Source organism: Rheinheimera sp. WS51 (assembly GCF_050936095.1).
GTDB lineage: Bacteria > Pseudomonadota > Gammaproteobacteria > Enterobacterales > Alteromonadaceae > Alishewanella.
Genome location: NZ_JBOTRC010000003.1, coordinates 173,015 through 230,685, shown reverse-complemented (window position 1 = coordinate 230,685; position 57,671 = coordinate 173,015). Strand labels below are relative to the sequence as shown.

Annotated in this window: 46 protein-coding genes, 2 tRNA genes, 1 pseudogene and 1 CRISPR repeat array (2 of these 50 running past the window's edge); of the genes and pseudogenes, 16 read left to right on the top strand and 33 right to left on the bottom strand. The window is 42.2% G+C overall.

Translation table 11 applies throughout. From position 1 onward, the window contains the following. Together ACRCA4_RS06510 and ACRCA4_RS06505 are read right to left on the bottom strand one after the other, a co-directional pair. On the bottom strand, nucleotides 1–1,068 hold the 5' portion of the coding sequence (locus ACRCA4_RS06510) for a SulP family inorganic anion transporter (RefSeq protein WP_433186015.1). Its footprint begins 417 nt before the window's first position; only the first 1,068 of its 1,485 coding nucleotides appear in the window; the start codon lies at nucleotides 1,066–1,068; its stop codon lies off the left edge, out of view. A 65-nt stretch (nucleotides 1,069–1,133) separates the two neighbouring features. After that, entirely contained in the window at nucleotides 1,134–1,619 is a 486-nt protein-coding gene (locus ACRCA4_RS06505) for a zinc ribbon-containing protein (RefSeq protein WP_433185839.1), read from the bottom strand. 211 nt (nucleotides 1,620–1,830) lie between these two features. Here ACRCA4_RS06505 and leuS point away from each other — a divergent pair, with 211 nt between their 5' ends. The 14 genes from leuS (at nucleotide 1,831) to ACRCA4_RS06435 (ending at nucleotide 15,050) form a co-directional block, all read left to right on the top strand. Then, nucleotides 1,831–4,416 (top strand): leucine--tRNA ligase, encoded by a 2,586-nt coding sequence (gene leuS, locus ACRCA4_RS06500; RefSeq protein ID WP_433185836.1) that lies wholly within the window; start codon nucleotides 1,831–1,833, stop codon nucleotides 4,414–4,416. Between the two features lies 1 nt (nucleotide 4,417). Then, nucleotides 4,418–4,897, top strand: a complete 480-nt coding sequence (gene lptE, locus ACRCA4_RS06495) for an LPS assembly lipoprotein LptE (protein WP_433185833.1) — start codon at nucleotides 4,418–4,420, stop codon at nucleotides 4,895–4,897. Beyond that, entirely contained in the window at nucleotides 4,897–5,934 is a 1,038-nt protein-coding gene (holA, locus tag ACRCA4_RS06490) for a DNA polymerase III subunit delta (protein WP_433185830.1), read from the top strand. The genes lptE and holA overlap by 1 nt, the downstream gene beginning before the upstream one ends. Next, nucleotides 5,927–6,568, top strand: a complete 642-nt coding sequence (gene nadD / locus ACRCA4_RS06485) for a nicotinate-nucleotide adenylyltransferase (protein WP_433185827.1) — start codon at nucleotides 5,927–5,929, stop codon at nucleotides 6,566–6,568. The genes holA and nadD overlap by 8 nt, the downstream gene beginning before the upstream one ends. A gap of 80 nt (nucleotides 6,569–6,648) precedes the next feature. Continuing rightward, the gene (gene rsfS / locus ACRCA4_RS06480; protein WP_433185824.1) at nucleotides 6,649–6,969 is read left to right on the top strand and encodes a ribosome silencing factor; all 321 of its coding nucleotides are present in this window, start codon (nucleotides 6,649–6,651) and stop codon (nucleotides 6,967–6,969) included. A gap of 6 nt (nucleotides 6,970–6,975) precedes the next feature. Continuing rightward, the gene (rlmH, locus tag ACRCA4_RS06475) at nucleotides 6,976–7,446 is read left to right on the top strand and encodes a 23S rRNA (pseudouridine(1915)-N(3))-methyltransferase RlmH (protein WP_433185822.1); all 471 of its coding nucleotides are present in this window, start codon (nucleotides 6,976–6,978) and stop codon (nucleotides 7,444–7,446) included. A 2-nt stretch (nucleotides 7,447–7,448) separates the two neighbouring features. Next, a complete protein-coding gene (gene mrdA, locus ACRCA4_RS06470) occupies nucleotides 7,449–9,317 on the top strand; it encodes a penicillin-binding protein 2 (RefSeq protein WP_433185819.1) in 1,869 nt (622 codons plus the stop codon). After that, the gene (gene rodA / locus ACRCA4_RS06465) at nucleotides 9,310–10,428 is read left to right on the top strand and encodes a rod shape-determining protein RodA (protein ID WP_433185817.1); all 1,119 of its coding nucleotides are present in this window, start codon (nucleotides 9,310–9,312) and stop codon (nucleotides 10,426–10,428) included. The genes mrdA and rodA overlap by 8 nt, the downstream gene beginning before the upstream one ends. Before the next feature lie 8 nt (nucleotides 10,429–10,436). Beyond that, nucleotides 10,437–11,240, top strand: a complete 804-nt coding sequence (locus tag ACRCA4_RS06460) for a septal ring lytic transglycosylase RlpA family protein (protein WP_433185815.1) — start codon at nucleotides 10,437–10,439, stop codon at nucleotides 11,238–11,240. A 41-nt stretch (nucleotides 11,241–11,281) separates the two neighbouring features. After that, nucleotides 11,282–12,445, top strand: a complete 1,164-nt coding sequence (locus tag ACRCA4_RS06455; protein ID WP_433185812.1) for a serine hydrolase — start codon at nucleotides 11,282–11,284, stop codon at nucleotides 12,443–12,445. A 134-nt stretch (nucleotides 12,446–12,579) separates the two neighbouring features. Then, nucleotides 12,580–12,861 (top strand): DUF493 family protein YbeD, encoded by a 282-nt coding sequence (gene ybeD / locus ACRCA4_RS06450; RefSeq protein WP_433185809.1) that lies wholly within the window; start codon nucleotides 12,580–12,582, stop codon nucleotides 12,859–12,861. 159 nt (nucleotides 12,862–13,020) lie between these two features. Beyond that, nucleotides 13,021–13,614, top strand: coding sequence for a lipoyl(octanoyl) transferase LipB (gene lipB, locus ACRCA4_RS06445; RefSeq protein WP_433186012.1), 594 nt, complete (start codon nucleotides 13,021–13,023; stop codon nucleotides 13,612–13,614). Continuing rightward, nucleotides 13,607–14,590, top strand: coding sequence for a lipoyl synthase (gene lipA, locus ACRCA4_RS06440; RefSeq protein WP_433185806.1), 984 nt, complete (start codon nucleotides 13,607–13,609; stop codon nucleotides 14,588–14,590). Before lipB ends, lipA begins: the two co-directional genes overlap by 8 nt. An 88-nt stretch (nucleotides 14,591–14,678) precedes the next feature. After that, entirely contained in the window at nucleotides 14,679–15,050 is a 372-nt protein-coding gene (locus tag ACRCA4_RS06435) for a PilZ domain-containing protein (protein ID WP_433185804.1), read from the top strand. On the opposite strand, the gene ACRCA4_RS06430 is transcribed toward ACRCA4_RS06435, so the two are convergent. The 17 genes from ACRCA4_RS06430 to rlmE form a co-directional block, all read right to left on the bottom strand. Continuing rightward, nucleotides 15,045–16,205, bottom strand: a complete 1,161-nt coding sequence (locus ACRCA4_RS06430) for a hypothetical protein (RefSeq protein ID WP_433185801.1) — start codon at nucleotides 16,203–16,205, stop codon at nucleotides 15,045–15,047. The genes ACRCA4_RS06435 and ACRCA4_RS06430 overlap by 6 nt on opposite strands. Nucleotides 16,206–16,224: 19 nt before the next feature. Beyond that, a complete protein-coding gene (gene nlpI / locus ACRCA4_RS06425; protein WP_433185798.1) occupies nucleotides 16,225–17,145 on the bottom strand; it encodes a lipoprotein NlpI in 921 nt (306 codons plus the stop codon). Then, complete coding sequence (gene pnp / locus ACRCA4_RS06420; protein ID WP_433185796.1) at nucleotides 17,126–19,255, bottom strand: polyribonucleotide nucleotidyltransferase; 2,130 nt, start codon at nucleotides 19,253–19,255, stop codon at nucleotides 17,126–17,128. The genes nlpI and pnp overlap by 20 nt, the downstream gene beginning before the upstream one ends. Before the next feature lie 193 nt (nucleotides 19,256–19,448). Next, on the bottom strand, nucleotides 19,449–19,718 hold the full coding sequence (gene rpsO / locus ACRCA4_RS06415; RefSeq protein WP_433185793.1) for a 30S ribosomal protein S15: 270 nt from the start codon (nucleotides 19,716–19,718) through the stop codon (nucleotides 19,449–19,451). Between the two features lie 114 nt (nucleotides 19,719–19,832). Continuing rightward, nucleotides 19,833–20,753, bottom strand: coding sequence for a tRNA pseudouridine(55) synthase TruB (truB, locus tag ACRCA4_RS06410; RefSeq protein WP_433185790.1), 921 nt, complete (start codon nucleotides 20,751–20,753; stop codon nucleotides 19,833–19,835). Continuing rightward, entirely contained in the window at nucleotides 20,753–21,223 is a 471-nt protein-coding gene (gene rbfA, locus ACRCA4_RS06405) for a 30S ribosome-binding factor RbfA (RefSeq protein WP_433185787.1), read from the bottom strand. The genes truB and rbfA overlap by 1 nt, the downstream gene beginning before the upstream one ends. Nucleotides 21,224–21,302: 79 nt before the next feature. Next, entirely contained in the window at nucleotides 21,303–23,981 is a 2,679-nt protein-coding gene (infB, locus tag ACRCA4_RS06400; RefSeq protein WP_433185784.1) for a translation initiation factor IF-2, read from the bottom strand. Between the two features lie 24 nt (nucleotides 23,982–24,005). Next, nucleotides 24,006–25,502, bottom strand: coding sequence for a transcription termination factor NusA (nusA, locus tag ACRCA4_RS06395; RefSeq protein WP_433185781.1), 1,497 nt, complete (start codon nucleotides 25,500–25,502; stop codon nucleotides 24,006–24,008). 28 nt (nucleotides 25,503–25,530) lie between these two features. Beyond that, the gene (gene rimP / locus ACRCA4_RS06390) at nucleotides 25,531–25,986 is read right to left on the bottom strand and encodes a ribosome maturation factor RimP (RefSeq protein ID WP_433185778.1); all 456 of its coding nucleotides are present in this window, start codon (nucleotides 25,984–25,986) and stop codon (nucleotides 25,531–25,533) included. A 294-nt stretch (nucleotides 25,987–26,280) separates the two neighbouring features. After that, nucleotides 26,281–26,357 (bottom strand) — tRNA-Met (locus tag ACRCA4_RS06385). 85 nt (nucleotides 26,358–26,442) lie between these two features. After that, nucleotides 26,443–26,527: transfer RNA gene (locus tag ACRCA4_RS06380), tRNA-Leu, on the bottom strand. Nucleotides 26,528–26,539: 12 nt separating this feature from the next. Then, on the bottom strand, nucleotides 26,540–26,872 hold the full coding sequence (gene secG, locus ACRCA4_RS06375) for a preprotein translocase subunit SecG (protein WP_433185776.1): 333 nt from the start codon (nucleotides 26,870–26,872) through the stop codon (nucleotides 26,540–26,542). 2 nt (nucleotides 26,873–26,874) lie between these two features. Continuing rightward, the gene (gene tpiA, locus ACRCA4_RS06370) at nucleotides 26,875–27,615 is read right to left on the bottom strand and encodes a triose-phosphate isomerase (RefSeq protein WP_433185773.1); all 741 of its coding nucleotides are present in this window, start codon (nucleotides 27,613–27,615) and stop codon (nucleotides 26,875–26,877) included. 94 nt (nucleotides 27,616–27,709) lie between these two features. Next, nucleotides 27,710–29,044, bottom strand: coding sequence for a phosphoglucosamine mutase (glmM, locus tag ACRCA4_RS06365; RefSeq protein WP_433185770.1), 1,335 nt, complete (start codon nucleotides 29,042–29,044; stop codon nucleotides 27,710–27,712). Beyond that, nucleotides 29,045–29,881: a dihydropteroate synthase gene (gene folP / locus ACRCA4_RS06360; protein ID WP_433185767.1), complete on the bottom strand. Its 837-nt coding sequence runs from the start codon at nucleotides 29,879–29,881 to the stop codon at nucleotides 29,045–29,047. A gap of 82 nt (nucleotides 29,882–29,963) precedes the next feature. After that, the gene (ftsH, locus tag ACRCA4_RS06355) at nucleotides 29,964–31,886 is read right to left on the bottom strand and encodes an ATP-dependent zinc metalloprotease FtsH (protein ID WP_433185765.1); all 1,923 of its coding nucleotides are present in this window, start codon (nucleotides 31,884–31,886) and stop codon (nucleotides 29,964–29,966) included. 57 nt (nucleotides 31,887–31,943) lie between these two features. Further along, a complete protein-coding gene (gene rlmE / locus ACRCA4_RS06350) occupies nucleotides 31,944–32,573 on the bottom strand; it encodes a 23S rRNA (uridine(2552)-2'-O)-methyltransferase RlmE (RefSeq protein ID WP_433185762.1) in 630 nt (209 codons plus the stop codon). Between the two features lie 83 nt (nucleotides 32,574–32,656). Here rlmE and yhbY point away from each other — a divergent pair, with 83 nt between their 5' ends. Beyond that, a complete protein-coding gene (gene yhbY / locus ACRCA4_RS06345; RefSeq protein ID WP_433185759.1) occupies nucleotides 32,657–32,953 on the top strand; it encodes a ribosome assembly RNA-binding protein YhbY in 297 nt (98 codons plus the stop codon). 122 nt (nucleotides 32,954–33,075) lie between these two features. Here yhbY and ACRCA4_RS06340 read toward each other — a convergent pair whose 3' ends face one another. Both ACRCA4_RS06340 and ACRCA4_RS06335 read right to left on the bottom strand, forming a co-directional pair. Next, complete coding sequence (locus tag ACRCA4_RS06340) at nucleotides 33,076–33,942, bottom strand: pirin family protein (RefSeq protein WP_433185757.1); 867 nt, start codon at nucleotides 33,940–33,942, stop codon at nucleotides 33,076–33,078. Between the two features lie 51 nt (nucleotides 33,943–33,993). Continuing rightward, nucleotides 33,994–34,566, bottom strand: coding sequence for an FMN-dependent NADH-azoreductase (locus ACRCA4_RS06335; protein WP_433185754.1), 573 nt, complete (start codon nucleotides 34,564–34,566; stop codon nucleotides 33,994–33,996). 115 nt (nucleotides 34,567–34,681) lie between these two features. Between ACRCA4_RS06335 and ACRCA4_RS06330 the strand changes: the two are divergent. Continuing rightward, a pseudogene (locus ACRCA4_RS06330) lies at nucleotides 34,682–35,593 on the top strand (LysR family transcriptional regulator); the annotation flags it as partial. A 34-nt stretch (nucleotides 35,594–35,627) separates the two neighbouring features. Further along, nucleotides 35,628–41,419: direct repeats of the CRISPR family, unit length 28 nt; unit sequence TTTCTAAGCCGCGTGTGCTGCGGCTAAC. A gap of 161 nt (nucleotides 41,420–41,580) precedes the next feature. Here the strand turns inward: ACRCA4_RS06330 and cas6f are convergent. The 12 genes from cas6f to ACRCA4_RS06270 form a co-directional block, all read right to left on the bottom strand. Further along, entirely contained in the window at nucleotides 41,581–42,246 is a 666-nt protein-coding gene (gene cas6f / locus ACRCA4_RS06325) for a type I-F CRISPR-associated endoribonuclease Cas6/Csy4 (RefSeq protein WP_433185752.1), read from the bottom strand. A gap of 3 nt (nucleotides 42,247–42,249) precedes the next feature. Further along, nucleotides 42,250–43,245 carry a type I-F CRISPR-associated protein Csy3 gene (csy3, locus tag ACRCA4_RS06320; protein WP_433185749.1) on the bottom strand — a complete coding sequence of 332 codons (996 nt, stop codon included), beginning with the start codon at nucleotides 43,243–43,245 and terminating at the stop codon, nucleotides 42,250–42,252. Between the two features lie 13 nt (nucleotides 43,246–43,258). After that, nucleotides 43,259–44,212 (bottom strand): type I-F CRISPR-associated protein Csy2, encoded by a 954-nt coding sequence (csy2, locus tag ACRCA4_RS06315; RefSeq protein WP_433185746.1) that lies wholly within the window; start codon nucleotides 44,210–44,212, stop codon nucleotides 43,259–43,261. Continuing rightward, nucleotides 44,212–45,570 carry a type I-F CRISPR-associated protein Csy1 gene (gene csy1 / locus ACRCA4_RS06310; RefSeq protein ID WP_433185743.1) on the bottom strand — a complete coding sequence of 453 codons (1,359 nt, stop codon included), beginning with the start codon at nucleotides 45,568–45,570 and terminating at the stop codon, nucleotides 44,212–44,214. Before csy1 ends, csy2 begins: the two co-directional genes overlap by 1 nt. A 15-nt stretch (nucleotides 45,571–45,585) precedes the next feature. Next, a complete protein-coding gene (gene cas3f, locus ACRCA4_RS06305; RefSeq protein WP_433185740.1) occupies nucleotides 45,586–48,930 on the bottom strand; it encodes a type I-F CRISPR-associated helicase Cas3f in 3,345 nt (1,114 codons plus the stop codon). After that, a complete protein-coding gene (gene cas1f / locus ACRCA4_RS06300) occupies nucleotides 48,927–49,904 on the bottom strand; it encodes a type I-F CRISPR-associated endonuclease Cas1f (protein ID WP_433185738.1) in 978 nt (325 codons plus the stop codon). The genes cas3f and cas1f overlap by 4 nt, the downstream gene beginning before the upstream one ends. Nucleotides 49,905–50,138: 234 nt before the next feature. Beyond that, nucleotides 50,139–50,615 (bottom strand): transcription elongation factor GreA, encoded by a 477-nt coding sequence (greA, locus tag ACRCA4_RS06295; RefSeq protein ID WP_433185735.1) that lies wholly within the window; start codon nucleotides 50,613–50,615, stop codon nucleotides 50,139–50,141. After that, a complete protein-coding gene (gene carB / locus ACRCA4_RS06290) occupies nucleotides 50,612–53,833 on the bottom strand; it encodes a carbamoyl-phosphate synthase large subunit (protein ID WP_433185732.1) in 3,222 nt (1,073 codons plus the stop codon). Before carB ends, greA begins: the two co-directional genes overlap by 4 nt. Before the next feature lie 30 nt (nucleotides 53,834–53,863). Beyond that, entirely contained in the window at nucleotides 53,864–54,991 is a 1,128-nt protein-coding gene (gene carA, locus ACRCA4_RS06285; protein ID WP_433185730.1) for a glutamine-hydrolyzing carbamoyl-phosphate synthase small subunit, read from the bottom strand. A 201-nt stretch (nucleotides 54,992–55,192) separates the two neighbouring features. Then, complete coding sequence (gene dapB / locus ACRCA4_RS06280) at nucleotides 55,193–55,999, bottom strand: 4-hydroxy-tetrahydrodipicolinate reductase (RefSeq protein ID WP_433186009.1); 807 nt, start codon at nucleotides 55,997–55,999, stop codon at nucleotides 55,193–55,195. 71 nt (nucleotides 56,000–56,070) lie between these two features. Beyond that, the gene (locus ACRCA4_RS06275; RefSeq protein ID WP_433185727.1) at nucleotides 56,071–57,225 is read right to left on the bottom strand and encodes an iron-containing alcohol dehydrogenase; all 1,155 of its coding nucleotides are present in this window, start codon (nucleotides 57,223–57,225) and stop codon (nucleotides 56,071–56,073) included. Nucleotides 57,226–57,345: 120 nt separating this feature from the next. Further along, on the bottom strand, nucleotides 57,346–57,671 hold the 3' portion of the coding sequence (locus ACRCA4_RS06270; protein ID WP_433185724.1) for an MFS transporter. It continues 1,546 nt past the right edge of the window; the window shows 326 of its 1,872 coding nt (coding positions 1,547–1,872); its start codon lies beyond the right edge, outside the window — the gene reads right to left on this strand; it ends in the stop codon at nucleotides 57,346–57,348.

Here is a 57,671-nt window from a genome sequence, read left to right as displayed (position 1 = left end):
AGTCGCTATCATAACAATGCTGGAGCTAGCTGGATTGGTTTTGATATCTTTTACCGATGACCAGCTAAAAGTACCAATAGACACCATAATCATAATAGCCACCAAAGCCGCCATTGGGATCATGCCCACCCAGCTATCTAAAAACACCACCATAATTAATAAAAACAAACCGGCCAATAAGGTAGATAAACGTGTTCTACCACCTGATTTTACGTTAATCACCGACTGACCAATCATGGCACAGCCTGCCATACCACCAATTAAACCAGAGCCTATATTAGCCACACCTTGGCCGACACATTCACGGTTTTTATTACTGTTGGTATCGGTTAAGTCATCAACAATAGTTGCTGTCATTAACGACTCTAAAATACCCACTACCGCTAAAGCTAAGGCATAAGGCAGAATAATTTTTAGCGTCTCTAAATTTAACGGCACCTCAGGCCATAAAAATACCGGTAACGTATCTGGCAGCTCACCCATATCGGCTACAGTACGAATATCCATACCAAAATACAGCGCTATTGACGTTAGCACTATGATGCAGATTAACGGCGAAGGTATTTTTTTAGTGATATAGGGAAATAAATAAATAATCAGTAAGCCTAATGCCGTCATACCATAAACCATAGTACTACCATGCTGGCCCACTAACTCTGGCATTTGCGCCATAAAAATCAAAATAGCTAAAGCATTAACAAAGCCTGTTACGACAGAACGAGAAACAAAACGCATAAGATCGCCAAGCTTAAAAATCCCGAACACCACTTGAATAACACCGGTTAACAATGTCGCTGCTAATAAATATTGCAAGCCATGTTCACGCACTAAGGTAACCATCACTAACGCCATAGCGCCAGTTGCTGCCGAGATCATCGCTGGGCGGCCACCCGCAAAAGCAGTAATAACCGCAATACAAAATGACGCATACAAGCCCACTTTAGGATCTACGCCGGCAATAATTGAAAAGGCAATCGCTTCTGGAATTAGCGCTAAAGCGACAACTAAAGCAGCAAGAACGTCACCGCGCAGGTTTGAGAACCAATGTTGTTGTAAATAATTGAGCATCATTTGTACTTAAGCTGGCAAAATGTGCGCGGATTCTAGCAAATTAGCCTGCTGCAAGCTACCAACTAGACTGGTAAACCTTCTCTATAAAATGCTTTACCACCACATTGTTGGCACGGCAATAGCTGTGCGGGGTGAGTATAATCAACATGGGTTAAACAATTAATGCAACGATAACGTGCCATTGCAACGTCTTCTCCTTGTTGATAAATCCCATTATGCGCAAAGTCTTGCTGCAGCTCCTGCCATTCAATTTGACTTTTATCAGTAATATAACTTAGCTCTTGCCATAACGCCTCAGGCCAAAGAGCCGGCACGTCGCTGCTAGCTAACTCTTTGTCATCGCTTGATTGTTGTTCTTGCCACTGTCTTTTTAGCGTTTCAACAAACAGCTGAGTTTCATAAGCGGTTAAATCTCGCCCTGCTTCAATATAAGCTTTTAATTGCTCCACAAAGTGAACCATATTGTTAAGTTGCTGCTGCTCGGCTTGTTGTAAGGTATCAGTGAAATCAGCCAGCCACTGCTGATAGCGCTGTTTAAGATTAGCCATCCCTAACTCCTATGACGAATAAAGCTCTTCTACTATAGATATATAGCACAGCTAACAATAAAGACCTCCGTTAGACCTCTTAGCAGCAAAATAGATTTCATTTCCAGCCAGTATGCCGTTCTTGTTGTAAATAGCCAGCTGCGGTATGCTATAGCCACTTTTTCGCTGTTATAACTACAGCAGTATTAACCCCATTTTCTGGATGACCTTAATGCAAGAACAATACAACCCGCAGCAAATTGAAACCAGCCTGCAGCAAGAGTGGGAACAAACCCAAGCGTTTAAAGTGGTAGAAGACCAAACTAAAGAAAAATTTTACTGCTTGTCTATGTTTCCTTACCCAAGCGGACGCCTGCATATGGGCCATGTGCGTAACTACACTATTGGTGATGTTGTTAGCCGCTTCCAGCGCATGCAAGGTAAAAATGTTATGCAGCCTATGGGTTGGGATGCCTTTGGTTTACCAGCAGAAAACGCAGCCATTAACAATAAAACCGCGCCAGCTAAGTGGACTTACGAAAATATAGACTATATGCGCAATCAGCTAAAACGCTTAGGTTTTGGTTATGATTGGGATCGTGAGTTTGCCACTTGTCAGCCAGAGTATTACAAGTGGGAACAATGGTTCTTCACTAAGCTATACGAAAAAGGCTTAGTTTATAAAAAAATGGCCACAGTAAACTGGGATCCGGTTGATCAATGCGTTTTAGCAAACGAGCAAGTAATAGATGGCCGGGGTTGGCGCTCGGGTGCCTTAGTAGAACAACGCGAATTAGCGCAATGGTTTATAAAAATTACCGCTTATGCCGAAGAGCTTTTAACTGATCTCGATCAGCTAGACGGCTGGCCAGAGCAAGTAAAAACCATGCAGAAAAACTGGATTGGCCGCTCTGAAGGCGTTGAAATTCATTTTGATATTGCCAACAGTGATCAGCAGTTATCTGTTTATACCACCCGTCCAGATACGTTATATGGTGTCACTTATGTTGCCGTTGCCGCCCAGCATCCGCTGGCATTAGCTGCGGCAGAAAATAACCCTGAATTAGCGGCCTTTATTGCCGACTGTAAAGGTGGCAAGTTAGCCGAAGCTGAACTGGCTACTTTAGATAAAAAAGGCTGTGCAACGGGTATCTTTGCTATTCATCCTTTAACCGGTGAACAAGTGCCTGTTTGGGTTGCTAACTTTGTATTAATGGACTACGGCTCTGGCGCAGTTATGTCTGTGCCCGCCCATGACCAACGTGACTATGAGTTTGCAAGTAAATATGGCTTACCTATTAAGCAAGTTATTACCGCCGCAGATAACAGCGCAACAGATATCAGCAATGAAGCCTATACTGAGCACGGTATTTTAATTAACTCAGCTGAATTTAATGGTTTAGATTTCGAGCAAGCCTTTAGCGCTATTGCCGCTAAGCTAAAAGCGGATAATCGTGGCGAAGTAAAAGTTAACTACCGCTTACGTGATTGGGGCGTGTCGCGCCAGCGTTATTGGGGCACACCTATTCCCATGCTTAATTTAGCAGATGGCACTCAAGTGCCTGTGCCTGAAGACCAACTACCGGTTCGTTTACCTGAAGATGTCGTGATGGATGGCGTAACCTCGCCTATTAAATCTGATCCTGAGTGGGCTAAAACCAGCTATAACGGTATGGAAGCCTTCCATGAAACAGATACCTTCGACACCTTTATGGAGTCTAGCTGGTACTACGCTCGCTACTGTAGCCCAAATAGTGATGATGTTATGCTGGATCCAAGCAAAGCCAATTACTGGTTACCAGTTGACCAATATATCGGTGGCATTGAGCATGCCATTTTGCATTTATTATACGCCCGCTTCTTCCACAAACTATTGCGTGATGTCGGCTTAGTTAACTCTGATGAGCCATTTAAGCAGTTGTTATGTCAAGGCATGGTGCTAGCAGAAACCTTCTACCGTGAAACGGAAAATGGCGGTAAAGAGTGGTTCTCACCGCAAGATATTACAATAGAGCGTGATGAAAAAGGCCGTATCACATCAGCAATACATACTCGTGATGGCAAGCCGGTTATTTCTGCTGGCATGAGTAAGATGTCAAAATCGAAAAATAACGGTATTGATCCGCAAAAGGTTATCGACCAATACGGTGCCGATACTGTGCGTTTATTTATGATGTTTACCGCACCACCAGAGCAAACACTAGAATGGTCTGATTCAGCTGTAGAAGGCTCACATCGTTTTATCAAGCGTATCTATGCTTTAGTTACACACTTTATTGAGTCAGGTTCTGTTGGCCAACTTGATCTAACGGCTCTGACCCAAGAGCAAAAAGTATTACGTCGTGAGCTACATAAAACCATTGCTAAAGTCTCTGACGACATTGGCCGTCGCTATACTTTTAATACTGCCATTGCTGCTGTAATGGAGTTATCGAACAAGCTACATAAAGCCAGTTTAGCGACAGAACAAGACCGTGCTGTTATGCAAGAAGCTTTATTAGCAACCTTGCAAATGCTAAACCCAATGATCCCGCATGTGGCTCAATATTTATGGAAAAAACTAGGTCAAACACAACTTATAGAGCAAAGCCAATGGCCAGTCGCTGATCCTAAAGCTTTAGTTGAAGATGAAAAATTAGTTGTGGTGCAAGTTAACGGTAAAGTACGAGGTAAAGTAACCGTTGCAGCCGATGCTGATCAAGACACCGTCTTAAACACAGCTAAAGCCGAAGATAACGTGAGTCGTTATTTAGAGGGAGCGACTTTGCGTAAAGTGATCTATGTACCAGGTAAATTACTTAACTTGGTGGTCGGCTAACATGGCACGCAGTTTAGGCTTGTTCATTCTCGTTAGCAGTGTACTGCTAACGAGTTGCGGCTTCCACTTACGCGGCAATTTGCCGCTAAGCCATTTTCCCGCTATGTATATTCAAAGTGAACGTCACTCCGAGCTAGCGCAGTTAGTCAGTGCTAAGTTACAGCATAACAAAGTGCAATTACTGGATAATTTACAGCAAGATGCACCTATGTTACAGCTGGTGAGTGACTCACTGGAACGACGTACTTTGTCTTTATTTCCTAATGGCCAAGTAGCCGAGTATGAACTTATTTACAAAGTAAGCTATGCCTTAACCATGCCTAAGGCTGAGCCACAGTTTTATCAATTCGAATTATACCGTGACTACCAAGATGACCCAAACCAAGCTTTAGCAAAAGCCAAAGAGTTAGATCTGATGTTAGGCGAACTGCGTGAGCAAGCGGCTAATCGTATTATTCGTCAACTATCGCGGCTACATTAATGCTAAAGCTATACGCTAATCAATTACCCGCACATTTACAGCAACCCCTAGCGGGTTGCTATTTAATTTTTGGAGAAGAGCCTTTACAAAAATTAGAGGCTATAGACGCTGTACGCTTGGCCGCTAAACAGCAAGGCTTTTCTGAGCGGATAAGCTTAACCGCAGACAACCAATTTGATTGGCAAGAACTAGAGTCAGAGCTCAATGCGATGTCACTCTTTGCTGAGCGGCGCTTAATTGAACTAGACTTAGTCCAGCAAAAATTAAGCACAACAGCCAATGACTGTTTAAAGCGACTGCCTAATTTATTAAACCCCGATATCGTCTTATTAATTCACGGCGAGCGTGGGCTTAACGATGTCAGTAAATTAGTCTGGTTTAAGCAGTTACAAGCACAAGCCGTTCAAGTCGGCATTTATCAGTTAGATGATAAACAAAGCCTACAATGGCTGAATCAACGTGCCCGTCAGTTACAGTTACAGCTAACACCCGATGCTATCGCCCTGTTACAACACCACTGCGCCAGTAACTTGCTAGCAGCAAGGCAAGAGCTTGAAAAGCTCGCCTTAAGCGATATCAAACAAACCATTGACGCTACAACCTTAGAGCAATTTTTAGCTGATCATTCTCATTTTACCGTATTTCAATTAGTCGATGCCGTATTAGCGGGCCAAGCTGAAGAAGCCCTACACCGGTTGCAGCGTTTACAACAACAAGATATAGAGCCAATTATTATTGCTTGGCAGTTACAAAAAGAAGTGCAGCAATTACAACTATTACAGCAAAGCAAGCAACCGCTTAACCAAACATTTAAACAGTTAGCTATTTGGCCTAAGCGTCAGCCGCAATATCAAAAAGCCTTGGCACGGCTTTCACCTAAATGGCTAGATTTTTTATTATTAGAGTTAGCCGCTTTTGATCGTTTATATAAAAGTGGCCAGCTTAATAACACCAACATAGCACTAACCCATCTAGTGTTATTATTTATCACACCGGTAGCTAAGCACTATAGCTTACAACAGGCACAATATGACTAAGCAGATTAACCTGCTCGGCGGTACCTTTGATCCAATACACTTGGGCCATATTAGTATCGCCAGAGCCGTAGCAAAAGAATGTCAGTTACAGCAAGTCGACTTAATGCCCTGTCATCTGCCACCACATAGGCAAAGCCCAGGTGTTAGTGCTGAACACCGATTAAATATGGTTAAGCTAGCAACGGCCCCCTATCCAGAGCTAGGGGTGCAAAGTATGGAGTTACACCGTAGCTCACTATCATATACAGCAGAAACCGTAAGGCTACTCCATCAACAATACCCTAGCGCCCATATCAACTTAATTATTGGTATGGACTCACTAAGCCGTTTTTGCAGTTGGCATCAATGGCAAACTATTCTTGAGCAAGCCAATCTTATTGTCTGTAGGCGCCCAGGTTATAGTGTAGAACAAGGCGATGCCCCTAAGCTTATCAGCCAGTATACCTGTGATTCATTAGAAAAATTACAGCAGCAGCGTTATGGCCAAATTTGGCTTAGCCGCAATGCAATGGTGCCTATTTCAGCCACAGAGTTACGCTTAGCATTACAACAAAAACAAATTGTTCAGCAGTGGATTACGCCTGATGTACTAGCCTATATTCAACAACATAACTTGTATCAACAAGTAAACTAATTAGGATTACTATCCTATAACAGATCCACTTAGGCTTTTTATGTTAAAATGCCTGCTTAAATATAAAATGAGGAATTAGGGTGGAAACCAGCGAGTTATTAAGTTTTATTATCGACAAAGCCGATGATATGAAAGGCAAAGATATTGTTACCTTAGATGTAAGAGATAAATCGACAGTGACTGATTATATGGTGGTATGTTCGGGAACTTCTACTCGTCATACAAAGTCTATTGCTAACCATATTGCCAATGAAATGAAAAAATTGGATATCCAAGCCCTAGGCATTGAAGGTCAAACCTCAGGTGATTGGGTGTTATTAGATATGGGCAGTGTTGTTGTACATGTCATGATTGAAGAAATGCGTGATCATTATCAACTCGAAAAACTGTGGGACGCTTAATTTAGCATGAAGTTAACTATTATTGCCGTTGGCAGTAAAATGCCGTCTTGGGTTCAGCAAGGCTACGAAGAATATGCGCGGCGCTTTACTCGAGATATGCCACTGGAGTTAATAGAAATACCAGCGGGAAAACGGGGTAAAAATGCGGATATTAAACGGATCTTAGAGCAAGAAGGTGACAAAATGCTGGCCGCAGTAGGTAAAGGCAGCAAAATTGTCACACTTGAAGTCACAGGTCATAATTGGAGTAGCCCACAACTTGCCAGTAAACTGGTGGAGTGGCAGCATGATGGCCGAGATATTTGTTTATTAGTCGGTGGGCCCGAAGGTTTATCAGCTAAGTGTATAGCGGCAAGTGAAGAAAAATGGTCATTATCGGCGCTCACTTTGCCCCACCCTATGGTTAGGGTTGTGTTAGCTGAAAGCTTATACCGTGCTTGGAGCATTAGTACTAACCACCCCTATCATCGCGAGTAAAGATGTTAAAAAAGCGCGTTGCGATAAAAGATCTTGCTGCTGAAGCTCGTTTGTTTAATCAACGAGCTATCGTTGCCATTGTTTTAGTCTGTTTATTATTTCTTATTGTTATTTATAACCAATACCAGCTACAAATAGTTTCTTATCAAGATTACCAAACTCGCTCTGAAGGCAATCGAATTAAAGTTGTGCCTATGGCACCTAACCGCGGCCTTATTTATGATCGCAGCGGAATTTTATTAGCAGAAAACCGCCCCGTTTATTCATTAGAGTTAGTACCAGAGCAAATCAAAGATATGCCCGCCACCTTGGAAAAGCTCGCGGCCTTAATAGACATTAGCGAAGAGCAACAACAAAGCTTTTTACAGCAAGTTAAGCAACAACGGCGCTTTAATAGCATAGCCCTTAAAGAATTACTTGACGACCATGAAGTAGCCATACTTGCTGCCAACCAACATCGCTTTCGTGGTGTCTCAGTTGAAGCGCGTTTAAGCCGTTATTATCCCTTTGCCGATTTATTTACCCATGCCATAGGTTATATCGGTAAAATAAATCGAAAAGAATTACAACAGCTTGAAGATGCCGGTGAACTAGCGAATTATGCAGCAAGTCGTGAAATTGGCAAAATAGGCCTTGAGCGTTATTATCAGCAACAACTGCACGGCACTATGGGCTATCAAGAAGTTGAGGTGAATAACCGAGGCCGCACCATACGGGTGCTCCGCTCTGTGCCTGCGGTATCAGGACAAAATATCCAACTAGGCTTAGATGTCGGCTTACAATTAACGGCACAGCAAGTTTTAAAAGATTACCGTGGTGCTATAGTCGCCTTAGACCCTCGCGATGGCGCTGTACTAGCCTTCTATAGCAACCCAAGTTATGACCCCAACTTATTTGTACGTGGTATTAGCAGCAAAAATTATAATCAATTACTAAACTCGCGTGATCGCCCGTTAATAAACCGAGTGACTCAGGGGGTTTATCCGCCTGCATCAACAGTTAAACCGCATTTAGCCTTACTCGGGCTAGAAAGTAATACCATAACTAAAAGTACTAAAATCTGGGATCCGGGTTTTTATACCTTACCCAATAGTGACCATAGGTTTCGCGATCACTTACGCTGGGGCCATGGTTGGGTAGATTTATACACCGCAATGATGAAAAGTTGTGATACCTACTTTTATGATCTAGGCGTAAAACTGGGCATAGATCGCATCTCAGAATATATGCGCAAAATGGGCTTCGGGGAAAAAACAGGTATCGATATACTAGAAGAAAGTAGCGCTAATATGCCATCAAGAGGCTGGAAACGCGCTCGTTATAATCAGCCTTGGTACCCGGGTGACACTGTCCCTCTGAGTATTGGCCAAAGCTATTGGACCAGCACCCCGTTGCAATTAACTCTGGCAACATCCGTTTTATTAAACAAAGGCCAATTGGCTACGCCACATCTTGTTACGGCTTTTACAACTGATGAAACTTCTATAGCTAACTCGCCGCCATTAATTCCCAGCATAGAGGTTATCAATAGCGCTAACTGGGATACGGTAATGGACACTATGCATAAAACCGTCAGTGATATTGGCGGCACCGCTCATCGCGCCTTTATTGGCGCAGACTACCAAGCGGCAGGTAAAACAGGGACCGCTCAGGTGGTTAATATTGGTCAAGATGAAAAATATGATGCCGAAGCAATAGATGAACGGCTACGTGATAATGCCATGTACGTTGGTTACGCCCCTTATGATAACCCCAGTATTGTTATTGTCGTGGCGTTAGAAAATGCCGGTGGCGGCGGAAGCATGGCGGCACCTATGGCACGGCAAATTCTCGATTATTATTTCTCGGCCGAGGTAAATAAAAATGACTGAGCATTTTAGGCATGCAGCTAAACCTACCTTAGCCTCACGGTTTCATATCGACCTACCGCTGTTATTAGGTTTATTTGTATTGATGGGGTATGGCCTAGTTGTACTTTATAGCGCTTCTGGTCAGGAATTCAGCATGATAAAAGCGCAGCTTATTCGTCTAACCGTCGCTTTAATAACAATGATTATCTTTGCGCAAATAAAACCGCAAACTTTAATGCGCTGGTCATTTCCGGTATTTCTATTTGGCCTTTGCTTATTAGTCGCAGTTTTACTATTTGGTCACGTTGGTAAAGGCGCACAGCGCTGGTTAGATTTAGGTTTTATGAAGTTTCAACCCTCAGAGATCATGAAGTTAGCCGTTCCTATGGCGGTAGCTTGGTTTATTTCGTCACATAGCTTGCCACCAACATTACGTCACCTAGCAGGCGGATTCTTAATGTGCTTAATCCCCACCTTATTAATTGCCAAACAACCCGACTTAGGCACCTCTATTTTAATAGCAACAGCGGGGGTTTGTGTGTTGTTTTTAGCCGGAGTAAGTTGGCGACTTATTGCTGCTGTCTCTGCTGCTATAGCCGCGTTCGTTCCCATATTATGGATATTTTTAATGCGCGATTATCAGCGACAAAGGGTGCTGACTTTTTTAAACCCAGAAAGTGACCCGCTTGGCTCTGGCTATCATATTATTCAATCTAAAATTGCTATTGGCTCCGGAGGGCTTGAAGGAAAAGGCTGGCTACAAGGAACTCAATCTCAACTAGAGTTTTTACCCGAGCGACATACTGACTTTATTTTTTCAGTACTCAGCGAAGAGTTTGGCTTAATCGGTGTACTTATATTAATTAGTATTTATTTGTTTATTATTGGTCGCTGTTTAATTATTGCCAGTCGAGCACAAGAAAGTTATGGCAAATTAGTTGCCGGTAGCTTCACATTAACGTTTTTTGTCTATGTTTTTGTTAACATAGGCATGGTATCCGGATTATTGCCGGTTGTGGGTGTCCCTTTACCCTTAGTCAGTTATGGTGGCACCTCAATGGTTACCTTAATGGCAGCGTTTGGTGTCATTATGTCAGTAGGCACCCATAAAAGAATGTTGGCGGCTTTATAGTGAGAACAATGCAACTGTTTTATATTTTAGTCATTTTATCTGTATTAACAGCATGCTCTAGCCAGCCTAAGCATGGTTCGAAGCAGGATGCCCCTAATGCCGGCCGCTATCAGCAAGCAACTGATAGCATACCTGATCGTCTGCCTACGTTATTAGAAATGACCGATCCTACACCACAGACAGAACAACTGAGCCGAGGTGGCAATAAGCCTTACCAATTATTTGGCCAACATTACACACCTTTAGTGCAAGCCCTTGAGCATAAAGAGAATGGTATAGCATCTTGGTATGGTAATAAGTTTCATGGCCACTTAACCTCTAATGGTGAGGTATATAATATGTTTGCAATGACAGCAGCACATAAAACCCTGCCCTTGCCTTCTTATGTTAAAGTGACTAATTTAGACAATATGAAAACAGCGATAGTACGAGTCAATGATCGTGGTCCTTTTCACCGAGACAGAATTATAGACTTATCATACTCAGCTGCACATAAACTAGACATGCTAAAACAAGGTACAGCAAGAGTTCAGTTAGAATTATTACAATCGCCAGCCATGCATGCTGCAACGCAAGCGCCTGAACATTGTTATATCCAAATATTTGCAAGTGCTGACAGCAATAAATTAAATCAATTACAGCATCAGCTTAAACAGCAGCAGCTACCCAGTGAAATTCGGCCTGCCGCAGGAGTTTATCGCTTATTAGTTGGGCCTACTGCAGATAAGCAGCAGGCTCAACAGTGGCTGCAGCAATTGCGTCGTAGTGACTACCCTAGTGCCTATTTTTTTGATAGCCACTTATGTAGTTAACTTCGCCACCCCTTTCATTATTTATTAAAAGAACAGGTATTATGAATAGTTATAGTCACCTTTTTACTGTCGCCGCTATTTCTATAGCAAGTGCAAGCATCAGCTTGCCAGTGTTAGCGCAAACCATGATCCCACAAGCGCCAGAAGTGGCAGCTAAAGGACATATTTTAATTGATTTTGATACGCAAAAAGTTTTATCAGAATCAAATGCTGATGCTTCTCTAGCGCCAGCAAGTTTAACCAAAATGATGACCAGCTATGTTATTGGTACCGAATTAAAAAAAGGTAACATTGCTAACGATGATATGGTGACTGTTAGCGAAAAAGCTTGGGCTAAAAACTTCCCAGGCTCATCGTTAATGTTTATCGAAGTAGGCACCCAAGTTTCCGTTGCAGACTTAAACCGTGGAATTATTATTCAGTCGGGTAATGATGCTTGTGTTGCAATGGCAGAGCATATTGCCGGTAGCGAAGAGGCCTTTGTCGACTTAATGAATGCGCATGCCCAACGTTTAGGTATGCATAATAGCCACTTTGGTAATAGCCACGGCTTGCCAACCGCTGAGCATTACACTACACCACGCGATATGGCTATTCTAGCTGCAGCTTTAATCCGCGATGTACCTGAAGAGTACGCTATTTATGCCGAAAAAGAATTCACCTATAACAATATTAAACAATATAACCGTAACTCTTTATTATGGGATCGCAGCTTAGATGTTGATGGCATTAAAACTGGCCATACTAATGAAGCGGGCTATAGTTTAATAACTTCGGCAACCCGTGATGGTATGCGTTTGGTGTCAGTGGTAATGGGTACGGCAAATGAAAGAGCTCGCCAAACTGAAAATAAAAAGCTGCTAACCTATGGTTTTCGCTTTTTTGAAACCATCACAGCTTATCAAGCCGGTGAAGTTTTTGCTCAGCCGCGAATTTGGCAAGGCGATAAAGAAAATATTCAATTAGGTATTTTAAATCCAGTTCAATTAACATTACCGCGCGGCCAACGTAAAAACCTCAAAGCCGATTTCACCTTGAATCAGCAATTGCTAGCCCCCATAACTAAAGGCCAGCAAGTAGGTACTATTTATTTAAAACTGAACAATGAAGATGTTGCAACTTATCCTTTAGTGGCACTAGAAGATGTTGCTAAAGGTGGCTTCTTTAGCCGAATGATTGATTACATTAAAATGCAGTTTGAATAAACAACAGAAATTATCAGTAAAACAATAACCTGATAACGTTATCTTTCTGGATCCCGGCTTTTGCCGGGATCTTTATTATAACTAACATTAAAAGTGGTATTTAGTTAACCACTTTTAGGCGCAGAGAAATAAACATGAGTAAAATTGTTAAAGATACTAAGTTTGATGAATATTTAGACTTTCCCTGCCACTTTAACTTTAAAGTACTCGGTGTAGCCGATGACCAATTAGTCGATTTAGTGATGGATGTTATTCGTCAACACACCGATGCAGGTGATTACAGCCCTCAGGTTAAGCCAAGCAGTAAAGGTAATTACCACTCAGTTTCGGTTAAAGTGACGGTAACCAGTAAAGATCATATCGAGCTACTGTATACTGAACTTGGCAAAATTGACTTGGTTCGTTACGTTTTATAACCAACACTTTGGTTAGCACTGTTCGTATTCGGGCTATAACACGGTATAATGCCGGCAATTTCCACCGAATGGGTTAGGCTTGTGTCCAGCGACAGCATCTGTAACGAATTAGTCATTAGAGAATTGGGCTTAGCATGCTATACCGATGTATGGCATGCTATGCAAAACTTTACTGATCAACGCGATGCCCAAACACGGGATCAGCTGTGGCTATTAGAACACCATCCGGTCTTTACGCAAGGCCAAGCAGGTAAAGCCGAGCATCTACTCTTTCCAGGGGATATCCCTGTTGTTAAAGTTGATCGAGGTGGCCAAGTTACTTATCACGGCCCCGGCCAACTAGTAGTCTATGTTCTGCTAGATTTAAAGCGGCGTAACCTTGGCGTAAGACAATTAGTCACACTTATCGAACAAGTATTGGTTCAACTGCTACAAAGTTATCAAATCAATGCTTATGCAAAAGCAGACGCTCCCGGTGTTTATGTCGACGAAGCAAAAATAGCGTCCTTAGGGCTAAGAGTCCGCAAAGGTTGCACCTTTCATGGTTTAGCGCTGAATGTTAATATGGATTTAACGCCATTTGCCCGCATTAATCCCTGTGGTTATGCCGGGATGCAAATGGTGCAATGTAAAGATTTAAACGGCCCACAAACCGTTGCAGAAGCTAAACAACGAATCGTGCAGTGTTTTCAGCAACAACTGCAGGTAACTAAGCTGCACCACACAACAGGGTTGAATTGGCAAAATGACTAAAACAGCACGCATGGAACCAGGCGTTAAATTACGCGACGCCGAAAAAATGGCCTTGATCCCGGTCAAGGTACTGCCTACTGAGCCAGAAGAAATGCTGCGCAAACCAGCATGGCTAAAAATAAAGCTACCTAAAAGCTCAGAGCGTATCGATCAAATTAAAGGCGCTATGCGTAAGCATGGTTTACATTCAGTTTGTGAAGAGGCTGCCTGCCCTAACTTAACTGAATGCTTTAACCACGGTACAGCAACCTTTATGATTCTAGGGGCAATTTGTACCCGACGTTGTCCTTTCTGTGATGTTGCCCACGGTCGTCCATTACCACCAAGCGCAGAAGAGCCAGAAAAATTAGCCCTAACTATTCGCGATATGGCGCTTAAATATGTTGTTATTACGTCGGTCGACCGCGATGACCTACGTGACGGTGGCGCTAAACACTTTGCTGACTGTATTGCCGCTATTCGTAAATACAACCCAGAAATAAAAATTGAAGTGTTAGTTCCTGACTTTCGGGGCCGTATGGACGCTGCGCTAGATATTTTAGTTGATACCCCACCAGATGTGTTTAACCATAATTTAGAAACAGCACCGCGTTTATATAAACTTGCCCGACCAGGTGCTGACTATAAATGGTCATTAACCTTATTAAAACGATTTAAAGCGGCTCACCCTTCTATTGCGACAAAATCAGGTTTAATGGTCGGTTTAGGCGAAACAACAGAAGAGCTAATCGAAGTTTTAAAAGACTTGCGGGCTCATGATGTTGATATGCTTACCGTTGGCCAATATTTACAACCTAGTAAGCACCATTTGCCGGTAAAACGCTATATGCCGCCAGCAGAATTTGATGAAATAAAACGGATTGCATACCAATTAGGCTTTAAACATGTGGCCAGTGGTCCTTTTGTTCGCTCAAGCTATCATGCTGATCGTCAAGCAGCCGGTGAAGAAGTTGTAAGCTACAGCATACCGAGCTAATTGAAGTCTAGACTTAACAAAGATAAAAAACGAACAGGGCTTTTCAAGATAATGCGCTATGCTATCTAATAGCAAGCTAGGTGGTACTATGAAAAAACGTCAGTTTAGTAGGATCAACTTTAATGGCATAGCGTATCTTGATATGGCCAGTTACAGCTGTCAGACCGAAGTGCTTAATTTATCATTAAAAGGCGCTTTAGTTAAAAGACCGCTTAACTGGCCTGTCGCGTTTCCCAATAAAATGCAATTACGCTTAGTACTTAACGACTATCCGATTCAGCTTAATATGCAGGTTAATGTTGCCCATCAAACCGAACAGGTTCTTGGCTTACATTGTCAGACTATAGATATTGAAAGCGCGAGCCATTTTAGACGCTTATTACAACTAAATTTAGGTGATGCTGATATGTTGGATTTGGAATTAAGCCAATTAGTGACTGATTACCAACCGTCTTTATAAGTTTATTGCTTGCTGAGCATCAGCATAACCTAATTCTGCGGCTTGTCGCATATAAGTACGCCATAAAATCCACTGTTTTTTCTGCCTAGCTAAATAAGCAAAATAATATTGCACCGGCATTATTTTCTCTGGCTGTTGCAACACTTTTTCAGCCAATAGCCAATAAACAGCAGGCATATCACTTTCATAAAAATGCATAGGGCTGATGGAATCAACAATACGGTAAGCTTGCACTCCGATAGCCGCACAAGTATCCACCTTAGTCAGGCTTATCTCAGCAGCAGCTAGCTGCCAATAATCCAGATACGCTGTTAGTTCCTTATTTAATACTATATTTGGATATAACTGATCTGTTAGGCAAACCTGTTCAGCACTTGGCAAGGCAAGCTTATATTCGTCAATAAAACCCAATAAATGGAAAAATTCATGGCGTAACAAGGCCAAAGTCGCATTTTCGGGTAACTGAATAATGCCATTGTTAAAACTAGCTTTACCGCGCCCTGCAATCACCGCGACTTGACTTACTGTAGTGGTATTAACCCAAGGTTGCAAAGCCTGATAATGACAGCTGATACGCTGCTCTGCTTGCTCAGAGCATTGTAATACTGTGCTATCAACAAGTTGTAGTGCAGAAAAGCAGACCGGCAAATTAGCTAGCATAGTATCTTGCTGCCACTGCTGACTAAGTTGCTGCCAGCGTTTCACTCCCGCTAACTGACTAGCAATAGGCTGTATCGTTACCGAGCAGCCCTTAGCGCTAATATAAGGCGATACACTAGGTAAGTTATCATCTTCTAACCAAAAGCCTAAGTCATGGCGTTGCTGCTCACTTATAGCATGCAGCTTTATTTCATTGCTGGCTATAAATTCTGCTAACCACTGAGCAGTTGCTAGTTTACCTTCTAATCGTTGCTGTAACTGTAAGGCATGCAGTAATGCCGTGTGATCACCTAGGCTTGCCGCCTGTTTAAACCAATGGATAGCCGCGGTAATTTCATTAGTCGATAAACGTTTTGCTGCCAGCGTATTTGCTGCCCTCTGATCAGTTTTAGCTTGTTGCATTAAGCTATTATCATCAGGCTCAGGTGTGGCTGCCGGCTGACAGCTAGATAAGAATAATAAGAAAAAAAAGCCAGCGAGCTGGCTTTTTTTCAATAAATTACAACGTATGAAGTTATAAGCTCGCATCTGATTGGTTTAACAGATCTGCATCACGAATTCTCGCTATTTCTAAACGTGCATAACGGTGCTCAACAAATTCAAACACATTGGTTGCAAGCACTTTTTTATAATAAATAAGAGCTTGGTCATCACGCTGCTGGCTGTGGTGCCATTTAGCTAAGTAAAAATAGACTTCGCATAGGCGCTCTGCTAGCTCTTTCTCAGAATTCAAATTGACAATGACCGAATTAAGCAACACTTGCTCAGTTATTGCACCACTGAAAAACGCCACTAAATTCGCCGACCATTCAGCTTTATTAACCGCTAATGCATTTTGCTTTAAGTGAATAAGGGCTTGCTCTGTAGAGATTTCAGATTCTGCTATAAATAACCACAACATGCGGTAAGCATCATTAGGCTTTAACTTTAAAAATGTTGAAAAGTCAGTGACGGCTAGTTCATTCAAACCATCATAATATAAGGCTATTCCCCGATTCAAATAGGCATATTGATGATCAGGATCTAACTCTAAAACAGAGTCAAAGGCTTCATAGGCTTGGTTAAACTCACCGGCAACCGTATGGTGGATACCTATAAAGTTATAAATATCGGAAAAATCAGGTTTTAAACGCAACGCTCTCATAAAATCTAAGCGTGCTAAAGATCGTAATCCAACACTGTCATACATAACACCGCGATCATAATACAGCTGAGCAACTTGCTCCTCTGTTAATTCAGCACGGTGTAAAATTTCAGTTAGCCTAGCTATTGCAAGTTCTGCACGACTAGAGACCATAAGCGGTTCAGGCTCTAACCAGCCTTGGCTGTTAGCACCATCTTGGCTATGGCTATTCGCGCAGCCTGTTAGCAAGGTAGCCAGCAGCGCCAAAGGCGCAAGCTGGCTTATATAGCTATTAAGCTTTATCTTCAGCATTTGCCGATTCTGCAGCTGGTTTAGCGTTAGCTTCTTTAATACTTAAGCGAACACGGCCTTGCTTATCTACTTCTAACACTTTAACCGCAACCTTCTGGCCAACTGTTAAATGCTCAGAGACGTTATTAACGCGCTCTTCAGAAATTTGTGAGATATGCACTAAGCCATCTTTACCTGGCAGTACGTTAACAAAGGCACCAAAGTCAACAATACGGACAACTTCACCTTCGTAGATAGTACCCACTTCAATTTCTGCTGTAATAGCATTGATTTTATCAATAGCAATTTGCGCAGCTTTAGCAGTAGTAGCAGCAATCTTTATGCTGCCATCATCTTCAAGTTCAATTGTACAGCCTGATTCTTCAGTGATTTGACGAATAACAGCACCACCTTTACCGATAACCTCACGAATTTTCTCAGGGTTAATCTTCATAGTGTAGATACGCGGCGCAAACTCTGACATTTCTTCACGGTGACCACTGATAGCTTGGTCCATTACGTTAAGAATATGCAAACGTGCAGCTTTTGCTTGTTTTAAAGCAATTTGCATAATTTCCTGGGTAATACCGTCAATTTTGATATCCATTTGTAAGGCAGTAATACCTTCAGTGGTGCCCGCTACTTTAAAGTCCATATCACCTAAGTGATCTTCATCACCTAAAATATCAGACAAGACAACAAAATCATCGCCTTCTTTCACTAAGCCCATAGCGATACCCGCTACGGATGCTTTAATTGGTACGCCAGCATCCATAAGTGCTAATGACGAACCACACACTGATGCCATAGAACTTGAACCATTTGATTCAGTAATTTCTGACACTATACGGATAGTGTATGGGAAATCATTAAAATCAGGCATTACCGCTTGCATACCGCGTTTTGCTAAACGACCGTGACCAATTTCACGACGCTTAGGCGAACCAATCATACCGGTTTCACCTACGCTGTACGGAGGGAAGTTGTAATGCAGCATAAAGGTATCTGTTTTAGCGCTTAATAAATCATCGACTGTTTGTGCATCACGTGCAGTACCTAAAGTTGCAGTAACTAAGGCTTGCGTTTCACCACGGGTAAATAATGAAGAACCATGAGTACGCGGTAAAACACCTGTCATTACGCTTAAACCACGAACCATTTCCGGATCACGGCCATCGATACGTGGCTCGCCTTTAGTAATGCGGCTTCGCACAACTTGGCTTTCTAAATTATGGAAGATATCAGAGACTTCTTGGCTATCTAAGCTTTCTTCTTCTGTTAACTCTGCCGTTAATTTTTCAATTAATGCAGTTTTAATTTCACCAATACGCTCATAGCGTTTTGCTTTTTCAGTAATGCGATAAGCATCACCGATATCGGCACTTGCTAGCTCAGCAATTTTAGCAATTAACGGCTCATTTTTAGCCGGTGCCTGCCAATCCCAAGCGGGTTTTGCTGCATCAGCAGCTAATTCTTTAATGCTATTGATTGCCACTTGCATTTGCTCATGACCATAAACAACAGCACCTAACATCACATCTTCAGATAATACGTTAGCTTCTGATTCAACCATTAATACTGCACCCGCAGTACCAGCAACAACTAGGTCTAATTTACTTGTCTTTAATTCATCTTCAGATGGGTTAATTACATACTGATCATTAATATAACCAACACGTGCTGCACCAACCGGACCGGCAAAAGGAAGGCCTGAAATGGCTAAAGCTGCAGAAGCACCAATTAAGGCAACGATATCTGGTTGAATTTCTGGTTGTACTGAAACCACAGTAGCAACAATCTGTACTTCGTTAATAAAACCTTCTGGGAATAATGGACGCAATGGACGGTCAATTAAACGTGCAGTTAAGGTTTCACCTTCTGATGGACGGCCTTCACGCTTAAAGAAACCACCGGGAATACGACCAGCGGCATACATTTTTTCTTGATAATTCACCGTTAGCGGGAAGAAATTTTGACCTGGCTTAGGTTCTTTTTTACCAACAACCGTCACTAATACTGAAGTATCACCTAAGCTTGCAAGTACTGCAGCGTCTGCTTGACGTGCTATTACGCCAGTTTCAAGGGTGAAAGTATGTTGACCGAAGGGGAATGATTTTACGATTGGAGTCACGTGTTTGTTTCCTTTACTTAATCGCCTAATTGCGATGTCTTATTTTTTATTTATTTCAGCACTAGTATACTCTGTAACCAATATTAAAAGATAGTTCCATTAAAACTAAACTTTTCATTAAATGATGTACATAATTATATTTCAGGCATAAAAAAGGGGCTAAAAGCCCCTTTTTTATCAATCAAACAGCTTATTAACGGCGTAAGCCTAAGCGTTTAATTAATGTTGCGTAACGGTCTTGGTCTTTACCTTTTAAGTAATCCAATAATTTACGACGCTGACTTACCATACGTAACAAACCACGACGTGAGTGGTGGTCATGTTTATGTTCAGAGAAGTGACCTTGCAAGTGAGTAATTGTTGCAGTTAATAAGGCAACTTGTACTTCTGGTGAACCTGTATCGCCTTCTTTAATTGCGTATTCAGCAACAATTTTTGCTTTTTCTGCAGCATTTAATGACATAGTAAACTCCAAATGTGAGTGAATTGAAATAGCTTGTCGCCGATCACTCATTCAGCTGACAATAATTAACCGCGGCATTTTAACAGTTGCAGCGCTTTTTACAATACGTTTTTATCAAGTTGCCGTATTCAATAAACGGCGCGAACTTAATACGCCATCAATAACTTGACCTATACCCAGAAACTGCCGACTTTCACTATATAATTTAATCGCAGCACAATCTGCTAGATCAGTAGTAAAATTTTGGCCATGTTGCACTTTTTTTTGCTCAGCGGCTGATACCACTAATTCAGATAAACCGACTAAACCTGCATCGACAGGCAGTAATAAGCCATCTACAGAACTAAAGTCTTTACTGTTATGACAAGGCAAGGTGACTTTCTCAATGGCGGCGACTGTATAGGCTTGCTCAATATCAAACGGGCCCACTTGAGTACGATGTAGCGCCGATACATGCGCACCACAGCCTAAGGCTTCGCCTAAATCGTCAATTAAGGTTCTAATATAGGTACCTTTACTGCAATGAACCACAAAGCGGGCGACCTCAGGGGTAAAGCTCACTAATTCAAAACGGTAGATACTAATTGGCCGCGCTTCTCTTGGCACCGTAATGCCCTGACGCGCATAGCGATACAAAGGCTGGCCTTGATATTTTAGCGCTGAGAACATAGTTGGCACTTGCTGAATATCACCACGAAATGCTTGCATAGCCTGTTCTAACATAGCTTGGTTATGTTGCACTGGCTTAGTGCTAATCACCTCACCTTCGGCATCACTGGTCGTGGTACGAATACCAAATTTAGCTTCTACCTGATAGGTTTTATCTGTATCTAACAAAAACTGGCTAAATTTAGTCGCCTCGCCAAAACATAATGGCAATAAACCCGATGCCATCGGATCTAAAGCCCCGGTATGGCCAGCTTTTTTCGCTTGATACAACCAGCGTACACGCTGCAAAATACCATTACTGCTGATATCTAACGGTTTGTCTAATAATAAGATGCCGTTAACGGAACGCGCATTACGACGAGCCATTAGTTTTTCGACTCATCACTATCAGAGTGCATATCAGTATCCGTGTCTTGATCCGTATTTAACTCAGCTTCAGCTTCATCTAGCGTTTGGCCTGAGTCTAAACGGCGCTTATCATCGTCACGACGGGCGTTAGCAACTAGAGTTGCCATACGGATCCCTTCATTCAGTGAGGCATCGTGGCTAAAACGAATATTAGGCACAATCCGTGACTGAATTCGCTTGCCAATAAGCTTACGCACAAAACCTGAAGCGTCATTGAGTATCTTTAAGTTGTCGGCCACTTTTTCATCTTCTAGACCTAAAAAAGTAACAAAGATTTTAGCGTGAGATAAGTCTCGTGACACTTCAACATCTGACACTGTGATCATAGTATGTAAACGCGGATCTTTAATTTCACGTTGTAAAATTACCGCCATCTCTTTTTTCATCTGTTGTGATAGACGATCAACGCGAGAAAATTCTTTACCCATAATAATTTATCCTAAACGAGTACTGAGACAAAACAGGGGCCAATTGGCCCCTGTTTTTTGTAACTAACAGCTTTGTTAGTTACAGGGTACGTTCTACTTGTACCACTTCAAAGACTTCTATCTGGTCGCCAGCGCGCACATCGTTGTAGTTCTTAACACCGATACCACACTCGTAACCATTACGAACTTCACTAACATCATCTTTAAAGCGACGTAATGATTCTAGCTCACCTTCATATATTACCACGTTATCACGTAATACGCGGATAGGTGCAGAGCGCTTAATAACACCCTCTGTTACCATACAACCCGCAACAGCACCAAATTTAGGCGAACGGAATACATCACGAACCTGAGCTAAACCAATAATCTCTTGTTTAAACTCTGGCGCTAACATACCTGTCATCGCTTGCTTAATTTCATCTAGCAGTTCATAGATAATACCGTAGTAACGTAAATCTAAACCTTCTTCATCAATCAGTTTACGCGCGGTACCGTCAGCACGAACGTTAAAGCCAATGATAATAGCCGATGAAGCCGCAGCTAAAGTCACGTCAGTTTCGGTAATACCACCTACACCACTACCGATAATTTTAACTTTAACTTCATCAGTAGACAGCTTCATCAATGACTCTATGATAGCTTCAACTGAACCTTGAACATCGGCTTTAAGCACGATATTAAGCTCAGAAACATCGCCTTCAGCCATGTTAGCAAACATATTTTCAAGTTTCGCTTTTTGCTGACGAGCCAGTTTAATATCGCGGAATTTACCCTGACGATATAAAGCAACTTCACGCGCTTTACGCTCATCTTTAACAACAGTCACTTCATCGCCTGCTTGAGGTACGCCAGATAAACCTAAGATTTCTACCGGAATAGAAGGACCTGCTGATTTAATTTCTTTACCATTTTCATCGCGCATTGCACGAACACGGCCATATTCAAAACCACAAAGTACGATTTCACCTTGCTTTAAGGTACCGTGTTGAACCAAGATTGAAGCAACTGGACCACGACCTTTATCTAGGCGTGATTCAATAACAACACCACGCGCCATACCATCGCGAACAGCGGTTAGCTCAAGCAATTCAGATTGGTTAAGTACGGCTTCAAGTAAGTCATCAATACCTGTACCTGCTTTAGCTGATACTTGAACAAACTGGGTATCACCGCCCCACTCTTCTGATATAACATCATATTGCGACAGTTCGTTACGTACACGATCTGGATCCGCTTCTGGTTTATCAATCTTGTTAACGGCAACAACAATTGGCACACCCGCTGCTTTCGCATGCTGAATGGCTTCTTTAGTCTGTGGCATCACACCATCGTCTGCCGCAACAACTAGGATAACGATATCCGTTGATTTAGCACCACGAGAACGCATTGAAGTAAAGGCTGCGTGACCAGGAGTATCTAGGAACGTTACAACACCACGTTCAGTTTCTACATGGTAAGCACCTATATGCTGAGTAATACCACCGGCTTCGCCTGAGGCTACTTTCGCTTTACGAATGTAGTCAAGTAACGATGTTTTACCATGGTCAACGTGACCCATAACAGTAACAACTGGCGCTCTAGCTTCAAGTTTACCTTCGCCTTCACGATCTGACATTACCGCTTCTTCTAACTCGTTTTCTTTGGTTAGAGTACATTTGTGACCCATTTCTTCACAAACAATAGCAGCAGTTTCTTGATCGATTACTTGGTTAATGGTCGCCATAGCGCCCATTTTCATCATCACTTTAATAACTTCAGAGGCTTTAACAGCCATCTTTGCGGCTAACTCAGCTACAGTGATTGTTTCGCCAATGCGAACTTCACGCTCTACAGGCTGGGCTGGCTTATTAAAACCATGCTGCATACTGGTAGGCGTTTTCTTTTTCTTAGAATGACGATTAGCGCGATTAAAGGCTTCTTTATCGTTAGCATCATCTTTCTTTTTATTTTTAGCAGGTGCTTTTTTACCAGCACCACGACGACCCGCGCGCTCTTCTTTAGCGTCTACTTCATCTTCTGCTTGTTTAGCAAATTCGTTGCTGGTTAAGTGATAATCATCACTTTCCACAGGTTTCTTTGCTTCTGCAGCCCAACGTTCGCTATTTTCTTCTGCTAATTTACGAGCAGCTTCTATTTGCTTTTTCGCATCTTCTTCAAGCTTGCGTAGCGCTTCAGCTTCTTGTTGCTGACGAATACGCTCAGCTTCTTTACGCGCTTCTTCTTTAGCCGCGCGACGTGCTGCTTCTTCAGGATCGTCTTTCACTTGCTGAGTCTGTTTAGCTTCTTCACGACGCTTAGCTTCTGCAGCTTTACGCTCGGCTTCTTCTTTTGCTTTTGCAGCTGCTGCTTCAGCTTTTGCTTTTTCAGCTTCTAACTTCGCTTTCTCAGCATCTGCTTGAGCTTGTTGCTCGGCAATACGTGCTTCTTCTTGGGCCTTTAATTCTGCTTCATCAAGCTGCGGCTTTTTAACAAAAGTACGCTGTTTACGTACTTCAACCGTAATTTCACGATTACGGCCACCACCACTTGCAACACTTAGGGTCGACTTTTCTTTACGTTGCAAGGTTAGACGAGACGGCTCTGCGCTACGTCCACCATGTTGCGCGCTTAAATGGTCTAATAAAGATTTCTTTTCATCTTCAGTTACCATTTGACCGGCGGCTTTTTTAATGCCCGCTTCAGCGAATTGTAGTACTAACCGATCAACAGTAGTACCGACATCACTGGCTAGTTTTTCTATAGTGACTTCTGCCATTTGTGTTGTTACCTCCGTTGACTACTATTGTTCTTCGCTAAACCAGACGATATTACGGGCTGCCATAATTAGGTCGGCGGCTTCTTGTTCCGACATTGGCACTATTTCCTGTAATTCATCTACACCTAGCTCAGCTAGGTCGTCTAACGTAATTATTTTTTTACTTGCCAGGGTATAGGCAGTATGAGTATCTAAACCTTCCAGTGCTAATAACGCTTCTGTTGGTTTAGCACCTTCAAGTGACTCTTCACTTGCTAACGCGCGGGTTGTTAATACCGCTTTAGCACGCTTACGTAACTCTTCAACGATTTCTTCATCAAAACCATCGATGCTCAGTAATTCTGAAACGGGTACATAAGCAACCTCTTCTAAAGAAGAGAATCCTTCATCAACTAATACATCGGCAAAATCTTCATCAATTTCTAATGCATCCATAAAGAGTTGACGCGTTTTACTTGTTTCTTCTTGGTGCTTCTTGTTCATGTCGCTAACCGACATCACATTAAGCTCCCAACCAGTTAACTGGCTGGCTAAACGAATATTCTGACCATTACGACCAATTGCCATCGCTAAATTAGCATCTTCAACGGCGATATCCATTGAGTGAGCATCTTCATCAACAATGATAGAGGCAACTTCAGCAGGTGCCATTGCATTGATAACAAACTGGGCATCGTTATCATCGTATAACACGATATCGACACGCTCACCGGCTAACTCGTTTGATACCGCTTGCACACGTGAACCACGCATACCAACACAAGCACCAACAGGGTCAATACGGCGGTCATTACTTTTTACAGCAATTTTAGCTCTTGCACCTGGGTCACGCGCTGCACCACGCAATTCAATCATTTCTTCGCCAATTTCTGGCACTTCGATGCGGAATAATTCTAAAAGCATTTCCGGACGTGAGCGGCTTAAAAATAACTGAGCACCACGCGCTTCTGGTTTAACTTCAAATAATAAAGCACGTAAGCGATCGCCTGGGCGATAAGTTTCGCGTGGTAACATTTCGTCACGGCCAAGCATGGCTTCAGCGTTATTACCTAAATCAACAATAATGCTGTCGCGGTTAACCTTTTTAACAACACCTGTTACTAACTCGCCGACTTGGTCGATATAAGCTTCAACCACTTGTGAACGTTCAGCTTCACGTACCTTTTGTACAATAACTTGCTTGGCCATCTGGGTTGTAATACGGTCAAATTGAATTGATTCAATTTGCTCTTCAACATAATCACCAATATTTAAGCTTTCATCTTCGTATTGAGCCGCAGATAAAGTGATCTCACGGTACGGGTTTTCTTGGACTTCATCATCAGCCACAATTAACCAGCGTCTGAAGGTTTCATAAGATCCCGTCTTACGATCAATAGTGACTCGAACTTCTATCTCGCCGCCATTTTTCTTTTTTGTTGCCGCTGCTAATGCAAACTCTAATGCTTGAAAGATTTTCTCTCTTGGCACTGATTTTTCGTTTGAAACTGCATCAACAACTAATAATATTTCTTTTGCCATTGTTCGTTGCCTCGATTTGCCCCGGTAGTTAAAAAACAGCTACCACGTTTGCTTTATCTATATTATCCATCAGCAAACGATAGGGTTTGCCATCTACTTCCACTATCAACATATCGTCTTCAATAGCTGTTAGCATACCTTTAAATTTGCGTCGGCCATCTTGTGGGATCGCTAATTTAACTTCAACTTTTTGCCCTACTACTGCTGCATAATGAGCAGGAGTAAATAAAGGACGATCTAAACCTGGTGAAGATACTTCCAATAAATATTCAGCTTGAATTGGATCTTCAACATCTAAAACTGCACTGACTTCACGGCTGACTAACGCACAATCTTCTACGTTAACGCCATCAGTATGATCTATATATAAACGTAAGGTAGAGTGACGACCGGCTTGAACGATTTCTAAGCCTAATAACTCAAAGTTATTTGCCTCTACTGTCGGTCGTAGCAGTTCAGTCAATTTCTGTTCTTGCCTAGTCAAAAAGACCTCCAAAACACAATTTGTAGAACGTCAACTGGCCGCCATTCACCAGCACTGTTCATACAAATAAAAAAGGGCCTGAAGCCCATTACTTTCTAAAACGCAGTCTTCAGATACGAAAACGCCCCGAACTAGCGGGGCGAATAAGCATCCAATCAATAAACATATCGCCAATGTTCACTGAAATTCTTTAATACTTACAAACTTGTTTGCGCTAGCCAAAGTTACCGACTTTAGCCACGTGGTTATAAAGCAAAACCCTAAGACTTTCGATATAACTTATACAAACTAAGTTGGTTGCGGGAGCCGGATTTGAACCGACGACCTTCGGGTTATGAGCCCGACGAGCTACCAGACTGCTCCATCCCGCGTCCGTATAAGCAGCCATTATATAGCGATATCTGTGGTATCGCAAGTGCTGACTGCGTTAACTCTGTATTTAATAGTGCGTATTAATGGTGCCGAGAGCGGGACTTGAACCCGCACGTCCGAAGACACTACCCCCTCAAGATAGCGTGTCTACCAATTCCACCACCTCGGCAAAATACTTTTCTTAGTTTCCTACAGGGATCTCATCAACTGGTTTTGTTTCTTCAGGTGTTACTTGCTCAGCCACAGGTACAGATAAATCTTGCCATTCATCTGCTTGTTTAGTTTGACCCGTACTGTAGTTACCCAAAATAATACTGACAACAAAGAACACCGTTGCCAATAAAGTGGTTGTTTTAGTTAAAAAGTTACCGGTACCAGATGAACCAAATACGGTTGCTGATGCGCCGGCACCAAAAGCGGCCCCCATATCGGCGCCTTTACCATGCTGAATTAATACTAAGCCGATTAAACTCATGGCAACTAATAAATACACTACAATTAAAATTTCGTACATGCTTATTCCTGTGCACTGCTACAAATTTGCGCAAACTCTGCTGCTTTAAGGCTAGCACCACCAACTAATGCGCCGTTTATATCTGGCTGAGCAAACAAGGCTGAACAATTTTCGCCATTTACGCTGCCACCGTATAATAATTTAATTTTCGATGCTACTGCTGAATCTAATTGAGCTAAATGGTCACGGATAAAAGCGTGTATAGCTTGCGCTTGCTCCGGAGACGCCGACTCACCTGTTCCTATAGCCCAAATTGGCTCATAGGCAATTACTGATTTTGCTAGTAATTCGGGCTGCGAAGCATACACTGCATCAAGTTGACGTGCAATAACCTGCTCGGTTTTTTCTTGCTGTCTTTGCTCTAAGGTTTCGCCAACACATAAAATAGGTGTTAAGCCAGCCTCGGTCGCCGCTTTTAATTTCGCCGCAATTAACTCATCTGTTTCCGCATTTAGCGTTCTACGCTCTGAGTGGCCAATAATAACATAAGTTGCGTTAGCTTCTAGTAGTTGCGCTGCACTTATCTCACCGGTATAAGCCCCTGCACTATGCTGACTGACGTTTTGCGCACCAAGAGCAAAGTTACGTTGCTCAGCAAAGCGATGTAGTAAAGTAAAAGGTGGGCAAATCACCACATCAAGACCAGTAAATGTTATGCCTGCTAATGTTGCGCTGATAGAGTCAACTAACTCAGCTGAACCATTCATTTTCCAATTAGCTACCAATAGCTGCTGATGTTTCATTTTGCATCCTAACCTTAAAATATTCAGGCGCGATGGTAACCAAGGCGCCTTGTTCAAACAAGAGTTAAAGTCGCATTAAAACGACATTTATTGTTTAGCTCGCCAGTTTTACTGCATCAGCAATTTGCTCAGCATAACTACGAACAACCGCTTCGTCTTCGCCTTCTACCATTACCCGAATTAATGGTTCAGTACCACTTTTACGAATAAGCACTCGGCCAGCACCATTTAATTTAGTTTCTACATCTGCAATAACTTCTTTTACATGATGGTTTTCTAAAGGTGTAGTACCTTTTTCAAATTTAACATTCACTAACACCTGTGGCATTTTTTGCATGCCACGGCTAAATTCAGCTAAAGACAACTTAGCTTCAATCATCGCGTTTAATACTTGTAATGAAGCAATAATGCCATCACCGGTACAGGTATAGTCTAGGTTTAATACGTGACCTGAATTTTCACCACCTATGCGCCAATCATGCTCGCGCAGCAGCTCCATAACATAGCGGTCGCCAACATTACTGCGGACAAAGGGAATATTTAACTCTTTAAGTGCCAATTCTAACCCTAAATTGCTCATCAGGGTGCCAACAACACCACCTTGCAATTTACCCTGACTTTGTGCCGCTCTGGCGATAATATAGACAATTTCATCGCCATCGAGCACTTTACCTGTATGGTCTACCATCATAACGCGATCACCATCGCCATCATAAGCAATACCTAAGTCTGCTTTTGACTCTAACACTGTTTGCTTTAATAAGTCAGTATGGGTAGCGCCACACTCGTGGTTAATATTAATACCATCAGGCGCAGCACCAATAATAACGACATCTGCACCTAACTCTTTAAATACCGCAGGCGCGATATGATAGGTAGCACCATGGGCGCAGTCGATAACAATTTTCATACCGCCTAAAGATAAGTGGTTAGGCAAATGGCTTTTACAAAACTCGATATAACGCCCTGCTGCATCTTCAATGCGTTTGGCTTTACCCAGCTTTTCTGACGGCTCACAAATCATTGGCTGCTCTAGCTCTCGCTCTATGGCGAGCTCTACGTCATCTTCTAGCTTAGTGCCGTCTGCTGAGAAAAACTTAATACCGTTATCATAATAAGGGTTATGTGAGGCACTAATCACAATACCGGCTTCAGCGCGAAAGGTACGGGTTAAATAAGCTACTGCTGGCGTTGGCATAGGCCCTAATAAACGAACATTAATACCCGCAGCAATAAGCCCTGCTACCATAGCGGTTTCTAATAAATAGCCAGAGATACGCGTGTCTTTACCAATTAATACTTTACGAGTACCACGCTTTGATAACACTCGGCCCGCGGCCCAGCCTAGCTTCATAGCGAATTCGGGTGTTATTGGAAACTCACCAACTTTACCGCGCACGCCGTCTGTACCAAAATATTTTCTTGTCATTTATTCAGCTCCATACTGTACCGCAGTTGCAACTTTAACTGCCTGTACTGTTTCTTTAACATCATGTACTCTAATTATTTGCGCGCCAGCTTGCACTGCAATAACAGCACAGGCCACACTCCCTATCATTCGTTGCCCTGCAGGTAAGTTTAATAAGTCACCTATCATCGATTTACGTGACATACCGGCTAATACCGGCATACCCATAGCAACAAACTGCTTTAGCTGCTGTAACAGCTGATAATTGTGATTTAGACTTTTGCCAAAACCAAAACCAGGATCAAGAATAATATTACTAGCTTGAACGCCTGCAGCTATGCAATGATCAGCTCTTTGCTGTAAAAATTGTTGCACTTCTTGCACGACATCTTGATAAACCGGCTTATGTTGCATAGTGCGTGGTGCGCCTTGCATATGCATTAAACACACTGGCACTTGGCTTGCTACAGCAACCTCTAATGCGCCTTCTTCTTGTAAGGCACGAACGTCATTAATAATATCTGCACCAACCTGAATCGCTTCTGACATCACAACCGCTTTACTGGTATCAATAGAGATAACACAATCAAAACGCTGCCGTATAGCCTTAATAATAGGGATCACTCTAGACAGCTCATTTGTTAAACTAACATCAGCTGCACCCGGCCTTGTTGATTCACCACCTATATCAATTATTGAGGCGCCGTCATTTAGCATTTGCTCAGTTTGACGCAAAGCTGCATCAATATGAGTAAATTTACCACCATCAGAAAAAGAATCTGGGGTTAGGTTTAAAATCCCCATTACAACCGGTTTGTCTAAACTTAAGGTACGTTGTCTTGGCAGCTGTAACAGCATTTGGGCTCCAAAGTATTTCGGGCTGAAATAACAGCAAAAAAGCCCCGAAGTGCGGGGCTTAATTTATTCTATTTACACCAACTTAGTGTAAATTACCTTCTGAAGGCTTGTCGTTAGCAGAAACACTTTCTGTACTAGTGTCACTGCTATCATCACTATCGTCATCCTTTGGTTTTGCTCTAGGCTCCCAATTTTCAGGCTGACGCACTTCACGACGCTCCATAAGATCATCAATTTGTTTAGCATCAATGGTTTCATATAACATTAATGCGTCTTTCATGGCGTGCAACACATCCATGTTTTCTTCAATTAATTTCTTAGCACGGTCATAGTTGCGGTCTATAAACTCGCGGATCTCAGCATCTATAGCTTGAACTGTCTCTTCAGACATATGCTTGTTTTTAGAAACAGAGCGGCCTAAGAAGACTTCACCTTCTTCTTCAGCATAAAGTAATGGCCCTAGCTTCTCTGAGAAACCCCATTGAGTAACCATTTTACGCGCTAAATCGGTTGCGCGTTCAATATCGTTTGACGCACCTGTTGTAACCGACTCAAAGCCATAAATAACTTCTTCAGCGATACGACCACCAAACAATGAACTAATCATACTTTCTAAGTGACGCTTACTGTGCGATACCCGATCTCGCTCAGGTAAGTACATAGTAACACCTAAGGCACGACCACGAGGAATAATGCTGACCTTATAAACAGGATCATGCTCTGGCACTAAACGACCAACAATGGCATGACCTGCTTCGTGATAAGCCGTCATTTCTTTTTCTTTCTCGGTCATCACCATAGAGCGACGTTCTGCACCCATCATGATTTTATCTTTCGCTTTTTCAAACTCGTCCATCGAAACAACACGGCGGTTTGTTCTAGCTGCAAATAAAGCCGCTTCGTTAACTAAGTTAGCTAAGTCAGCACCAGAGAAGCCAGGCGTACCACGGGCAATAACCGATGGCTCTACCCCTTCGCCTAATGGCACTTTGCGCATATGCACTTTTAAAATTTGCTCACGGCCTTTCACATCTGGCAAGCCTACAACGACTTGACGGTCAAAGCGGCCAGGACGTAATAAAGCAGGGTCTAATACGTCTGGGCGGTTAGTTGCCGCAATAATAATAATACCTTCATTGCCATCAAAACCATCCATTTCAACTAGCATTTGGTTTAGTGTTTGCTCACGCTCATCATGACCACCCCCTAAACCGGCGCCACGTTGGCGGCCTACGGCATCAATTTCGTCAATAAAGATAATGCAAGGTGCCGCTTTTTTCGCTTGCTCGAACATATCACGAACCCGCGATGCACCAACACCAACAAACATTTCTACGAAGTCTGAACCTGAAATAGTAAAGAAAGGTACTTTAGCTTCACCGGCAATGGCTTTAGCTAATAAGGTTTTACCTGTACCTGGTGGGCCCACTAATAAAATACCTTTAGGGATACGGCCACCTAGTTTTTGAAAGCGTGATGGATCTTTTAAATAGTCTACTAATTCAGACACTTCTTCTTTAGCTTCATCACAACCGGCAACGTCTTGGAAGGTGGTTTTAATTTGGTCTTCACCCATTAAACGAGCCTTGCTTTTACCAAACGACATGGCCCCTTTACCGCCACCGCCTTGCATTTGACGCATAAAGAAAATCCAAACGCCAATAAGCAACAACATTGGGAACCACGAAATAAAAATAGTGGCAAGCCAGCTACTTTCTTCCGGTTTAGTGCCAAGAGTGCTGACATCATTTTTAATTAAGTCATCTAACAGTTTATCGTCATAACCTGTTGGAATAACGGTTTCAAAACGGTCTCCGCTGCGACGCACGCCAGTAATAACACCAGAGCGCTCTACTTTAACTTCACGGATCAGCCCTTGGTTTACCTCTTTGATAAACTGAGTGTAGTTGGTTTGTCGCTCACTGTTATTATTAGGGCCAAAGCTGTTGAACACTGACATCAATACGACAGCGATCACCAACCAGACAATTAGATTCTTTGCCATGTCACTCAAGGTTATAACCTCTTTATTACCATAATTTATAAATTCCCGACTACTTTACTAAACTTTGAAGCCGGTCGCCACGATATATGTCTCACGTGAGCGTGCACGTGAAGAATCTGGCTTACGTATTTTAACTGTTGTAAAGGCTGCACGCACATCTTTTAAAAATTGCTCGAAGCCATCACCTTGAAACACTTTTACGACGAAACTGCCATTTTGCTTCAATACGTTATTACACATATCAAGCGCTAATTCGATCAAGTACATAGATCGTGCCTGATCAGTCGTATCATTACCACTCATATTCGGTGCCATATCCGATAACACCACATCAACATTTTTACCATTAATGCGATCTAGCAAGGCATTTAATACTGCCTCTTCACGAAAGTCACCTTGTAAAAAGTGAACACCATTAATTGGATCCATCGGTAATATATCACAGGCTATCACAGTGCCTTTTTCACCAACAACACCTACGCTGTATTGTGACCAGCTGCCAGGGGCAGATCCTAAATCGACTACTGTCATACCTGGCTTTAATAATTTATCTTGTTGCTGAATTTGTTCTAATTTAAATGCAGCGCGTGAACGCAAACCCAGCTTCTGTGCTTTTTGCACAAAGTGATCAGCAAAATGCTCTTGTAACCATCGGTTAGAACTTGCTGAACGTTTTTTCTTCGTCATGCTATCACTCTTAGTTAGTGTTATGCCTTAGATGGCGTTACAATAGCCAAAATTCAAGCGTCGGCAGTGGAAATAATCATTTTATGAGCTTATCAAACAAACAAATACAATTTTTAAAGGCTAAAGCACACGATCTTAAGCCTGTTATCTTACTTGGCAATAACGGTCTTACCGAAGGCGTTATGGCCGAAATTGAAACTGCACTTAATTTTCATGAATTAATTAAAATTAAAGTGCCAACGGCAGATCGCGAGCATAAAGCATTAATTATGGATGCCATTGTTCGTGAAACTAAAGCTGAACAAGTACAAGCTATTGGTAAAATACAAGTTATCTTCAGACCAAGTAAAGATAAAAAGATTCAATTACCTCGCGGTTAATTACCTCTTTAGTCTGATAACAAAAAAGCGCCTTTTGGCGCTTTTTTGTACTTGTTGGCTTATTATAGCCTAATTCGTTTTAAATAAGCTAAATAAGAAGCGAATAGTTAACACGGTTCATGCTAGTCGGTAAGCACATCATTTCTAAAATCCAGAATAGCTTGCTCTACTTCCTGTGCCGTATTCATTACAAAAGGTCCGTATTGCGCTATTGGCTCTTGTAATGGCTTACCAGCTATAAATAAAAACTTAACCGTGTCATCGCTGTTATTACTTATAGTCAAATTACCTGCGCCTGATAATAAGCTTAAGGTCTTTTCTTTATTTATCGAGCCTGCCTCACCAACATGAATAGCACCTTGGTAGCTATAAAGCATGGCATTCAGCTGCTCGCTTTTAGGCATGCTAATTGTTTGCTGCGGCGCTAAATGAATATCGAGATAAACAACCTCTGTATCAGCAATAGTAAAATAGCCATTAATCTTATTATCATTAATGCTAGTTTCACCGGCTATCGCTTTAACGCTAAAACCGGCAAACTCTTGCCAAGGCAGCTTATCAGCAGGCGTATCCTGATACGCTGCTGGTACAAGTTTTCTTTTAGCGGGCAAATTAACCCAAAGCTGAAAGCCATGCATTTTGCCTTGGGTTTGTTTGGGCATTTCAGAGTGAATAATACCTTTACCCGCTGTCATCCACTGCACACCGCCATCTTCTAACAGGCCAACGTTGCCAATATGATCTCTATGCTCCATTTTACCTTGCAGCATATAGGTTACCGTTTCAAAGCCACGGTGCGGGTGCGATGGAAAGCCACCAATATAATCTGAAGCTTGCTCTGAGCCAAATTCGTCTAACATCAAAAAGGGATCAAAGCGCTGTAAATTATTGCCACCAAATACGCGCAATAATTTTACGCCATCACCATCAGATGCTGCACGGGCTACAACTTGCTGCTGAATTTTCACAGCATTGTGTTTCTGAGACATGTTACACCTCGCTTCAGTTATATAAATAAGTGGCTTACAGAATGAATAAGCTTACGCTACTGCTTGCACCTGTTGCTCTGCTGCTGCAATGCTTTTAACACGCACTTCTTCGCCTAGGTTAACCCCTTCAGCATAAATAAACTCAACATCGGTTATACCTAAAAAGCCCAGCATAGTTTTTAAATACACCGTATCTAAATCAGTGCCTTTATCTTGATGCAAACCACCTCGTGCTGTCGCGATATACACTTTTTTATTGGCTAACAAACCTTGTACGCCTGCCTCAGTGTATTTAAAGGTAACACCAGCTCTGGCAATATGATCAAACCAAGATTTAAGCTGACTTGGAATAGCAAAGTTATACATAGGTGCGGCAATAACTATGACATCAGCTTGTTGTACTTCGGCAATTAATGTATCGGCTAACTTGGCATTACCCGCGCCAATGGCTTCAATAGTTTCCATGCTAAAATGCGGAATATCACCAGCTGACACATTACGCTCAACAATTGTCGAGTCTTTCTTTTCTGCTAAGGTGGCAACTAATTTTTTAGCTATCCCTGTTGATACGCCGTTATCACCGAAAATGCTAGACTGTACGTATAAGATGTTTTGCTTGTTCATATGAGTGTCCTCTTTTGACTAATTTTTAAATTGGTTAACTGAATTGCTAGCTAGTATATACGTTACAATTTAATCAAATGTACGATATATTAGCTAAAATCAATCAAGATTCTTGATGAATACTATGCCTAACTCACAAAACAGATCATCAATTAAGCCTAGCAGACTCCCTAAAATCACCATAGAACAATGGGCAACCTTTAAAGCCGTTGTCGATGAAGGCTCTTTTGCAAAAGCGGCTGAGCATTTAAATAAAAGCCAGTCTAGTGTTAGCTATATAATTTCTAAGTTAGAAGCACAACTACCCGCTCCCGCCTTAATGCCAGAGGGAAGGAAAGCTGTTCTTACAGAAGCGGGCAAGGTGCTATACCGCTATGCTAGCAACCTATTAACTCAGGCTAGCCAGATTGAAAGCATTGCCAACTATATTGCCCAAGGTTGGGAAACCGAAATTACCTTAGCCGTAGATACCGTAGTGGCTATGGATAAAGTATTTTCAGCCTTACAAGGTTTTTCGGCTGACTACCCTCAGCCTAGAATTAATCTAATAGAAACCACCTTATCAGGCACAGATGAAGCGGTATTATTTCGCAAAGCCGATATCGTATTAACCCCCACCTTGATCACCGGTTTTATGGGCATGGCTCTTGGCGAAAGTTTAATGCAATATGTTGCCAGCCCAAACCATCCCTTAGTTAAGTTAGGCAGGTCCATTCACGAAGATGACTTAAAGCAATATCGGCAAATGGTTATTAAAGACTCTGGCCTACAGCGCCAACGTGATGCCGGCTGGCTAGGCTCAGAGCAGCGCTGGAGCTTTTCCCATTTATCTAGCAGCATCAAAGCTGTAGTCCAAGGCTTAGGCTTTGCCAAATTTCCCGTCGACAGCATTAAACATGAATTAAAAACAGGCCAATTAGTCCTATTAGACTTAGCCAACGACATGCAACAACGCATACCGCTGTATCTTATAAAAACCGCGCAAAGCCACGCCGGCCCAGCAGTAGAAGAACTCGCCAAGCGATTACAGCAGCAATTGCAATACCATTCATCATATCGAATTTCTAAGCCGCGTGTGCTGCGGCTAACTGGCTACGGGCATCATTTTAACAGTTATGATGTTTCTAAGCCGCGTGTGCTGCGGCTAACTCAGCTGCTAGCGCTGAGGGCAAGCACTCTGTTTTCTAAGCCGCGTGTGCTGCGGCTAACTGAGGGGGTAGACGAATGATTTTAGCGTGTTTTTTCTAAGCCGCGTGTGCTGCGGCTAACCCTTTTATTAAACCGCTTCTACCGGCTGATTATTTCTAAGCCGCGTGTGCTGCGGCTAACATCAGGCTATGGCGACAAAGCACAAACTGTTTTTTCTAAGCCGCGTGTGCTGCGGCTAACCTGCACGCCTTAACGTTGCCATCATGCGTATATTTCTAAGCCGCGTGTGCTGCGGCTAACGTTATGACAAATGACAAGCAACAATTTATAGCTTTCTAAGCCGCGTGTGCTGCGGCTAACAAACGGCAGGGGATATAACTGTAGTGCCTTATTTTCTAAGCCGCGTGTGCTGCGGCTAACCTGAGAAGCGTTTAAAAGCTTCCACTGCATTATTTCTAAGCCGCGTGTGCTGCGGCTAACACTTGTACGAGAAAGGCATTCGTACATCTATTTTTCTAAGCCGCGTGTGCTGCGGCTAACAGCGGCATTGATTAAAACAGTGTTCAGGCTGCTTTCTAAGCCGCGTGTGCTGCGGCTAACAGCGACTAGCTCTAATGTCTTGCTGTTGATACTTTCTAAGCCGCGTGTGCTGCGGCTAACGACAGCAATATGACTGCAGCAGCTATTCGTGCTTTCTAAGCCGCGTGTGCTGCGGCTAACCATTAGCTGACCAATGATGCAAGCTGGCGTGCTTTCTAAGCCGCGTGTGCTGCGGCTAACAACCTGCCAAAGCATCAACAGAGCCGCCAGACTTTCTAAGCCGCGTGTGCTGCGGCTAACCAGCTAATGCGTTATATGCATTTTCATTCAACTTTCTAAGCCGCGTGTGCTGCGGCTAACCTTCGGTGCTGTTGTTTGGAAATGGGCTCGCGTTTCTAAGCCGCGTGTGCTGCGGCTAACTATACGTACCCGTACCGCCCCCGTTTTCAGTCTTTCTAAGCCGCGTGTGCTGCGGCTAACTAACTACAGACGAAATCAAACAAGCAGCAACGTTTCTAAGCCGCGTGTGCTGCGGCTAACAAGCTATTCGCACAATGTGCGATACCACAGCATTTCTAAGCCGCGTGTGCTGCGGCTAACTCTTCAAACATTTCTGCTTTAGTCATAGAGTCTTTCTAAGCCGCGTGTGCTGCGGCTAACTTTTAGCAAAAAAGTGGCTTAATTTTTATGCTTTTCTAAGCCGCGTGTGCTGCGGCTAACGCAAAGTAAAACATTCTTCTTTTTCTGGTGGCGTTTCTAAGCCGCGTGTGCTGCGGCTAACACCTGTTTTACCTAAAAATGGTAATTCATCTGTTTCTAAGCCGCGTGTGCTGCGGCTAACCGCAGCAAATATTAAAGGGGCAATAGTCTAATTTTCTAAGCCGCGTGTGCTGCGGCTAACAGGGTAACTAACACTTACTTAGTTGAGCTAACTTTCTAAGCCGCGTGTGCTGCGGCTAACGAACCCATTTTGCATGTAGTTTCGCAAAATAATTTCTAAGCCGCGTGTGCTGCGGCTAACCAGTAAAGCTCCTAACCTGATCTGACCATGCATTTCTAAGCCGCGTGTGCTGCGGCTAACTCGCTGCGGATTAAACCCGCTTCAGTAGCAAATTTCTAAGCCGCGTGTGCTGCGGCTAACTCCTCACTTACATCTTTAGAGTATGTGAACAATTTCTAAGCCGCGTGTGCTGCGGCTAACTGCCGTGTCCAGCATTGGACAAAAACCCAACGATTTCTAAGCCGCGTGTGCTGCGGCTAACTAATCTGTGATGTGTATCGAACAGGCGTGACTTTTCTAAGCCGCGTGTGCTGCGGCTAACATGTTTTCATTCGCCATTTCTGCCCCCTCGCTTTTCTAAGCCGCGTGTGCTGCGGCTAACTAGGACAAAAAGGATCCGATTCAGCTTTAGCATTTCTAAGCCGCGTGTGCTGCGGCTAACAATACCTCGGTTTTATCGTGTGCGTTCATTTTTTTCTAAGCCGCGTGTGCTGCGGCTAACCAGATCAGGTTAGGAGCTTTACTGCTTCCGTGTTTTCTAAGCCGCGTGTGCTGCGGCTAACATGTGCCCGATAGCGCTTGCACAAATACAAATTTTCTAAGCCGCGTGTGCTGCGGCTAACTTTCTTGCGCCGCTATTACTTCGGCAACATGTTTTCTAAGCCGCGTGTGCTGCGGCTAACATAATGACCAATGGAAGTGTAAACAAGGTAAATTTCTAAGCCGCGTGTGCTGCGGCTAACATTCAATGACTATTCGCGACCTGTACGAAAAATTTCTAAGCCGCGTGTGCTGCGGCTAACATGCATCTTGAATAGCATCTTTTAAATCAGCATTTCTAAGCCGCGTGTGCTGCGGCTAACTTAAATGTGGGTTTTTCTTAGCAGTTGGATGTTTTCTAAGCCGCGTGTGCTGCGGCTAACTTTTCAATGTTCCTGATTCTATCGTCCAGCTATTTCTAAGCCGCGTGTGCTGCGGCTAACTAGTATTACTTGTGCTGCATGTAAAGATAGAATTTCTAAGCCGCGTGTGCTGCGGCTAACGTTCATTATGCAAACCGAAAGGGTAATCATCATTTCTAAGCCGCGTGTGCTGCGGCTAACCCGCGACTCTGGCGAACCTATTGTATGGGCTATTTCTAAGCCGCGTGTGCTGCGGCTAACACGTTTTAATAGGTGTTGAAACTCGCTTAGACTTTCTAAGCCGCGTGTGCTGCGGCTAACTTCTCGCAGCGCCTCTGCAAGTCCTCGGTTATGTTTCTAAGCCGCGTGTGCTGCGGCTAACAAGATTAGTAACAACACGCTTGTTACCTTTTATTTCTAAGCCGCGTGTGCTGCGGCTAACTCTGGCGGTCAATGCGCTGCATTTTCTCAAACTTTCTAAGCCGCGTGTGCTGCGGCTAACCTGTATCGGCTGCGGGTGTTGTTCCGGTACCTTTTCTAAGCCGCGTGTGCTGCGGCTAACAAAAGCAAATGGCGAAAATTCCGGCCGTTTATTTTCTAAGCCGCGTGTGCTGCGGCTAACTCAAGCTGACTGTGATCGTTTGCCAGTATCATTTTCTAAGCCGCGTGTGCTGCGGCTAACATTAACGGCACTATAAACGGCTACGCTGCTCATTTCTAAGCCGCGTGTGCTGCGGCTAACGTTTTTTATGAACATAAAAATTATTGTTTTTATTTCTAAGCCGCGTGTGCTGCGGCTAACATGCAGTTAATAAATAAAGATTGTTGGTTTGATTTCTAAGCCGCGTGTGCTGCGGCTAACATAATGACCAATGGAAGTGTAAACAAGGTAAATTTCTAAGCCGCGTGTGCTGCGGCTAACGCCAAGCTTGGGCGCTAAGTGCTTATCGATATTTTCTAAGCCGCGTGTGCTGCGGCTAACTACAAGACCAACTGTGTCAGCTAGACATATCATTTCTAAGCCGCGTGTGCTGCGGCTAACACTGAGTTTATGATTTTAAAAGATGAATATAATTTCTAAGCCGCGTGTGCTGCGGCTAACTGATGCCATACCTTCACCAGTTTTTGGATCTATTTCTAAGCCGCGTGTGCTGCGGCTAACGATGCAGCATGTTTTGCCGCACCTACATTTTGTTTCTAAGCCGCGTGTGCTGCGGCTAACGGGCCCAAAGCGATTACTTAGTTGAATTAAGTTTTCTAAGCCGCGTGTGCTGCGGCTAACCATGATTTACGTAAACTTGCCCGATCTACATGTTTCTAAGCCGCGTGTGCTGCGGCTAACATTGGGGTGTTGTGCAATAGCACTACATAAATTTTCTAAGCCGCGTGTGCTGCGGCTAACTATAGCGGCTTTTTGTTCGGGCCTGTAAATTTTTTCTAAGCCGCGTGTGCTGCGGCTAACGGTAGCGATGCATTAAATAGAATTCTTTGGGTTTTCTAAGCCGCGTGTGCTGCGGCTAACTTGTCTATTACCACTTGTGCATCAGGGAGTATTTTCTAAGCCGCGTGTGCTGCGGCTAACACTTACACCCACAGCCTTGCCTAGCTGCATCTTTTCTAAGCCGCGTGTGCTGCGGCTAACGAAGGCGATACCAGATTGGCTTTCTTCTATCTTTTCTAAGCCGCGTGTGCTGCGGCTAACACGGGGTACTGTATTCGCTACTCAAAATCACATTTCTAAGCCGCGTGTGCTGCGGCTAACTCTTCCCAAATGCCGACCATGCCATCAGGGTATTTCTAAGCCGCGTGTGCTGCGGCTAACAACTGCAAACTATGACAGAAGCGCATCATAACTTTCTAAGCCGCGTGTGCTGCGGCTAACAGCTAAGCGGCACCGGCTGGACCCTAGATTATTTTCTAAGCCGCGTGTGCTGCGGCTAACGTCATTTCAGTGTCTATTTCAACAACTTCAAATTTCTAAGCCGCGTGTGCTGCGGCTAACAAGGTGCATCTGTTAATTCTGTACCAGCTGCGTTTCTAAGCCGCGTGTGCTGCGGCTAACAGCTGTCCAGTAGTGCCTATGGCAAGGTATTATTTCTAAGCCGCGTGTGCTGCGGCTAACTTTTGTTTACTGATCCGCGCCGTTCTTTAATTTTTCTAAGCCGCGTGTGCTGCGGCTAACGAAGTATTTAACCACTCGTGATACTGAGTTAATTTCTAAGCCGCGTGTGCTGCGGCTAACCATAGCTTGTAATTTATTTTGAATAGCTAACCTTTCTAAGCCGCGTGTGCTGCGGCTAACTCCAGCCAAAGACGGAACAACGGTTCCTTTAATTTCTAAGCCGCGTGTGCTGCGGCTAACGGTTTTAGTTAACTCGGCAGGAATAACAATACTTTCTAAGCCGCGTGTGCTGCGGCTAACAATGAGTCGGCTTCTGGCTGTTGTTCTGTACGTTTCTAAGCCGCGTGTGCTGCGGCTAACATTCTGCACCATCACATAGCTTATTATCTGCATTTCTAAGCCGCGTGTGCTGCGGCTAACAATCTGGCATTACTGTACCAGTGCCTGTTGCATTTCTAAGCCGCGTGTGCTGCGGCTAACATATAAAGTGCGCATAAGCACAACCCTAGTAATTTCTAAGCCGCGTGTGCTGCGGCTAACAACCAGTAAATCTTCTAGCTTCCAACCTGTTGTTTCTAAGCCGCGTGTGCTGCGGCTAACGCTCACAGGCATCATTAACCAGCCTAGCCACTTTTCTAAGCCGCGTGTGCTGCGGCTAACACTGCTTAAGAAAGCCCGTCACACAGAGCAACTTTCTAAGCCGCGTGTGCTGCGGCTAACTTCTAACGTGTTAGCAGCTGCACTACGCAAGTTTTCTAAGCCGCGTGTGCTGCGGCTAACCATTTACCAAAGGCCGCTTTGAGTTTTTACAATTTCTAAGCCGCGTGTGCTGCGGCTAACCCAAGTTCACAATCTAAAGGCGATGGAACATATTTCTAAGCCGCGTGTGCTGCGGCTAACTGTGATGTCGAATCAGTTAATGGTGAGCCTGTTTTCTAAGCCGCGTGTGCTGCGGCTAACTGTACGAGTAGCATTAGGTAAACAATTTGGAATTTCTAAGCCGCGTGTGCTGCGGCTAACATGCAAAAAGCCCTGATTTTAGCCCTGTTACTTTTCTAAGCCGCGTGTGCTGCGGCTAACAATCAACAGTAGCGCCATTCGGGTATAAAAAATTTCTAAGCCGCGTGTGCTGCGGCTAACCATGATTTTAAATGAACAAAGCGAAGAATAACAGCTAATTAGCTTTAATTAGTTCGCTTTACCCATACATTTCCATAGACTTGTAATTAATTGATTAATATGCAAATTTTAAAAGAGCAAAATAAAAGGGTATAAATACCCTTTTATTTTTTTATAACAGATTACCAATGCGGGACTGTCGCTGCGGTGCTTAACCCGTAAGTGCTAAAACTGCCTTGCTGAGGTAACTCTGTTAATTGTTGGTTTATAATTAATGAGAACTCACGATCTCCACTTAAGCTTTTTATTTTAATATATGGTAAGTCTTTTACTATTGGATTTTCATAGTGTGCTTTAGCTTTATCTAAAGATACTTGAGCCTCTTTAGCAAAACGTTGATTCTGCATCTCTTGTGCTTCTGTAAAGCTAATTTCTTTGTTAAGCCTTTTGCTTTCACGCTGCATAAAACGCCGCGTCAATTTTTCCATGTTCATATTTGGCCGGTAGCGTGTTACCTGTAAATACTCACGAACTTGGCTTGGTACTGGTTTAATACTAGTAATGTGTACGTAATCAGCTAATCGGCTTAGCCAATTTGGCAGGTTAAGCTGCTCTAATGCAGCTTGGCTGTATGCAAAAACACGCAGCTTAGTGCCTAAAGCGGCAATAGTTTTACCGTCTTTTTCAAAGCAATGATATTCAGGAAAACTAACGCCAATATCTACCGTTTTATCTGGTTTTTGCTGCTCCACTAATGCTAAATGCAATTGTGTGTACAGTTTGCTCCAAATAAAATACGGCGAGATATCAGGCGTTTTTATGATGGTTATTTCTTGGTACACCTTCATACATTACTCCTTACCACTGGCACCAAATACTCCGCCACGTATTAAAGTTGCCATAACATAGTGCTGTTGTTCTATTTCAGGCTTTTCTGACTTTAAAATCCAGTTATCAAATAGTGAATAAAAGTCTTTCTTTTGTTTTGGCTGGCGAAAAGCTTTGCCCATGGTGGTCACTGCACCATAAGGCTCAGCTGCGATGGGAAATTCGGCATCGTCATACCAATTGTCGATAGTACGGATAGCGTTACCTACTTTTTGCGAGTGCATACCTGCTCTGTCATTCACTTGATATAAAATTTTACTTTTAGTTTTACCCGTATCTAGGATCAGCTCTTGGGACGGGAATACTTCTTGCCCATAACCCACTATGGCTTTAGCTTCTACATATAGAATAATAAACTCTGTACCTAGTAAACCTTTCTCTATTAATGCGGTTAAGGCTTTTATGTTTTCATCATTGTGGTCAAAACTATTAAGGTTGTATTGTTTAGCATCTTTGAACAGTAGTGTCTGTTCACCGCATTTAACACTAACTTGAATTGACTCTGAACCTACCCGGTTACGCCATAGCCAACGTGCATTGGCAATATTAATTGCATAACGCTTAGCAAGTTCAGCTACGCCATGCTCCTCTAAATACTCGGCTACTACTTTAACTAAAGCTTGTTGATAATCTTGATCATTACATACATTGGGCTGGCCGGTAAAAGGTAGAACTTTACAGCTCCATTTAGCTATTAAAGTGTCGTTTTCGGTATCCAATGCGGCTGCATCAACTTTTTGTAGGTTTGCCTTTTCTGTTTCTGCATCTAATTTTGCAACGTCATTAGCGATTGCACTTTTTAGTCGGTTACTAATAGTGCCTCTCACTGACTTTTCTACTATTTTAACTTCACTGACTGGACCATTTTTTTGTTTACTATCAGTTTGCCAAAAAAACGCATCGGAAATGTCTAGGTTACGTTCAAACGCTAAAACTGACGCTGTAGTTAATTTAGTCATAATTAATTCCTTTTTAAGAATGGTTTTGGATCGTTAAATATAAGTTGTTGGTAGTATCATGTTGATAGTGCCAAAAAGCAGTTTTGAGGTTGTCTATTCTATGTGGGAATACCCACTTACCTAAGCTGTATATGGCTTCTACATACTGGCTAGGGTATTCAGGGTTTCTGGCATTTTGCATTACCCCTGGTTCATATAAATCTGATATAGCTTGATAGCCAACAGGTATAGGTACTAGCCAACCACGACCCGTTTTAGCTGACCTAACTTGCCACTGAGTAATACCTTTATCGTCTTGCTCTGGCACATGATGTAAAGCTGATACATCGATAAGTGCATCTAAAGTGGTGGTGTTAGGGTCTATTCTTTGTTGCAACTCAGTTAACTCCAATAAGTCTTTATGGGCATCCATTAATACAAATGCTGGCATAATTAATGGTTTTATCTGGTCAATATCTTCTGGTTGTAAATAAGTAAGAGGTTTAAATTTGGCTAAACCTTGAACACTACCACCAGCTATACGCTGCTGTTGTATCCATTGCCCTGCTAGCGTTAATAATTGCTGTATTTGTTGTTCGGTTAAGCTTTCGTCATCGTCCTCGTCTTCTGTTACTAGCACTTCAACAACTAGACTAACCGTTATATGACATTTACCTTCTTCAATAATTGAGGCCGTTTTACCGTCTTTTTTAATTGGGTTTCGCGTTTGGTTGAAGGTGAAGTCTGCATAAGGTGTAGTTTGATAAATTTGGGGCTGACAATCATGACAGGCAATTAAAACGCCACCTAAACTCAGTTCTGATAGGTTTGTTTGCTGTAGCTTTCTGCTCATTGCATGTACCGCGCCTAAAAATCCGGTAACTGCTGGAAAGCCATAGGTTATGGGACTTGAAATAGTATTAGCATGCTCAACCCTTATTTGTTTAAGAACTAAGTAACCCACAACTACTTTATTTACATTGTTCATTATAAAAATACCCCCTGCCCCTGACGCTGACTTTGGGCAATCATGTCAGCCATTTCTTTTTGCCATTCTTTATTTTCTGCATCAGCAAACTCATGTTTGGCGTGCTTAATTTCTTCTTTTAATCGACCATTTAGCCAATTAGCAAAACGCTTGCTAATGTCTTTACGCCATTCTGTTGTTTCTCGGTCTTTTAAAAACTGCTCTTGGCCTTCAAATTCAGCGCGCATTGGGTCTAACCATAGCTTCTCGCTGTAATCTAAAGCGTAATCAAGGGTCCAACCTGCTCTTTCTGTCTGTTGAATGGTGCTGGCGATAGCTAGTATTTGGTAAAGAAGATCATCTAAAATGGCTTGTCGAGCACTACGAATATTAACATTGTTATAATCTGTTTTAATTAAGCGCGTGAGTGCTTTAAATGTTTCTCGACAACGGTATTCAAGGTTTTTATTAAATATAGTGTCGCTATAAGCTGGAATGTTAAAACTTTTAATTTGCTTAAACTTAGGCGGCAAAGAAGGTAATAAATAGTTTCTTCCTCCTTGCTTGCTCATTAAAGAACTTATATTTTGAGGTTTGGTTCCACCAAGTTGAGTTACTGCAATATCATTAAAGCTTATATAAGGTTTATGCTCTGCTGTTTTTTTATATCGATCATCTCTTGCTTGTTTGTTTTCATCTGAAAACCGAAGATTATTTAATTTCAGATAAAAATTATAAGCTAATACAGATGGATATAATGGTATAACAGTGATGTATTGGTTCGATTCAGGAGTTATTGGCCATAACATCTGTTTATTACGTTCATGCGTAGTTGGTGTATTAATATAATTATTGAGTGCACTAAAAAAAGCTTGTTGGTACTGTACCGATAATTCTTTATCTTCAGAAAAAACATTATTTAAAGATGGATGCTTTGCAATAATCAGATCACTTATCTTTAGCTCCTTTTGCTCATCTACAATCTGACTAAAAAAAGCAGCTAGTGGTAAAGCGGCGGCGTTACCATTAGCATCTATCAAATCAGATTGAATGCTATGTGTACCAAAATACTTATGCGTAACTTGCTTTAAAAAAGTTACATTATCCCCCTTAGCATCTGGGTGTATACCTTTCGAAATATGAGTACCAAAATTCAATTGTTTTGCCATTCTAGTTGCTGCATCTTCCATCCAATTTTCTAATTGATACTTTTGTTTTGCGCTATGCAGTAGCTCATTCAATTCAGCTATTTTGTTTAAGTCTTGTTCTTGCTGCGCTTTTAATAATTGCTTTTGTTCCGCCTCCGTTTTCTTGTCATATTGGCTGGTTAAAAAAGCATTAATAGCTTTCTGGACCTGCTCTTGAGTAATGCTTTCCATTTTTTCTCCTTGTTATTACTTACGCCAAAAACCTAATGTTTCATTGAAGCACCAGCCTTGAACATTATTTTCCAAGTTAACCGTAGCAAATTTTATTGCTAATGAAGTTAGGCTTTTTTCAGGTTGTAAGTTTTGTAATTCAATTAATGCTTCTGATAAGTCGTTGCTTAACCAAGGGCTAATATTAGTGCTAGTATTTTCTAGCTCAGTAACAATAAAGTTTTCATTATTAGTTTTAGCAGTAAAAAGTGTCTGTTTTTTTACTTGCTCACTGTTATAGAAATCAAAGCCACCATCATCATTGGGCAGAATTAGCCAAGCGTCTTGCATTTGACCTGCCCTAAAAGGGCTAATGGTTTGTAAAAATGTATGTGAACGTTGCGATGTGTTTTCGTTATACCAATAGGCATTAACGTAATTGAGCGAGTCGTTATTCATAATGGTTTGCATAACGTGTTGCTCTAAATCTACCAATCGCTTTTCAGGCTCTAGCTTAAGGGGCTTTAAAGCTCTAGGGTTAGCATTGATTTTTTCTAATAATTCTGAAGGCAACAACTGCTGCATGTCATGGCTTTGCAATAAGTGTTGTTTACTTTCAAAGCCGGGCCGGATAAAAACAGGCTGGTCTATTTTATGGTTTAACTTCATACTTCTTATGTTGTATTGCATGATGGCGATATTAGGTTGCTCAGCCACTTTATTTGGCCTATGTCGCCAAACTCTACCTGCTAGTTGAATAATAGAGCGCATGGACGAAGGCTCAACTATTGCCCAATCATAATCATGATCACGACCCACTTCCGCAACTGGTGTCGCCATAACTATAAAAATATGATTTTGAGCACTGCTGGCTTTAATTGCTGCTTTTACTTCAGGATGCGATAGAAGCAACTCTGGTTGTTCTTCTTTTCGTTTTAACACTCTGTCTAGTTTTTGTTCTAAGTTGTTCCGCAGTAGTAAAAGCTGTTTAGCGTGATAACAGCAAAGGTGGATATGCGTATTACTTTCAAAATCTTGTTTGGTATACATTGCCTTAGCTAAGCCAATAATATTATCGATGTTGGCAATTCTAATTAAGCCTATACTTACCTTTTTATTGTCCTTTGCTAAATGATATTGCTGATGAAACTCAAAGGCTTGTTTAAGTAAGCAGTCTGATAACTCTTGATAAAACTTTGGCTTTTTTTCTTGGCTAAAACTTAATGTAATAGGCAGTATTTTTGCTTTACGTTGCGTTGGTTGTTTATTTAAGTATTCAGCACGTTTTTTAGTGAATGCCAAATGTTGCTCATTAAATAATGGCGGGGCTGATGTTTGTGTAGCTTGGCAACGGTTTTCATCAAACCATGCACAAACAATTTGTGGTGCGGCTTTGTTTTGGCTTTGATTATATAGCTCACGACCTGCTTTATAAGCTTTAAATAAACCAGCTATTAAATCGGGCGGTAAAGTTGCTGATGACAATAAAACTTTTGCACCAAATAACCCTGCTAGATGGACCAGTCTCGCTAAGGCGGGTAAATCTTCATGGTTAAAATCATCTGGCTCATCTAATACTAAATCACTTGATAACAAGCGCAGCATAGGCGCAATGTATTTACCTCCCCGCTTACACTCACTGGCTTGAATAATATGATCGACAGTACAACTCACAATAGGCGCAGCTAATAATGCTTTGGCACTTGGGTTTTCAATTACAGTACCTAAACCTAGCTCATTTAAAACTTCTAAATTGATATCCCCATCAACCCATTCATATAAAAGTTCTTCTACTGACTCACTGCCAAACTTTTCAGACTCATCATATTCCTTTTGCTCACTTTGTAATTCAAATAATGCTTTATGAGCGCCACCAACTAATACCGCTAACTGATCATTATCTAAACCTAAATCCTGACGAAAGCTCTGCCCTGTTTGCAAGGTTAATATACGAAGACCTAAAGCTATGGTAAATCGAGCACCTTTAGCAGGATCTGATAAAGCATACATAATACGTGCATTACCAATGGTTTTGCCGCAACCGGTTGAGGCCATGTTAACGCCAAAAAAACCGTTTTCATCGCTTGCTTTTTGTTGTGTTAACGCTAAATCATAGCCCTTATTCTGCCATTTAAACCGTTCAATATTGGTATGTTTTTGTAGCGTCTGCTGTTGCTGTATTCGTGGTAGAACTTCAGCAATTACAGGTATCTGCCTAGCAAATACAGCAGTGAATTTAGCAACTCCTAATAAATGTTCATCAAGCGGCTGCTTGACTTCTCCGGTTTTTCTATCTGTATTAGCTGCTAAGCCTGTAAATTTATTAGTTATTTTAATTCTTCTTCTATCATCCTTTTCTAAACTCGAATAGTTATGATCACCCAGCATTAAACTTAATCTTGATAGGTGTAATAATAAAGGATTAGCTATTACTTGTTGCATATCACTTAATTGCATTAATGCAGTATTAGCTAATGCTTTTGTAGCCCAACGCTTAATTCCTGATTGCCAATCTGGACTTTTAATAACAGGGTTGTCCATTTTCCAAAAGCTGTTATTACGTGTTCTTTCGCATTTTTCTGCTGCTTCTTGATTTCTCACCCAGTAATCACTAGCTTTCAACTTCTTATAAAATGATCCCTGTGAACGCTTTAATTTTTTATCGCCGGTTTTGATCTGCTCTTTGGCTTTTACATCATAGAATGCTTTATCTAAAGGCGGTAAACGATGATGGCTAACAATTAACCAAGCTAGCCATTGCATTAATGGAGGTAAGTTCTCTAAATCAGCGTTATCTTTCTCAGTACCTTGTAGTACAGTACTTTGAAAAGTATTTTGCAGTAGATATTGTTTTATATTAATAAATCGCTCTAAACATTCTCTATCTGTCTGACAATCTTTCACTAGCCAAATAAAAAGTTTTAATGATAGCCACTCATGTCGATATGGATCAGCCTGTTTAGCACTTTCAAATAGCTTGCTCTGAAATCCAAGAGTAGACTTTCCTAAGTCATGCATTAAAGCTGCTAGTGTTGCCATTATTTGTATACTGGGTGCATATATCCAATTACTTTCCCATTCGTTATGTAACAAATTTTTTTTTGTTGAGTTTACAGGCACTATTCCTTCATGATTAAAGGCACTTCTTCTACCCACTACCCAAAGTAGCTGGCTGCGTGATCTAGAACGGATCCAGTGGCAGCTGACAGCTGTGCTGCGACTGGCGGTTTGCCTAAGCATTTTTTTTACGGTTAATAAGCCGTCTTCGGTTATTAAGGTTTGCCAGGTGTTATCGCCAATGCGGTTGGCAAAAGCATCTAGCACGCGACGGGTCTTTTTTAAGGCGTTTTTTTCACACTGTGATACAAAGGTTACCATCATAGATTTTGTGCCTCTATTTGCTCGGCACTGTAATCTTGTAGGGCAATATTTTTTACCGTGTTAAACATAAAATCTAATGCTTTGTGATCAGTAAAGGCTTGTAATACTTGCTGGCGAAATTCTTGTTCGGTGGCGTTTTCTTTAGCGCAGATAAAGGCCCAAGGTAAAACTATGGCGTCTTTTATTAAGTCGGCAGCATCAAATACTAAAGCGCCTCGGCGGCTTTTACCGTGCATTACCGCAAAACCATGCGGTATGCCTAATACCCATAGGCAACTAGCTGCCAAACCATAGGCTAAGTAATTACCATGGTTTAAAAAGTCATTCGCTTTGTCGCTACTTTGATGTTGGCGGGTAAAGTCTTTTAACTGAGTATTATTGGCGGCGTATTTGTATAGCACTTTAGTAAGTTGTGCTTCTGTTAACAATAAGTCTGACGGCTTAGTTGCGTTGGTGGTTCTGCTGTGAAATGTCTCTAATGCAGCTTGAATAGCAGTATCAGTAAAGTTAAAACCTTCTGTTTTAAGATCTCGATCTTTTTGCCATGTTTTCTCAATATAGTGAATTCTAGCTTGTTGGAATAACTTAGCAGCTTGCAAGCGCTTGTTGTCATCAAACCAAAATTGTAACCAACCATGTAAGTATTCTGTTGGCCTATATTCACTTTGTGGTGTAAACCACTCAACTTCGCAAGCCATATATAAAGGTGTGCCACCACCGCCACAAAAACCAACCAACACACCTGCTTGGGCCAACATTCGCATAGCGGCTTGAGTAATAGAGGTGCCATTACCTAGTAATAAAACTGTGGTGTTAGCGATGGGGATATTAAAGTACTGGTTTTCGTTTTTTGCCTCGGTAAGGTATAAAACACGGCCATCTTTTTGCATTACCCTACAATATTCAAGATAAAACAAATTAGCGCGCTTGGAATGCAAAATTGTTTTTAAATCTGAAGGAGCCAAGTTATCCATAGGTTAGTCCTAACAATATTCCCTATTAGGGCTACTAATGTAAACAAAACACTACTTTTAGCAATACTGTATAAATAAACACACTCTTTTAAGTATACAGCTTCTTTTTCAACTATTTATTTGTCATGAACTATTTGCATTGAACTTAAAAGACCATGTTATATAAGTCAGGTATACATAAAAAAATAGCGCCATTAGGCGCTATTTTTCATCCAGCTTGGTGTTGCATAGTTATTAAATATACTCTACCGCGCTTATCTCATATTCTACTACGCCATTAGGTGTGGTGATATTGGCAACATCATCAACTGATTTACCAATTAAACCACGGGCTATAGGTGAATTCACCGATATTAGGTTATTTTTAATACTGGCTTCATCATCACCGACAATGCGATAAGTAACTTCTTGATCTGTTTCTAAATTAACAATAGTTACTGTAGCACCAAAGATAACTTTGCCAGTATTTTTCATTTTACTAATGTCAATTACTTGCGCATTAGATAACTTAGCTTCAATATCTTGAATTCTACCTTCGCAAAAACCTTGCTGCTCACGAGCTGCATGGTATTCCGCGTTTTCTTTTAAATCGCCATGCTCACGCGCAGTTGCTATTGCTTGAATAATAGCCGGTCTTTTTACTGACTTTAATTCATGCAATTCATTACGCAAATTTTCTGCGCCCTGCACCGTCATTGGGATCTGACTCATGCGTTCACTCTCTTATGTAGTTCTTGTACCGACACAACACTTTCAAACGCGCTGGCTGCACTGGATTCTACAGTGGCAAAGGCGGCATTAAGTGTTGTGGTGTAGTTAGCTTTATATTGCAAGGTACCACGGCGAATTGCTTTTGAGTCTTCTATCGCTTTACGGCCTTCTGTTGTGTTTACAACATAGCTGTATTCGCCGTTTTTAATTCTATCAAGAATATGTGGACGGCCTTCAGAAACTTTATTTACCGTACGACATTCGATACCTGCTGCTTGTAATGCTTTAGCTGTACCACCAGTTGCATCTAGCGTGAAGCCTTTAGCAACCATTAGCTTAGCTAAATCTATCATTCGCACTTTATCGCTGTCGCGTACCGAAAGCAAGGCTCTACCACCCGTTGGGATATTACAGCTTGAACCTAACTGTCCTTTAGAGTAAGCCATACTAAAGGTTTCGCCCACACCCATTACTTCACCGGTAGAACGCATCTCAGGGCCTAAAATAGGGTCAACACCTGGGAATTTATTAAACGGGATCACCACTTCTTTTACTGAGAAGTAAGGCGGGATAATTTCTTTAGTGATGCCTTGCGATGCTAATGATTGACCAACCATACAGCGCGCACCTACTTTAGCGATTGCTACGCCTGTTGCTTTAGAAACAAAAGGTATAGTCCGGGCAGCACGAGGGTTTACTTCAATTAAATAAACTTCGTTATTCTTTACCGCAAACTGGGTATTCATTAAGCCAACAACGCCAAGCTCAAGTGCTAATTTGCGTACTTGGTCACGCATAACATCTTGAATTTCAGCCGACAAGGTATGAGGAGGTAATGAACAGGCTGAGTCACCTGAGTGAACACCCGCTTGCTCGATATGCTCCATAATGCCGCCAATTACAACCTCGGTACCATCACAGATGGCGTCGATATCTACTTCAATAGCGTCGTCTAAGAAGTTATCTAATAGCACCGGTGAATCGTTAGATACGCTTACAGCATCGGTCATATAACGACGTAAGTCTTGTTCGTCATAAACAATTTCCATCGCTCGACCACCTAGTACATAAGATGGGCGTACAACCATTGGGAAACCGATGTCAGCAGCGGTATTAATTGCTTCTTCAATGCTGGTTACTGTTGCATTTTTTGGCTGTTTTAAGCCTAAACGTACTACAGCTTGCTGGAAACGTTCGCGATCTTCAGCGCGGTCTATCGCATCAGGAGAAGTACCTACAATTGGCACACCATTAGCTTCTAAAGCACGCGCTAATTTTAATGGTGTTTGCCCACCATATTGAACGATAACGCCTTTTGGCTTCTCTTTAGCAACGATTTCTAATACATCTTCTAAAGTGATTGGCTCAAAGTATAAACGATCAGAAGTATCATAATCTGTTGAAACCGTTTCTGGGTTACAGTTGATCATAATGGTTTCATAACCATCTTCGCGTAAAGCTAAAGCTGCATGTACACAGCAATAGTCAAACTCGATGCCTTGACCAATACGGTTTGGGCCACCGCCGATAATCATAATTTTATCGCGATCCGTTGGGGCTGCTTCACACTCTTCATCATAAGTGGAATACATATAAGCAGTATTAGAAGCAAACTCTGCCGCACAGGTATCAACCCGTTTATAAACAGGGTGAATATCAAAGCTATGACGCTTTTTGCGCACTTCATTTTCGCTTACGCCTAATACATCGGCTATGCGTTTATCAGAAAAACCTTTGCGTTTTAAGCGAGCAATAGCGTCTTTATCTAGGCCAGCAAAACCGGCTGCGCATAAAGCTTGTTCTTCTTTAATTAAGTCTTCAATTTGCACTAAGAACCAAGGGTCTATCTTAGTTAATGCGAAGATATCGTCAATTGACATGCCAAAGCGGAATGCATCACCGATATACCAAATGCGCTCGGCACCGGGCTCTTTTAATTCACGAACAATAGTGTCTTTAACATTTGCTGCAGTTAAATCAACAATAGGATCTAAACCTGACATGCCAGTTTCTAAGCTGCGTAGCGCTTTTTGCAGTGACTCTTGTTGATTACGGCCAATTGACATCACTTCACCCACCGATTTCATCTGTGTGGTTAAACGATCATTAGCGCCAGCGAATTTTTCAAAGTTAAAGCGTGGAATTTTCGTTACAACATAATCGATACTTGGCTCGAATGACGCAGGAGTTATGCCGCCGGTAATATCATTGGCTAATTCGTCTAAAGTGAAGCCTACCGCTAATTTTGCAGCAACTTTAGCAATAGGGAAACCCGTTGCTTTAGAGGCTAACGCCGATGAACGAGATACCCGTGGGTTCATCTCAATGATCACCATACGGCCATCTTCTGGATTAATACCAAACTGAACGTTAGAGCCACCTGTTTCAACACCAATTTCACGTAATACTGCTAACGAAGCATTACGCATAATTTGATATTCTTTATCAGTTAAGGTTTGTGCCGGCGCCACGGTGATAGAGTCACCCGTATGCACGCCCATAGGATCGAAGTTTTCAATAGAACAAACAATAATACAGTTATCGTTTTTGTCTCGAACCACTTCCATTTCATATTCTTTCCAACCAATTAATGATTCATCTATCAATAATTCTTTGGTGGGTGATAGGGCTAAACCGTTTTCACAAATATCTTCAAACTCTTCACGGTTGTAAGCTATACCACCGCCAGAGCCACCCATTGTAAATGAAGGGCGAATAATACAAGGGAAGCCAATTTCTTCTAGCACTTCAAAGGCTTCTTCCATTGAATGGGCTAAGCCAGCGCGTGGGCATGATAAACCGATAGAGCGCATTGCTTTATCAAAGCGGCTGCGATCTTCCGCTTTATCAATGGCGTCGGCAGTGGCGCCAATCATTTCAACATTGTACTTAGCTAAAACGCCATGACGCTCTAAGTCTAAGGCACAATTAAGTGCAGTTTGTCCGCCCATAGTAGGTAAAACAGCACAAGGGCGTTCTTTTTCAATAATTTTTTCTACCACTTTCCAGTGAATTGGCTCAATGTAAGTTGCATCGGCCATTTCTGGATCGGTCATAATTGTCGCTGGGTTAGAGTTAACTAGAATAACTCTATAGCCTTCTTCTCTTAAGGCTTTACAGGCTTGAGCGCCTGAATAGTCAAACTCACAAGCTTGACCTATTACGATAGGGCCAGCGCCTAAGATTAGAATACTTTTTAAATCGGTACGTTTTGGCATTGCGTCTGAGTCTCCGTAATTCGTGTTGGCTTAGGCTGATTTACGCATCAGCGCAATAAAGTGGTCGAACAGCTCAGCGGCTTCGTAGGGCCCAGGGCTAGCTTCAGGGTGGCCCTGGAAACTAAATGCCGGTTTATCTGTGCGCTCTAAGCCTTGCAAAGTGCCATCAAATAACGATTTATGTGTCATACGTAATGTATCTGGCAACGTAGTTTCATCAACAGCAAAACCGTGGTTTTGCGCAGTAATCATAACCTTTTTAGTTGCTAAGGTTTGTACTGGATGGTTAGCACCATGATGGCCAAACTTCATTTTTAGTGTGCTAGCACCGCTGGCTAATGCTAATAGCTGATGGCCCAAGCAAATACCAAAAATGGGAATATCGGTGGTCAAGAAGGTTTTAATGGCTTCTATAGCATAATCACAAGGTGCTGGATCGCCAGGACCATTAGATAAAAAGATACCATCCGGATTCATAGCTAAAACATCGGCGGCCGGTGTTTGCGCAGGTACTACGGTAACCTTACAACCGCGCTGGGCCAATGAACGTAAAATATTACGTTTTACACCAAAGTCATAAGCGACAACATGGAACTCACCGCTATTTTCTAAATTAAAACCTGCGCCAAGTGTCCAAACGCCTTCTGTCCATGTATAAGTTTCTTTAGTACTAACAACTTTAGCTAAGTCCATGCCATTTAAGCCGCCGAAGTCTTTTGCTAATTGCAATGCTTTGGCTTCATCAAGATCATCACCCGCCATAATACAACCGTTTTGCGCACCCTTTTCTCGCAAGATTCGGGTTAGTTTACGGGTATCAATATCAGCGATACCAAGAATATTGTGCGCACTAAGATAATCAGTTAACGATTGTTGATTACGGAAGTTACTACAAAGTAGAGGTAAGTCTCTAATAATTAAACCTTTAACCCAAACCTGACTAGATTCTTCATCTTCAGAGTTGGTGCCGGTATTGCCGATATGTGGATAAGTAAGTGTGACGATTTGTTCTGCATACGAGGGATCAGTTAGTATTTCTTGATACCCCGTCATTGAAGTATTAAACACTACCTCTCCAACAGAAACTCCTTTAGCGCCAATGGCTGTACCGCGAAATACGGTGCCGTCTTCCAGTACGAGCAGGGCGGACTTAGACAAAATAACCTCCAAACAGCAAAAAACGGGCTTAAACACGATTAAGGTTTAGCACCCGTTTTGACCCAAAATATGATACCCGAATTTGCCTTAGGCAAACCTGTCTACTTTAGCCGATTTTCAGTTTTTTTTCTATGCTTTTTTTGCTTTTATTGAAAATGCAGGCTTTGCTAATATTTATTCACTGAAGTCTGCATAAACTCATTATAAATCAGTTAAACCCAGCACTTGTTGCATAGAATAAAGTCCGGGCTGTTTATTTTTCAACCAGGCAGCAGCGCGCATGGCACCTTGGGCAAAGGTCTGTCGGCTTGATGCTTTGTGAGTTATTTCCAGTCTTTCACCCAGATCTGCAAATAATACGGTGTGATCACCAATAATGTCGCCACCACGAATGGTGGAAAAACCGATGCTTTGTTGTTCACGCTCTGTCGTTTCACCTTCTCGGCCATACACAGCAACATCGCTTAAATTTCGCCCTAAACTATCCGCTATGGTGTTGCCTATTGCAAGTGCGGTACCTGAAGGGGCATCTTTTTTAAAGCGATGATGGGCTTCTATAATTTCAATATCGGCTGTATTACCCATTACACTGGCCGCTTTTTTAGCCAGATGCAGTAATAAATTAACGCCGACACTCATATTCGGTGCCCAGACTATAGGGATAAACTGACTTGCCTGTTGTAGCTGAGCATACTGAGCATCAGTTAGGCCTGTAACGCCTATGACCATTGCTTTTTTATGCGCAACAGCAAGTTGCAAATGGTTTAGCATTGGCTCGGGTAACGTGAAATCAAGCCATATATCCGCTTGTTGAATGCTAGCGGCATTTACTTCGGTAACTGGTAGGGCTAACTTAGCACAACCGGCTATCTCACCGGCATCAAGGCCTAACAAGGCTGAGCCTTTGCGCACTGTGGCCGCAGTTAAATTTAATTGTTGTTGCTGTGCAACATTAATTAATGCTCGGCCCATACGACCATTAGCGCCAAAAACTCCAAGAGCGGGCATAGTATTACCTTGAATGTTATTAATAATTAACGGCATTAGAGCAAATGCCGTTACCAGTATAAAGCAGAATATTAAAGGGCATATTGTAATATTTGCCGACTCACCTCAGGGGTGATATCAGCATGCTCACCTAGCTTAACCATATTATGCTCGGTTAACTTGGCAACCACAGTATCAATGGCTTCACTATTCAGGCCATAATCGGCTAACTGAGTAGGCACGCCCATTTTCTGGAAAAATGCTTGGGTTAAGGCAATGGCTTGATCAATAACCTCTTCTTCATCCGCTGAGGTTAACTGCCATACTCTACGGCCATATTGCAGCAGCTTTTGCCGTTTTTGTTGCCTTTTATGTTGTAATAAAGCAGGTAATACAACCGCTAAAGTTTGCGCATGATCTAAACCATAACAGGCGGTAAGTTCATGGCCAATCATATGGGTTGCCCAATCTTGGGGTACCCCTTTACCTATTAAGCCATTTAGTGCCATTGTTGCCGCCCACATAATATTGGCGCGCACATTGTAATTCTCAGGTTCAGTTAACGCCAATGGCCCTTGCTCTATAAGTGTTTGTAACAGGCCTTCTGCAAAACGATCTTGAACACACGCATTAACCGGATAGGTTAAATATTGTTCTATGACATGGATAAAAGCATCTACCACACCATTAGCCACTTGTTTAGTTGGTAAGCTAAAGGTGACGCTTGGATCTAAAATAGCAAACTGGGGATAGACTAAGGGGCTAGAAAAACCTAGTTTTTGTTTTGTTTCATAACGGGTTACAACAGAGTTGCCGTTACTTTCACTTCCGGTTGCTGGTAAAGTTAAGACACAACCTAGTGCAATCGCAGAAGTAACTTCGGCCCCCTCGGCTAAAATCTGCCACGCATCGCCTGCAAAAACAGCCGCTGCGGCAATAAATTTAGCGCCATCTATCACGCTGCCACCGCCTACAGCTAACAGAAAATCAATTTTTTCACGACGTACTAAATCAGCCGCTTGCATTAAGGTTTCAAAACTTGGGTTTGGCTCAATGCCTGAAAATTCCTGCCAATCAAAATTGGCTAATGCTGCTGTCACTTGCTGATAAACGCCATTACGTTTAATAGAGCCTGCACCGTATAACAATAACACCTTGCTGTCGGGCGGAATATTGTCATTTAGTGCGGCTATTTGATCTTGGCCAAAAATAATTTTGGTTGGGTTTTGAAAGCTAAAATTAAACATAACATTATCTCTTAAATTGCAGCTGTTATTAATAACATTGACTACTGTATATTAATTAAGATAAAGCAATTCAAGACTAAGTAATGCTAACTGCGCTCAACGGCAATTGTCATCAGTTAATTAGCCATTATCAGCATAGATTTGTTTCACTGTTTGCTCTAGTTTTTCCGCCGTTACAGCTGCGCCGGGTATGGCTTGAATTGCTTCTAATTCTATTGTTGACCAAAAACGACCTTTAAATTTAAAGGCGCCGTTTCCTTGATGACTAAAAAACGATCCCCATAAACCTTTTAAGGCCATAGGCACAACAGGCACTGGGCTTTCTTTTAATATGCGCTCTACACCAGGACGAAAGCTGTCAATGGCACCATCTTTGGTTAAACGCCCTTCTGGGAATATACAGACCAAATTCCCCATGGCCAGCTCTTGTTTAATCGTAGCAAAAG

What these genes read in the sequence shown, in the direction of transcription:
- ACRCA4_RS06455 (WP_433185812.1), top strand. Translation starts at nt 11,282, where the DNA reads ATGAATAGTTATAGTCACCTTTTTACTGTCGCCGCTATTTCTATAGCA.
- nusA (WP_433185781.1), bottom strand. Translation starts at nt 25,502, where the DNA reads ATGGCAAAAGAAATATTATTAGTTGTTGATGCAGTTTCAAACGAAAAA.
- rbfA (WP_433185787.1), bottom strand. Translation starts at nt 21,223, where the DNA reads ATGGGTAAAGAATTTTCTCGCGTTGATCGTCTATCACAACAGATGAAA.
- cas6f (WP_433185752.1), bottom strand. Translation starts at nt 42,246, where the DNA reads ATGAAGGTGTACCAAGAAATAACCATCATAAAAACGCCTGATATCTCG.
- nadD (WP_433185827.1), top strand. Translation starts at nt 5,927, where the DNA reads ATGACTAAGCAGATTAACCTGCTCGGCGGTACCTTTGATCCAATACAC.
- csy2 (WP_433185746.1), bottom strand. Translation starts at nt 44,212, where the DNA reads ATGAACAATGTAAATAAAGTAGTTGTGGGTTACTTAGTTCTTAAACAA.
- leuS (WP_433185836.1), top strand. Translation starts at nt 1,831, where the DNA reads ATGCAAGAACAATACAACCCGCAGCAAATTGAAACCAGCCTGCAGCAA.
- folP (WP_433185767.1), bottom strand. Translation starts at nt 29,881, where the DNA reads ATGCTGTTACAGCTGCCAAGACAACGTACCTTAAGTTTAGACAAACCG.
- glmM (WP_433185770.1), bottom strand. Translation starts at nt 29,044, where the DNA reads ATGACAAGAAAATATTTTGGTACAGACGGCGTGCGCGGTAAAGTTGGT.
- infB (WP_433185784.1), bottom strand. Translation starts at nt 23,981, where the DNA reads ATGGCAGAAGTCACTATAGAAAAACTAGCCAGTGATGTCGGTACTACT.
- holA (WP_433185830.1), top strand. Translation starts at nt 4,897, where the DNA reads ATGCTAAAGCTATACGCTAATCAATTACCCGCACATTTACAGCAACCC.
- ACRCA4_RS06335 (WP_433185754.1), bottom strand. Translation starts at nt 34,566, where the DNA reads ATGAACAAGCAAAACATCTTATACGTACAGTCTAGCATTTTCGGTGAT.
- ACRCA4_RS06275 (WP_433185727.1), bottom strand. Translation starts at nt 57,225, where the DNA reads ATGTTTAATTTTAGCTTTCAAAACCCAACCAAAATTATTTTTGGCCAA.
- secG (WP_433185776.1), bottom strand. Translation starts at nt 26,872, where the DNA reads ATGTACGAAATTTTAATTGTAGTGTATTTATTAGTTGCCATGAGTTTA.
- mrdA (WP_433185819.1), top strand. Translation starts at nt 7,449, where the DNA reads ATGTTAAAAAAGCGCGTTGCGATAAAAGATCTTGCTGCTGAAGCTCGT.
- ftsH (WP_433185765.1), bottom strand. Translation starts at nt 31,886, where the DNA reads ATGGCAAAGAATCTAATTGTCTGGTTGGTGATCGCTGTCGTATTGATG.
- greA (WP_433185735.1), bottom strand. Translation starts at nt 50,615, where the DNA reads ATGAGTCAGATCCCAATGACGGTGCAGGGCGCAGAAAATTTGCGTAAT.
- nlpI (WP_433185798.1), bottom strand. Translation starts at nt 17,145, where the DNA reads ATGCTGAAGATAAAGCTTAATAGCTATATAAGCCAGCTTGCGCCTTTG.
- ACRCA4_RS06435 (WP_433185804.1), top strand. Translation starts at nt 14,679, where the DNA reads ATGAAAAAACGTCAGTTTAGTAGGATCAACTTTAATGGCATAGCGTAT.
- lipA (WP_433185806.1), top strand. Translation starts at nt 13,607, where the DNA reads ATGACTAAAACAGCACGCATGGAACCAGGCGTTAAATTACGCGACGCC.
- lipB (WP_433186012.1), top strand. Translation starts at nt 13,021, where the DNA reads ATGCAAAACTTTACTGATCAACGCGATGCCCAAACACGGGATCAGCTG.
- ACRCA4_RS06505 (WP_433185839.1), bottom strand. Translation starts at nt 1,619, where the DNA reads ATGGCTAATCTTAAACAGCGCTATCAGCAGTGGCTGGCTGATTTCACT.
- yhbY (WP_433185759.1), top strand. Translation starts at nt 32,657, where the DNA reads ATGAGCTTATCAAACAAACAAATACAATTTTTAAAGGCTAAAGCACAC.
- tpiA (WP_433185773.1), bottom strand. Translation starts at nt 27,615, where the DNA reads ATGAAACATCAGCAGCTATTGGTAGCTAATTGGAAAATGAATGGTTCA.
- lptE (WP_433185833.1), top strand. Translation starts at nt 4,418, where the DNA reads ATGGCACGCAGTTTAGGCTTGTTCATTCTCGTTAGCAGTGTACTGCTA.
- cas1f (WP_433185738.1), bottom strand. Translation starts at nt 49,904, where the DNA reads ATGGATAACTTGGCTCCTTCAGATTTAAAAACAATTTTGCATTCCAAG.
- ybeD (WP_433185809.1), top strand. Translation starts at nt 12,580, where the DNA reads ATGAGTAAAATTGTTAAAGATACTAAGTTTGATGAATATTTAGACTTT.
- dapB (WP_433186009.1), bottom strand. Translation starts at nt 55,999, where the DNA reads ATGCCCGCTCTTGGAGTTTTTGGCGCTAATGGTCGTATGGGCCGAGCA.
- rlmH (WP_433185822.1), top strand. Translation starts at nt 6,976, where the DNA reads ATGAAGTTAACTATTATTGCCGTTGGCAGTAAAATGCCGTCTTGGGTT.
- rpsO (WP_433185793.1), bottom strand. Translation starts at nt 19,718, where the DNA reads ATGTCATTAAATGCTGCAGAAAAAGCAAAAATTGTTGCTGAATACGCA.
- ACRCA4_RS06460 (WP_433185815.1), top strand. Translation starts at nt 10,437, where the DNA reads ATGCAACTGTTTTATATTTTAGTCATTTTATCTGTATTAACAGCATGC.
- csy1 (WP_433185743.1), bottom strand. Translation starts at nt 45,570, where the DNA reads ATGGAAAGCATTACTCAAGAGCAGGTCCAGAAAGCTATTAATGCTTTT.
- csy3 (WP_433185749.1), bottom strand. Translation starts at nt 43,245, where the DNA reads ATGACTAAATTAACTACAGCGTCAGTTTTAGCGTTTGAACGTAACCTA.
- carB (WP_433185732.1), bottom strand. Translation starts at nt 53,833, where the DNA reads ATGCCAAAACGTACCGATTTAAAAAGTATTCTAATCTTAGGCGCTGGC.
- cas3f (WP_433185740.1), bottom strand. Translation starts at nt 48,930, where the DNA reads ATGATGGTAACCTTTGTATCACAGTGTGAAAAAAACGCCTTAAAAAAG.
- truB (WP_433185790.1), bottom strand. Translation starts at nt 20,753, where the DNA reads ATGGCTCGTCGTAATGCGCGTTCCGTTAACGGCATCTTATTATTAGAC.
- rlmE (WP_433185762.1), bottom strand. Translation starts at nt 32,573, where the DNA reads ATGACGAAGAAAAAACGTTCAGCAAGTTCTAACCGATGGTTACAAGAG.
- rodA (WP_433185817.1), top strand. Translation starts at nt 9,310, where the DNA reads ATGACTGAGCATTTTAGGCATGCAGCTAAACCTACCTTAGCCTCACGG.
- ACRCA4_RS06340 (WP_433185757.1), bottom strand. Translation starts at nt 33,942, where the DNA reads ATGTCTCAGAAACACAATGCTGTGAAAATTCAGCAGCAAGTTGTAGCC.